We start from the raw sequence: 57,671 nt of genomic DNA, 5'->3' as shown, positions 1-57,671 counted from the left end.
CATTTCCGCCATACCGCCTTCGAGCGGAATATCCCGATGGTCTTGGCGATGATCGGCATCTGGAACACCAATTTTCAAGGCGCGACTTCCGAGGCGATCTTGCCTTACGATCAGTACATGCACCGCTTTGCGGCCTATTTCCAGCAGGGAAATATGGAAAGCAACGGCAAGTATGTGACCCGCTCCGGCGAGTCTGTCAACTACTCGACCGGCCCGATCATCTGGGGCGAACCGGGTACCAATGGGCAGCATGCTTTTTACCAGCTAATCCATCAGGGCACACACCTGATTCCTTGCGACTTTATCGCTCCGGCGATTTCACACAATCCGATCGGCGATCATCATCCGAAATTGCTTTCCAACTTCTTTGCCCAAACAGAGGCTTTGATGAAGGGAAAGTCTTTGGATGAAGTGAGTGCAGAGATGAAGAAAGCTGGGAAGTCAGACGAGGAAATCGCGAAAATCGCCCCGCACCGAGTATTTGAGGGCAATAGACCAACTAATTCGATCTTGGTGAAGGAAATCACTCCCTACACACTGGGTCAGTTGATCGCCATGTACGAGCACAAGATCTTTGTGCAGGGCGTGGTTTGGAACATCTTCAGCTTTGATCAGTGGGGCGTGGAGCTGGGCAAAGTCCTGGCAAACGGCATCCTGCCTGAGCTGGCTGGCGACGAGGAAGTAACTTCACATGATAGCTCCACCAACGGTCTGATCAATACCTACAAGATGATGCGCAAAGGTTAATCTTCGAGTATTCCCTTCAGGTCCAACTCTGACAAACGCTGGGGAATGGTGAGGCCGCTTTGGCTGATCTGTTCCCCAGCTATTTTTACACGCTGGTCTGGGTTCCACACCGGGTTACCAAGCTGTCGCCCCGATGGGTTTTTTCCCCGTCTTGACTCAAGTCTAACGTCTGTCGTATCCTGTCTTGAATTTGCGGGACTGTGGCAAAAACACAGGCTTTTTGGATTTCATACTACGCAACATTTTGCTTCGATTTATGCAGGGCTACAATAGGAAGCCCTGGCGGGTCTCTTCCCTTTCTTGAATCTTGATTCTAGGATCTAATATCTTGCGTCTAATGTCTAACATCTTGATAATTGATACTAGCTACTCTCGTTACAGCCAAAGCAAGCTGCTGTCTCCATAACTCAAGAAGCGATAGTTCTTGGCCATTGCTTCTCCGTAGACTTTTTTCCAATCCTCGCCCAGAATCGTAGCGATCAGCAAAACGAGCGTGGAACCCGGCTGGTGGAAATTGGTAATCAGACCTTCGATCATCTGGAACGTGTAGCCCGGGAAGATGAAAATCTCTGTTTGGCCCAGGATGGTGTCGCGGTTTTCCTTTTCCATAAAATCCAAAATAGCCTGTAGCGCCTCAGTTTTGGAGGGCGTCTCTTTCCGCTTTTCGTAGGCGAAAAGCTTGGATATAAAGAAATCCTCTCCTTTTCCCTCGATGAGTTTGACTCCAAACCAATACGTACTCTCCAGCGTGCGCACGGAGGTAGTGCCTACAGCGACGGTTTTTCCTTCATTTTGTAAAAGCGCCAGGATCGTCTCTCGATTGATCTGGATCTGCTCGCTGTGCATCGGATGCTCGAGGACGTTGTTGACCTTGATCGGTTGGAAGGTCCCCGCGCTGACGTGCAGTGTGACTTGGGCTTCGCGAATTCCTTTTTTGCGAAGCCGATCGAAAACTGCGGCTGTAAAGTGCAATCCGGCAGTTGGCGCGGCTACGGCTCCTTCTTTTTTAGAATAAACCGTCTGATAGCGCTCGCGGTCGGCCGCCTCGGGTTTGCGGTTCAGGTAGGGAGGAAGTGGGATTTCCCCGCTTGCCTCGACCAGATCCACGAAGGCAACTTCCGGATCATTCCAAGCGAACTCGACCTGCCTTAAATCTCGATCCAGAAGCGTTGCGCTTAGGATAATTTCCTTTTCGGCGACGGAGACTTTTCCTTGCAATACTTCACCGGCTTTCCATTTTTTGGCATTGCCGATCATCGTCTCCCAGGTGACCGGATGCTTGGCGAGCATGATCTCCGGGATGACGGTGGTCGGAGCCGTAGGTGCCAACAGGAAGATCTCGATCTTGGCTCCCGTCTCGCGCTGGAAGATCAGGCGAGCGGGGATGACTTTGGTATCGTTGTAAACTAAAAGTGTATCCGCAGGCAATAAATCCGGGATGTCGTAGAAATGAAAATGGCTGATTTCCCCATTCTGATAGTGCAGGACTTGGGAGCTGTCTCGCTTTTCCAGCGGAAACTTCGCAATGCGCTCGTCTGGGAGTGTATATTCGTAGTCGCGTAGGTCGATCTGAGGGATATCCATCGGATGGGCTGATTTGGCTGCAAATATAAGCATCCCTTTTTACCTGAAATCCTCCAAATCCGATGACCGTTTCCACTAAGCTTCAGTTTTCCTTCGTCAAGAGAACACTCGATTTTCGCTTTGAAGCTGGTACTTCTCGGGGTGTGCTTACCACGCGGCAGGTTTTTTGGATCAAAGTGCTTGATCCTAAATGTCCCGAAGTGATCGGTTGGGGAGAGGCAGCGCCGCTGGTGAAGCTGAGTCCGGATCATCGGAAGGACTTTGAGGAGATCCTTCGGAAAACGCTGGACTCTCTGAGCGGAATCTGTTTTGAGTTGAAGGAAAAGTCGATTTTGGAGCAATTGAGAGTTTTGATTCCTTTCGAGCTGCCATCCATCCGATTTGGGCTTGAGACCGCTTTGTTGGATTTGAGTTGGGGAGGAAAGAAGCGGCTTTTTCCAAACCGGTTTTACGACGTTCAAGAAGGCATTTCGATCAATGGACTGATTTGGATGGGAGGCAGAGATTTCATGCTAGAGCAGATTGACCAGAAGCTGAAAGACCGCTTCGACTGCATTAAAATGAAGATCGGAGCGATTGACTTTGAGCAGGAGATTGAGCTGTTGAGCTACATCCGCAGCCGTTTTTCCAAAGATCAAATCACACTTCGGGTCGATGCCAACGGTGCTTTCGCTTTAGAAAATGCGCCAGAAAAACTAGAACGTTTGGCCGATTTGGACATTCATAGCATCGAGCAGCCGATCCGGGCGGGTGACTGGGAGGCCATGAGAAAGCTTTGCCAAGCGACTCCCTTGCCGATTGCCTTGGATGAGGAATTGATCGGAGTTACTGAAAAGGAAACGCTTTTGGATGCCATCCAGCCGCAGCACATCATCCTGAAACCGACCCTGCTAGGCGGGATCCTGGAAACGAAGGAATGGGTGAAATTGGCCGAAGAGCGGAATATCGGCTGGTGGATGACTTCTGCCCTGGAAAGCAACATCGGCCTCAATGCTATTTCCCAGCTTGCCTCCGCGCTGAAAACGACGATTCCCCAAGGTCTGGGGACGGGCAAACTCTACAACAACAACCTTGATTCGCCCTTGGAGATCAAGGCTGGGAAGATTTTTTACAATCCGGAAATGGATTGGGAAGATCCAGTCTAGTAGCATCGATTTTCAGGTTGCACAGACTTGGTGATGAATGGACCCCGTTCACTTCCCTTTGCGCCTCTCCGTCTTTGCGAGAATATATTTTTTCTCGCGGAGTCGCAAAGACGCGGAGTCTTCTACGTCTTAATGCCCATCCCTTTTTCTGCGAACCTCTGCGTTCTCGGCGGTGAGATGAAGGCGAGGCGCTAGTCCGCCAGTCGGTGGAGGTACACAGGCCTATGGACATCGGCCTTCCAGAGCGTTTGGATGAGCTTTCCGGTAAATTCATCCCGCTCAAAGATCACGATGTCGTTGCTGGCCTGATGGGCTGCCAGCAAGTATTTGCCATCTGGGGTCAGATTGAAGTTTCTCGGCATCAGGCCTCCAGAAGGGATTTTTTGCACGTGGACGTAGGTGCCTGAGGCATTTTTTCCAAAAACTGAAATTGTATTGGCATCGCCCCGATTGGAGACATAGACTTGTTTGCCGTCAGGTGAAACCCGAATCTCAGCAGCTCCCACATTTCCGGTAAAGCCCTCATCCAGGAGTGAAAGTCGCTGCTTTGAGGTCAGCGATCCATTTTCATAAGAGAATACTTCCATCACTGCCGTCATCTCCTGCACGACAAAAACCTCTTTGCCATCGGCAGAAAAAGCCAAATGCCGCGGGCCGTCTCCTGGTGTCATTGGAAATTCTCCGGATAAACTCAGTGGCTCAGCTGTGCTGGGATTGAAGTGATAAACATAGATCTTGTCGGTGCCGAGGTCGGCGACCAAGACCCGCTTTCCCTCTGGATCAAAAGTGGTGGAGTGAACGTGCGGCTTTTCTTGGCGATCCGGATTGACGCTTTTTCCGCTGTGTTGGACAAGCTGTGTAAAGTCAAGCTGACCATCTGGCGACACCTTGAATACCGAAAGATTTCCTCCGGAGTAATTGCCCAAGATCACAAAATCTTCCTGAGGTGACAGTGAAATATGGCAAGGGTGATCGCCCATCGAATCGTCCTGATCGATGAGTGTCAAGGAATTGTCCACTGGATTTCTGGTGAAGGTGAGCACCTTTCCGCCTTTTGCTCCGGCTTCCTCCTCCAGCGCATAAACCGTTTTCCCGTCTTTGCTCGCCAGAACAAAGGATGGATTTGCGATTCCCGCAGCTAGGGTTTCAACCGTCATGATATTTTCCGAAGGGGAAAAGGACAGGAAATTGATGCCGTGATGGAGTGAGTCGGTATAGGTACCGACCAGAAATTCGTAGCTGACAGGGATTGGAGGAGTAGCGGACACTTGGGTTTCTTGTTTTGGGGAGGAGCAGGCGGCGAGGGCCAGCGTTGCGCACAGTGTGGAGGTCAATTTCATAGCTTGAAATTAAGACAGTATCCGGAATGGAGGATGAAATGGTTTGGAAAATCTATCTGAGAATTCGAAGATATGAATAGCCTGATCGGTTGGATGCCGGGTATTACCTTGGGACAAAGGTGCAGCCTGATGTCAACGAAAATTCATGTTTTGGCGAGAGAGTATAAATCCTCGATTGCTTGATTTCAAAGGGATGTTGAACGGAGTTTGGGCAGCAGGATGGAGGGAATATGATTCGAAAAGCAATCGTTGGTTAGGCTTTGGTTACCTGTTTTAAGAAAATATTATTTCCTTTAAACTCGAAGACTTTTTTAAAAAAAAAGCAGTAGGTTGGGTTAAAGTTCGGATTATTCGACTTTTATCTTGTGTTTTATTGATAAATTCTTGTGGAAAGTGTCGTTTATTCCAAATTTTCTAGATTGATGATGTTGTTAGATTAGAATCTGGAGGACGGTGATTTTAGCTGATAAAGGTCCCCAGGCAAGAAAAAAAGCGAAGATCTAGAGAGTTTTTAGTTCAAATTTTATAAATCCCTCATGCAAACCCAAAATCCCACATCTCTAAATGAATGCCGTTTGGACGAGGGTGTGCTTTGGAGGCTATTAAAGCAAGGCGAGAAAGAAGGGTTGGAGCAGATTTACCTTCTGTATTCTCAGGAACTATTCAGATATGGCATGGCCATCAAGCCTAATCGGAGTTTTGTCAAGGATTGCATACAGGAGTTGTTTATCGATCTGTGGAAATATCGAGCGGGGCTCAGTCAAACGGACAGTATCAAGAATTACCTGTTTAAGTCACTTTCTAATAAAATAACCAAAGAGATAACCAAAGACAGGAGATTGTTTTTGGATGGCGAAATTTCTGAATTCGACGCGATAGTGCTTGAAGAGTCTGCGGAGGAGAAACTCATCGGGCTTCAGGTCGATGAAATACTTCAAAAGAAACTGGACAGCGCATTGGCTGCATTGCCTATTCGTCAACGGGATGTGATCCAGTTGTTGTTTTTTGAGAAGCGATCCTACGAGTCGATATCGGAGATTTTGGGAATCACCGTGGATTCTAGCTATACCCTGGCCTGGAAGGCAATCAGTAGATTGAAGAAGAGCCTAGTAATCGTGACTTTGATCTGTTGGACCATTTAAGGCATAAGGCCGCTGCAAAGACTTTTTTTTCAGTGAAGCGGGATGCGATTGGGTGATTTTCTAGCTATTTTAGAAATATAGGCTTTGGAGGTTTTATTTGTTTAAAAAATAGTCTCCTAGAATGGCTGTCAATTTGAAAATTAAATTCTGATTTTTTTAAGAATAACGCAACGGGACAGGGTGTTGGTTGGTGATACTGTAAAAGTGAGAAAATACTTGAAAATAGAAGGATAGATATTTCACAATTTCGCCTTAGATCTATAAAGACAATAGTGTGGATATTTCCAGATTTTCAGTAGAAGATTTTGTGTTGAATCGCGAATTTAGAATTTGGGCGCTATCTCCTGAGAAAAGTTCAAATATTCGATGGGAGCGATTGTTTGCTGAAAGTCCCGAACAGCTTGAAAAAGCAAAGGTCGCGCGAGACATTGTTTTGAATCTGAGATACAAGCGTCATACCATGTCAGCCGATGAGGTGTCGGAGCTGTGGGAATTGATAGATCATGGGGTGGAAGACCCGGAGTGCGACCGGACCGAATGTGAGGTGGTTCCCATTGGTCCGGTTTCGGTTTTGAAAAAATACGGATACCCGGAGAAGCGTTTTTTCAGGTATTCGCAGTGGCTCGGCGTTGCGGGAATTTTGGTTTTGGCTTTTGCGAGTAGTGTTGCAGTTAGTCTGGTTTATCCGGAAAATGTACCCCAAGTTCTACCGCTTCTGGTGGTGTATGAGGAGCACTCCACACCTCCGGGGGTAAAGTCAAATCTGACCCTGCAGGATGGCTCCAAAGTGATGCTGAACTCCGGCAGTTCGATACGATACGTGAAGAGTTTTGAATCCGACCGACGGATGCTGTATCTTAAAGGTGAGGCTTATTTTGAAGTGGCAAAGGACACACTCAGACCATTTTCGGTGGTGGCGGATGGGATCAAGACCACGGCCTTAGGTACTGCCTTCAATGTGTCTGCCTATTCAGAGGAAGATGTGAATGTCTCACTGGTGGAAGGCAAGGTGGCAGTTGATGTGAAGCAAGGAGTCTCCGCCGAGATCAACTTAGAGAAAGGGGAAGATCTCAGGTTCAATACAAAAACCGGAGAATATAAGAAAGGCCAGTTTGATTCTCAGCTGGTACTTGCGTGGACGAAGAAGACGATAATTTTTCAGCAGGTGAGAATGATGGAGGCCATCCGGATTTTAGAAAATTGGTACGGGGTGAAGTTTATCCTTAAAAACAAGCCCAGCAAAGAGCTTCTTATCTATGGGAGATACGAGGATGAAATTTTGGAGAATGTACTGGAAGGTCTCAGCTATACGGTGAGATTTGATTATAAAATTGACCAAGATGAAGTGGAAATAATCTTTAAATAACCCATAAAACAATGCTGCCTATGAGGATATGAATCAACTAAAAAGAAGAGCCGAAGGTGCGTCAACACCCCCGGCTCAGGGATTATCGGATACACTAACGTCAATTAGTCGTACCCGAGAGTTTAAGTAAACCATTGCGTAATAGCCAAAATAAACCATGCAAAGATATGAAAAACCGTTTATTGTTATTTGTAGTTAGAATGACGAAGCTTTTTACCTGTGCGTTTTTGATCCAGTGTCTTACGATGACCATGCTGTATTCTCGAGATGGGATGTCGCAGATCAAAACCATTGAAGAGGTAAATGTCAAAATGAACAATCAGGAGGCAAGCTTGCTAAGTATGTTTTCTGAAATTGAAAAAGCAACGAACTTCAAGTTTGTATATACAAACAAAGAAGTAAAGGACTTGGGTAACGTGACCCTGAGCGGACAGGAACAGACCTTATATGATGTATTGGTCTCGATCTCCCAGCAAACTCAGTTGGAGTTTAAGCAGGTCAATGAAAACATCAACGTTAAAAAATCCGACAACGCAAACTCCAATGCCGCAAGAGTGACAGTGTCAGCGGCGGTGGATAAAAGCATTTCAGGAAAAGTACTGGATGAGAACAATCAGCCGCTTCCCGGTGCTACTGTATTGGTAGAAGGAACCACTCTGGGAACCGTCACCGATATTGAGGGTAATTATACCTTGACAGTTCCGGACAATGCCACATTGCTTTTTTCATACATCGGATACACCGCCAAGCGGGTGTTGGTGGGTCAGCAATCTGTCGTCAATGTTTCGCTGGATGTCGACTCCACTTCTTTGGAAGAGATCCTTGTGATCGGATATGGTACCGTCAAGAAGTCTGATTTAACGGGATCTGTGGGACAAGTGGGGGCAGAATCCCTGCAGGAGCGACCTTCTCCATCTCTGAACCAGGCGCTTTCCGGGAGGGTGTCCGGCGTACAGGTGAATACTAACTCAGGCCGTCCAGGAGGAAGAACCACTGTCAGGATCCGGGGATTCAGTTCGATCAACTCCTCCAATAACCCGCTCTATGTAGTAGACGGAATCCAGTTGCCAATGGGCAATCAACAACAGGCAAGTAATGCCATTGACTATATCAACCCCAACGATATCGTTTCTGTGGAAGTGTTGAAGGACGCTTCATCTACAGCGATCTACGGATCAAGAGGGGCGAACGGAGTAATCTTGGTGACTACGAAAAAAGGAAAATCAGGAGAAGGCACTGTGACTTACAATGTTGACGTGAGCGTGCCAGTGATCGGACCCAACAGACCCGAGGTGCTGAATGCTGAGGAATACCTGGCGACAGAAGATCTTGCTTGGGCAAATATGGAAAAGTACGATCCGGTAGGATGGGCAGCAGGCAAATGGGCCTATCTAAACCCTGCCTTGAGAAGAACTGATCCTAGAATCTTTGATGCAAACCAGAACCCGCTCTACGATACCAATTGGCTGGATGAAACCACCCAAAATAAGGTTTCTCAAAATCATCAGTTGGGTTTTCAGGGTGGAAATGAACGTACGACCTACTCCCTGTCTATGGGATACAGAGACGATCAGGGGCTGATCAAAACCTCGTATATGAAGCGCTACTCGGGCCGATTCACGATCGATGACCAAGTGAAAAAGTGGTTGAGAATAGGAGGCACTTTGAGTTACAACAACCAGTCTGAAAACCTTGTAGATACAGGAGATGCGGTTGCCAGACAGATTGTGGAGGATTTCCCATTCCTTCCGGTGAAATATGCAGACGGTACTTTTGCCAACAACAGAGATTATCCATTTGCAGAAGGTACCATGAGTTCCATGCATAGGCTGTATGGCACCAAGTATATCTTGGATACCCAGACTACTCTTGGAAGCTTCTACACCAATATCAAGTTTGCTGAGGGATTGGAAATGAGAACCATCTTGGGAGCGAATGTTATGACTCAGGAACGAAATCAATCGCAAACCAGAACCTTGGCCATTGGTCAGAGTGGTACTGCGTCTAGGGCTATGCAAAAGGAGACTTTTTGGTCTTTGGAAAACTATCTGACCTACAACAAGGTGTTTGCAGAGCGTCATGGCTTGACGGCGATGTTGGGTATTTCGTGGCAAGAAACAAATTTCAATGCCATGAGCGCCAGCGTCCAGAATTTCTCAACCGATTACTTTACGTTCAATAATCTTGGCGCCGGTAGCCAGTTGCCCGCAGTGGGGTCCAATGCTTCAAGTTTTGCGATGAATTCTTATTTCACCCGTATCAACTACATCCTAGATGAAAAGTATCTGTTCACTTTCACGGGAAGAGCGGATGGGTCATCCAAGTTTGGTGAAAACAACAAGTACGCATTTTTCCCATCTGCCGCAGTAGCCTGGAAAATTTCCGAGGAGAATTTTATGAGCTCAAGCTCGTCGGTTTCCAATTTGAAACTGAGATCCAGCTACGGCTTGACAGGTAACTCTGAAATCCCTCCTTATTCTTCGTTGTCCTTGCTTAGCTCTAACTATGCTGCTGTTTACAATGAAACCCGTGTAGGCGGAACCGGTCTGAGTAGACTTTCAAATCCGGATTTGAGATGGGAGAAAACTGCTCAGTTTGACGTGGGAGTTGAATTGGGACTTTTCCAAAATAGAATTGCTTTAGAGTTTGACGTGTATTACAGAAAGACCACTGACATGTTGCTGGATGCTCCTGTACCACGAACAAGCGGCTACTCTGTGATCCGAAGTAATGTGGGTTCAATGGAGAACAAAGGGATTGAATTCAATTTGAATACAGTCAACATCGAGAAGGAACACTTCCTGTGGAATACAACCTTTATGGTGTCAGCAAACAGAAACAAAGTGCTTTCACTGGCGACTCCTGCGGACATCTTTGGTGTGGGTGGACCTAACTTCACCAACCAAACCAACATCATTCGGGTAGGTGAGCCGGTAGGATCATTCTGGGGTCTGGTAAGAGAGGGTACCTGGAGTGAGGCCGAGCGTGCCGAAGCCGCTGAATTTGTGAGCTACAGAAATGGTTTGACCATGCTTCCTGGAGATATCAAATACTTGGACGTGAATGGAGACAACGCGATCAACGATTCCGACCGGATGATCATCGGTAACGGTTCTCCGGATTTCTGGGGTTCTTTTATCAACAACTTCCGGTTTAAAAACTGGGATATGTCCGTTGACCTGGCGTTTTCTGTAGGCAATGACATCCTCGACATGACGCTTCACCCAAGTGAAGACCGTCAGGCCTTGGCAAACAGCTATAAGTCTGTCTTGACTGCATGGACTCCGGAAAATCAAAACTCTCCGATTGCTGAAATTCGGGATACCAGAGCTGGATACGTGACCAACGTGGATTCACATTGGGTGAAAGACGGATCGTTCCTTAGAGGTCGAAATCTGTTGTTGGGCTATACCTTCCCAGCAGCCGTTACGAACAAAATCAAGTTGTCGAGATTAAGAGCCTACACCACCGTTCAGAATTTCTTCCTGGTTGTGGGGGATGATGTTGTTGGAGATCCAGAACAGACACCTATTCGTGGTGGCGATGGAAGCAACGTGTTTTCTCAAGGGATGATCTGGCATGGCTATCCAAAGCCGACGACGTTCCTGTTCGGCCTTCAAGTAACCCTATAATCCTGTTTTACTTAAAGAGACTTAAAAATGAAATATACCAGATTTTATAAAGCATTTAGTCTGCTCTTCGCAGGAGCTTTTATGACCGGAATCTCAGGCTGCTCGGATTTCCTTGAGGAGCAGGATCCTTCTAATCTTACACCTGAAAGCTATTATACGATTCCTGACCATGCGGAGGCAGCGTTGGCCGCAGTGTATGCAGACACCAGATTTATCGGCGGTGACGGAGGGATATTTTCCTCTACGTGGCAGTTGCTGGAAGCACCTACGGGGACTTCTACTACTGAAACGGCACAGAATTCAGATTTGAATAACCTGTACGGGTTGGTGTACGACGGAAGAACCCAACACATCATCAACTACTGGAATGGCTTGTATAAAGTGATTGCCAATGCCAATTTGGTTTTGGACAAAGTCCCAGCAATTACTCCGATGGATGAAGGGCAGAAGAAAAAGGTATTGGGAGAAGCAAGATTTCTCAGAGCCTGGGCCTACTTCTACCTGGTGAGACTATGGGGAGATGTCCCATTGATTGTGTTGCCTCAGACAGCTGCCTCAGAAAATTTCAGGCCATCGCCAGCTCCAAAAGAGTCCGTCTATGAGTTGATTGTTGATGATCTGAAAATAGCCGAAGCAGCGGGATTTCCATGGACTGACATTAGCGGTCGTGCTTCGCTGGCAGCTACTAAATCACTTATGGCGCAGGTGTACCTGACCATGGCAGGGTTCCCGCTTAGCAAAGGAGCGTCTCACTATCAATTGGCTGCGGAGAAGGCTGAGGAGGTCATCAGCTATTCTTTGAGCAACCCACTTTCCATCAACTTGTTTCCCAACTATGTGGTGATGCATGATGAGAAAAATGACAACAGACTGGAACACATTTTTATGTTGCAGTACAATGTCGTGGTGGCGGGCAATCCAATGAATAACATGTACCCGAATTTTAAGCCGGTAACCTTTCAGGGTCCATCTGGAACGGGAAGTACTGTGCCGACGATTGAATTTTATGAGTCTTACGAGGAAGGTGACTTGAGAACTGTGGATCAAAAAGGTTACTTCTATACTTCCTACTACACCAATGGCAGCGGGGCACCCTTTGATCTGGGCGCACCATACATTTTCAAACACTTCAATCAAACTGCAAATGGCACAGCGGGTGTTCCTGGTTCCAGAAACAATAACCTGAATGTGCCTTTGATTCGGTTTGCCGAAGTATTGCTGATCTACGCCGAAGCTCAAAATGAAATCGGAGGCCCGACCGTTTTGGCTTACGAAAGCATGAAAAGGATTCGCGACAGAGCGGGGTTGAATACTCCGGCGATGGGTCAATATACCAAGGACACCTTTCGTGAGGCAGTATGGAGAGAGAGATGGCATGAGCTGTGCTACGAGCAGATCACCTGGTTTGATATGCTTCGTTTAAGAAAGGTCTACAATGAACTTACCAATGGATTCGATGAATTTGTAGGTCATGTGAACCAAAGCTCCAACGAAGCACTTCAGGCTAAGCACCTGTTGATGCCGTATCCGCTTCCTGAAACGCAAAACAATCCAAATCTTCAGCCTCAAAACCCGGGCTATTGATCGGATGAGCTAGTAAGCTGAATCAGTACCTTAAAAAACTCACTTTCCGGTAGGCTCGGCCTTTCGGGGAGTGAGTGTTTTTTAAACCCGGATTGTGCACCAGGACTTGATACCGTATTGGATTTTCTGGTTCCCATTTCGGGTTTCACAGTAAACCCACCTAACCTTTGGAAAATAACTCACACAGTGGTTCCAGAAGGAAGTTTCTGGCGACTACTGCATCTCTCATTGCTTCTCCCTTACTACTGAATCTTCCGGCTTTCGCGGGGAAATCAGCACAGAAACTCAGGCACGTCTGTGTCGGAGTGGGAGGAATGGGCAGTCATGACCTGCAGCGTTTTATTGCTCACCCTGATGTCGAAATCGTAGCGATTTGCGACGTGGATAAAGAACGGCTAAAAAAGGCCGCCGAGCTCGTCCCCAATGCCCGTCAATACACGGATTGGCGAAAATTGTTGAAAGAAGAATCCAAAAATTTCGACTCGATCAATGTCAGTGTTCCTGACCACAATCACTATGCGATTGCAATCTCTGCGATCCGAAAGGGCAAGCATGTCTATTGCCAAAAGCCGATGTGTCACGACGTTGCGGAAATAAGAAAACTGACAGAGGCCGCAGTGAAAGCCGGGATCGTCAGTCAACTCGGAACCCAGCACGCCTCAGGCAAGGGCGACCGGACTGGTGTCCAATGGATCAAAGAAGGGCATATCGGGAAAATCAAAAAAGTTTACCTCTGCTCCAACAGACCAGGAGCCACAGAAGCATATCGGTTTCCGGGGCCTCGCCCAGCCGGAGGAGAAGCGCCGCCAGAATTCTTGGACTGGGATCTTTGGACAGGCACGGCACCGATGCGACCTTATCATCCGGCGATCTATCACCCCGCCAAATGGAGGGCTTGGCAGGACTTCGGTACAGGTTGGTCAGGCGATATTGGCTGTCATATTTTTGACGCAGTCTGGAAGGGAATGGGACTGACTGCACCACGCTCAGTGCATGCCAGGGTGCAGGAATCGTGGGAGAATTCTCCCCAAAGGCGCGCCGATACCTGGCCGCAGAGCAATCACATTACTTGGGTTTTTCCCGGAAATGAAATGACAGAGGCCGAGGAATTCACGGTCGAATGGTTTGATGGTGAGTTTTACCCACCGGAGGAAGTCAGATCGTTATTTTCCCTGGATGATTACCCCGCCGAGTCGGCGATGCTGGTCGGGACTGAAGGTGCCTTGCTGATCCCCCACACCAAAATGCCCGTCTTGCTTCCTGCAGAAAAATTTGGGCAGATAAGCCCTCCGGAGCTGGAGGATCGGGATCACTACCATCACTTTGTGGATGCCTGTTTGGGCAAAACTAAGACCGAAAGCCATTTTGCACAGACAGGACCGATGACCGAGGCTATCATTTTGGGGACGGTCGCGATCCGGGAGCCAAAAAAGACTTTGGTGTGGAATACGAAAAAGATGAAGATCTCCAATCATCCCGATGCCGAAAAGTATCTGAGCAGGGAATACAGGGCTGGTTGGGAAGTGTAACTAGCCTGTTTCCGCCATTTGAAAGTATTCCTTTGGGATTACCCCGAGGAATTATTAAAACCACTTAACAATAACCAAACATGAGTTTTCAGATAAAACCCAGCAAGGATTCCTATGATGTGATCATCGTCGGTTCCGGTGCAGGCGGGGGCATGGCCACCAAGATCCTCGCGGAGGCAGGGCTGTCCGTAGCGGTAGTTGAAGCCGGCGGAGATTGGGATCCTGCCAAGGAAGAAGATAGAACCCAGCTGAGATTTCCCTGGGAATCCCCACGCAGGGGAGCAAGTACGCAACTCCGTCCATTTGGTGATTTTGATGCGGCCATCGGCGGCTGGGAAATGCCAGATGAACCCTACACCCGAAAGAGCGGAACCGAGTTTGACTGGTTTCGATCCAGAATGGTTGGAGGAAGAACCAATCACTGGGGGAGAATTTCGCTGCGCTTTGGCCCGGATGATTTCAAGCGAAAAAGCATAGATGGTTTGGGTGATAACTGGCCCATCGGCTACGATGACGTCAAGCCCTATTACGATAAAGTAGATAAGCTCATCGGAGTTTTCGGTTCCAAAGAAGGCATGAGAAATGAGCCGGATGGACTTTTTCTGCCGCCTCCCAAACCCAGATTGCATGAGATGTTTATGATGAGGGGAGGCAAAAAACTCAATATTCCGGTTATCCCTGCTCGATTATCGATCTTGACAAAGCCAATCAACAAAGACCGAGGCGTTTGTTTCTTTTGCAGACAGTGTAACAGAGGCTGTCAAGCTTACGCTGACTTCTCGGCAAGTACAGTATTGGTGAAGCCGGCGATGAAATCAGGCCAGGTGGATCTCTTCACACACTGCATGGTGCGAAAGGTGACCTCCGACGACACTGGAAAGGCCACCGGAGTTTCCTACGTGGACAAGCGGGATATGAAGGAGTACAAACTGAAAGCCAGAGTTGTAGTCTTGGGTGCCTCCGCCTGCGAGTCTGCCCGAATCATGCTCAACTCCAAATCCAAGATCCACCCTGATGGCATTGGCAACTCCAGCGGAATGCTCGGCCGATACCTTCATGATTCGACCGGTGCTGGTAGATCGGGAATCATTCCAGCTATGATGGATCGCAAGCGATACAACGAAGACGGGGTAGGGAGCAACCACATTTACTCGCCTTGGTGGCTGGACAACAAAAAACTTGATTTTGCCCGTGGCTATCACATCGAATATGGTGGTGGACTAGGCATGCCATCCTATGGTTTTGGATCCAATATGGACGTGATCAGAAAACATGTGGAAGATGAGTTTGGCAAACCTAGCCCAAATGGAGGCTATGGTGAAGGCTTGAAAAAAGACATCAGAACAATGTATGGAAGTACCGTGGGATTGGCCGGGCGGGGAGAAAGCGTGCCTCAGTACGACAACTATTGCGAGATTGACCCAACAGTCGTGGATAAATTCGGAATCCCGGTATTGAGATTTCACTACAAGTGGACAGATAACGAAGTCAAGCAGGCGAAGCACATGCAGGATACCTTTGAGGATATGCTGCTGAGTGCTGGAGCTACCCTGCTCGGAACCAAACCTGGACCCGAAACCCAATACGGGCTTCTGGCTCCCGGGAGAATCATCCACGAAGTGGGGACTACCCGGATGGGAGACGATAAATCCACCTCGGTGCTGAACTCCAATAGTCAGGCACATGACTGTAAAAACCTGTTTGTGGTGGATGCAGGGTCATTTGTGTCTCAGGCGGACAAGAACCCAACCTGGACCATCTTGGCACTTTCCTGGAGAACGTCGGATTTTATCATCAACGAAATGAAAAGCAAAAACCTCTAAGCAAACAATCATGAACAGAAGAGAAAATCTAAAACTTTTATTCGCGGGTTCGCTAGGCACTGGCTTGATTTTGACGGCTTGTAGTCCCGAGGAAAAACTGGCTGATCTGTCACCTAAAATCTTGGGTACTCCTGGAGGAAGGACTCCTGAGGAGATCGAACGTGACAATGCCCTGATTTCAGATCAGTTTTTGACTGAGCAGGAAATGGCCTTGGTGACTATATTGGTGGACATCGTTATTCCGAAGGATGCTGTTTCGGGTAGTGCTTCCGAAGCGAAAGTGCCGGACTACATCGAATTTATGCTGAAGGATCAGCCGGAAAATCAGACTGCTTTCAGGGGTGGTTTGATGTGGCTCAACCTGCATTCGGCTGAGCGTTTTTCGAAGACCTTTACCGAACTCTCAGGTACCCAGCAGTTGGAAATCATCGATGAAATTGCCTGGCCCGATACCGCCGCTCCGGAAGTGTTGACCGGAGTGAAGTTTTTCAACTTGCTGAGAAACATGACAGTCTCCGGATTCTACACCACCGAAATTGGCTTCAAGGACATCGGCTATGTCGGAAATACACCCAACGTCTGGGATGGCCCTTCTCAAGAGGTCATGGATGAGTATGGTCTGGCCTTGGAGGAAAAATACCTGAAAGTCTATCTGACACCAGAAGGCCGAGGAAGCATGGCGACCTGGGACGATCAAGGGAATCTGATTTCCTAGCGTCAGAATGAAGGGGGTTATTCATGCTGAATTATCAATCGGAGGCTTTGTTGGATTTATTTTCAGCAAAGCCTTTTTGTTTTGCCTATTTGTAAAAAACACCCAGTCTCGAAACCTGTAGATAATTTTTCAAAATACCGGAACTATTTCATTTAGATTCAGGTATCTATATCTTGAATTTGATTTCATTTTGTCGGCTTAGTTTTATGAATGACGCCCCGTTTTCCGCCCACTTGGATTTCCAGCTTCTTTTTGACCAATGGGAGAAAAGGTCTGATGTATCCAAAGCAGACACCTGTCTCTACAGAGATCTCATCAACAGGATTAAGCAATTTCCGGATCTAATTCAAAGTCCGGTAGATCCGGAAGCACTTGACAAACCCGAAAACTTTCTTGGTTTCGGATTAATTCTGAGCTCACTTTTTCCCATGTCAGGTCAGCAGGAAAAGCGAATTATTGCGCTTACTGCCCCTTTTGATCTGAAACCGATTTACTCCACGCCGGCCTTTAGCGAGCTTTTTCTTAATGAGGACGGTACGATCAGAATCCCTAAAGACATGGATATTGATCGTATTAACTTCAGCAAGATGCTGAATATGTACAGCAGGATAGTGGATCAGGTCTATGGAATCAAGATGAACCAAGGACATCCTTTGGTATTCAAATACCGCGGACCGAATGGAATTAATCGGCATTTTCAGATTCGAATGAACTTTCAGTTTGTGCAGGTGTCAGCCAAAGGGCCGCTGCCGAACATCCACGATAAATCTGAAATATGCTCGAGTGCGAGCCCCGATCATTATGATCTGGAAAACTGGCTCAAAGTTTTGCCGTTGAGTTTGTTTAATTTCAGCGGATTTCTGCTCCTCGAAGCTGACGATATCACCGTGTCCCAAAGTGTAGCCACCCTAAATGAAGCGGTCCTCAAACAGGAGGAGATTTCCAATGGGGAATTTTTGGAAGTGGTGGAGGACTCGGTTAAATCTCTGATCGGTATTTCCGAATTGAAAGTCGGAATGGCCTCCCTGCAGCAGATTAACGGAAAACTTGTTTTTTCAAAGAGCCGCCTCGCCAACAGCTACATCCTCAAGATGCTCTGCGAGACAGACAGCGAACTTCCCTATCAGGGCATTCTCAATTTCCTCTCGGCTATTGAGAAGCCAGTACTGTTAAACGAGCTTTCTGCGGAGTTTCCAGAACGCAGTTTTATGTCCAAAGTGATTGAACTGGGTGTGAAAGAAGTGATTCTCTATCCGCTGAAGCACAAGGGGAATCTGGTGGGCCTTTTGGAGGTCTGTTCTCTCCGTCACGATGCGTTTGAGCCGATCATGCTCCATCACCTGGATATGCTGGCTCCCTCGCTTTCCATTGCGTTCAACAAGCAGGCTGAGCAGCTGGACTCGAAGATCAAATCGATCATCCGTAAGAAGTTTACGGCAATTCATCCGGTGGTGGAATGGAAGTTTGACGAGATCGCACTGGATTATGCGCTAGAAGAGGAGCAGGGAAAAGTTCCTGAGATTGCTCCGATCAATTTTCGGGACGTATTTCCCTTATATGCGGCTGTCGATGTGAAAAACTCTTCGCAGGAGCGAAATGGTGCCATTCAGCGAGACTTGTTAATTCAGCTCGGACTAGCCAAAACTGTTCTTGAAAAAGCCCGTTCTCTCCACTATCTACCTCTTTTGGATAGGATGGTGGAGAAAATCGAGGAATTTGAAAGTCGAATCCAACTGATACTGGATGCTGAAGAAGAAGTAAGGATCACCGAGTTTTTCCTGCTGGAATTTGAGCCAACCTTCAAACATCTCAGCGCGACTTTCTCTGATTTGGTGCCTTCGGTGAAGGAGTATTTTCAGGCTGTTGATCCCCAGATGGGGGTGGTGTACATCCACCGAAAAGCCTTTGAGCAAAGTCTAAAAGAGATCAATCTCCTGGTCGGTCAATACCTGGACCGGGAGGAGACTAAAATCCAGCAGATGTTCCCGCACTACTTTGAGAAGTTCAAGACGGACGGGATCGAATACAACATCTATATCGGACAGTCTTTGGTCAAGGATCGAACGTTTGATCCGATCTATCTGAAAAATCTTAGACTTTGGCAGCTTCAGACGCTGATAGATATTGTAAATCTAGTCAGGGAAAAGTCTCCGTCCCTGGATGTTCGTCTGGACACCACGCAACTGATCTTGGCGCATAGTGCACCGTTGACGATTAGCTTCCGACTCGATGAGCGGAAGTTTGACGTGGAAGGAGCCTACAATATCCGCTATGAGATCATAAAAAAGCGGATTGACAAAGCACTCATCAAGGGAACCAACGAGCGCTTGGTTCAGCCGGGTAAGATCGCCGTGGTCTATTCCCAACCAAAGGATTCCAAAGAATACCTCGACTTCATCCACTTTTTCCAAAACCGGCAGTTGTTGGAAGAAAACATTGAACATCTCGAATTGGAGGACATGCAGGGAGTGCACGGGATGAAAGCGATCCGGGTTACAGTGGTTCCAAAGACGCTGCTAAGTCAGTCCGGTAAATCAGAACTGGTATCCGAAACTGAAAAAAGGTAAAGTTTCTTCTTTCGTGAATCCAACCGAAAAAGTTGCTACAAACTGGCTGACCGGGGCAATCCAAAGTCCGCCTCCAAGTGAATTGTGCCAAGTGCCTGAATCCTCCCCCTTCAGCCATACTCTGCCGACGTCGTAAAATCCTATCATCCCGACGGTAGCCGGTAGAATAGGCGTCTGAAGGTTGAGAAGCTGTAGACGAAACTCCAGATTGTTGTAAAATACAGCATCTCCATTGTAGCGATACCGTCTGAATCCGCGAAGGTTGTTCATCCCGCCAAGAATCTGACCCTGGAAATACTCGTAGCTTCCGAAGTTTTTGCCACCGCCTACACGGTTGGCCCAGACCATCTTTGAAGGGTATTTAAATGCCCAATACAGCCGTAGTTCGGTATTGGCGGCGCTATAGTTTTTCGCAAATTGATTAATTCCCTGAAAGTGCTGGATCTCCTGTCGGAAATAATATCCCCGAGTGGGCATCCGCACATTGTCACGCTTGTCAAATTCCAGTAAGGCGGTCACTCCTGCATAATACTTGGTCTGATCCAGCTCCGCTTGGTCGACATCACTGTCCGGGGAGGTGATGAATTTGTCTAGATTGTCTTCAGGATCAAACCGATAGACCTGGTAGCTTGGTCCGACGGCAAATCTGCCCACATCTCCCAGTTGGGTTTGTAGTCCTGTGCTAAGTTCGTACCAGCTAAACCGGGAGCGATAGTAATTGATGCTAAACTCCTCCCGGTTGAAATTGCTTTCATTTCCGGCGCCGAAATAGTTGAAGACATAATCCGGCGCCTTGACATCAGCCAACCACACCAAATCCCAGCTTCTTACGACATCCACCGCCCGTCCTTTGTATTCCATATTGAAGGCTCCTGTTTTCACGGCATAATTTCCCGTCACAGTATGCATTGCCGAATAGGGTTTCTTTTTGAACCCATGTTTTTCCCAAAGGATGCCTGCGCCAAGAAAAACACCATCGTCCTGATTGTATTCTATGGAAGCTAGAGGCATGATCCTATCATATTTGAAAGCCATCCGGTCATAGCTCAGGTAATCCGGATTTGGTGCCTCCTTGATTTTTAGGTTTGGGCCGGAGTAGGTAGCCTTCTTTTTTTTCGGAACATAGACGAGATGTTTTTTTCCATTTAGTTCGGCTAAATCAAGCAGTTCTTTGTCACCCTCTCCCGGGATCACTCGGATCAGAATTTCGCTATTTCCTTCCCCTTCCCAGATGAAGCGGTCATCTCCTTTCAGGCCATAGAGTCGGATTTCACGTGTTTCCTCTGGGGAAAAAGTCCGGTTGTAGGTTCGCTGTTCGAGTTTGCCGTCTTTATTTATTTTTCGGACTTCCACATCCACTTTACCATCGGGCAAATGCCTGATTTCAAACTCCTCATCCTTGTTTGAGCCGACCACATCCACGTCATCTGCCAGAAAATCATAGTATTCCAATGCCTTCTCCTTTAGCCAGGTTTTTCTTGCGAGGAGCTTTGCTTGGATCACTGGCGCATCTTGGTCTCGGACTTCTTTGGGCCAATCCTGAAATGCGCTGTATATCGCCTCTTCGCTCAGTTTGGGCAGAAGCTCGTCGATCTCCTCTTCCCAGTCTTCCCGATCCAGGTCAGTCATAAAACTGCGGTCAAAATAACGGCCGTTAAACATGAAACCGTTGACGTTTTTCAGCTCATAGCCAAAGCCCTGAAACTTAGGGTTGGCCCATTTTCGGCTTGCTATTTTTGGAAAAAATCCTTCATTAAGAAAGAAGGCCTGATCTCGGTCTCTGGGCATGGGGCTGAATTCTAGCCCATTTTTTCCTTTTTCGGCTACCCACCGCCACTGGTCATCATGCCGATCCCAATCCGCGATCCACAGATCGAAGAGCCGGGCTTTCAAGACTTCTTTTTGCCTTACCTCGTGGTCATTGTCATGGTGCAGTTCCTTCAACATCTTGTCGGTGCTGTAGAATTTGACTTTGTCTGAAGCATCCGGCGATGCGATTTCTCTTTCTTCGAAAAGATAAAGTGCATTGCCAAAATCCTCCCTAAAAACTCCCAACAGCGGATCATCCGGCAGATAGACAATCTTTGGATTGGTGTGGATGATTTTTGCACTCTCCGCCAAGCGAGCAACTGCGACAGATGCATAGGGGTGGGAAGCGGAGATCTGATCTTGGACGACGTCTTTGGCGATGGTCTGCCTAAGTGGGGGCGGAATCGCATTTTCCGGATATTTGTTGATCGAACGAAGCACAAATTCCCTGTCGTTTGGGTTCTTTGCCCGCAGAGATTTGGTCTGCATCCCGCCTCCCCGTTGTTCGATGGTAAGGCCGCCCTTTTCTTTCGTCAGATCCAGCGTAGGGAAAGTGACCGGAATGGCCCAAGTATCTCGGTAATTGGTTCCCAGAAAAGCACGGTGTAGTTTTCCTTTTTGATATTGCAGAGAGATAGGTTGCGTGACGCTGGGAGGATTTTTGCGCTCAAAGAGCCTCAACTCTTCCGGAACCAATGCAAACGGTTGAATGAGGTCGGATTGGTAAAGTGGTGAGTCTATGGATGGGTCGAGAAAGGTCAAACTCACCCGGTGATTTTCGTAGAAATCGAGATAGGCATAGCCCTGATTTCCATAGGTGAACGCTGCAGCGTTATTTTTTTTGATGAAGGTGTTTTTGGCTCCGGCGCCGGACACGATGTAGTGATTGCTCCCTTCTCTTGTGTAGAATAGCCCGTGCTCGTGGCCTGCGACTTGAATGACGTGAGGGTGACGTGCAAAAACTCGCTCCAGAGTTCCGATCATCGCCTGGTATTTTGGATGTGGGATATCCTGAACGTCCCCAAACCAAGTGCGATAGAGTGGGTAGATAGAGCCGAGGACCGGGAGCGGAATGTAAAGATTTTCTTTTGCTGCAGTGAGGGGAAAGAGGTGATCCTTCCAGCTGTATGCGCCATTGTGCGGACCATAGGCTCTCATCGGGTGATGCATCGCAAAGAGGACGATTTTGTCCTGGTTTTCCTCCAGCAGATAGGAGATCGCCGCAATGATTTCCTCCTCTGTCTTGTAATCGCAATCCGAGTCCGTCCCCGGCTTGTCATTGGAATGCAGCCACCATTGACTGTCCATGGTGATCAGGAGTGTGTTATTGTCCAGCGGAATCGCCTTTGGACCGGGACAGGCACTTTCGGGAACCCAATGTACTTTGTCTGTGGGGAAGTTTTCTGACACAAATTCCTCGGCTCTGAGGATTGCATTCCAACCGTCTGATTTGCCCTTTTCCCAGTCATGATTGCCTGGAACCATCCAGATTTGACCGGGAAGATCTGCAAAGAGATTCAGTTGGGTACGAAGAATCGTTTCCGCTTCGGGTCTGTTTTTGGCTTCCTTTGGGGGTAGGCCGAAAGGATAAATATTGTCGCCGAGATAGATCAGATGTGTGGGAACTCCTGGGTTTTCTCCGATTCTGGATTTTAGATTTTCGATGACAGGATGATGCCCGTCTTCCATTTCCCCGGCATCACCAATGAGATAGATCCGCATTTTCAATAGAGAGTTTTGCGCAGTTGCTGGAAAAAATGCCAGAAAGTACAGGATCAGGAAAAAAACAGGTTTCATGGCCTATAGCTAAAAATCAAAATATTTGCTCTGCCATCTGCGGCTTCATTGGAGATGTAGAGCGTTCCATCCGGTGCAAATGTCATCCCCTCAGGCTGCTTGAATAGAGAGGGGTTAAGCTGGTGAATAGAAGTTGGCTGCATAGCTTTGTTGAGGGTCATTAGCCACTTTCCCGTGGAGGAAAGCAGATAGTATTCTTTCGTCAGCGGATGAACCGCCGCTGCCGATGGCTGGATCTTCAGCTTTTCCAGTGCTTTGGCAGGCAGCAAACCGACCAGTTGACTCTTTTCAATTTTGCCTGCAGATGTAGAGTCAAATTTCATAGTTCCCAAATCGAATCTATAAAAGGAAGCTCTGTCGGGATCTTCATCCCACTCACAGACTTTACAAAAAACCAAAATAAAAGGTTCGTCGATAGCAACAACAATCGCCTCCAAATCACGGCTATCCCGGCTTGGAAATCCGAAAATCACGGTTTGACTGTCTTTTTCTCTGAAATCTACAATTCGATACAGGTTGCCGTTGCTGCGCAACACCCAAGCAGTGTCGTTCTGTACTAAGAGATCTTCGATGTCTCTATTTTTCTCAAATTTCGTTTTCTTTAGGATTTTGCCGGTCTCCGGATTGATACGATAAATAATAGACGATTCATCTTCAATAGCGAGCAACTCATTTTTTTGCCATGCGATACCAGAGATTTCTTCCAGATCGTCAGGTAATATGACGCGCGTCATTTGGTCCGTTGTATATCCGGGAGGAAGTGAATAGTGAGGGGAGGATTTCTCAGACTGTTGAGCGCAGGACTCAAAAAACATCAACAGAAAAATCAGAAGAGAGTATCGTATCATTATTAGGTCAGAACCAATTATCTTCCTACTTGCAAGTAAAAGTAAACTTAATCAAAGTGAATATCCAATCAGAAAAATTTGAGGTATGGATTCGGGAAATGTTTGCCCGACGACAAAAAAAGGAAGTCTGCTATCATACGATAGACCATACCACACTGATGGTAGAGAAAGTTCGAGAGATGGGAGAGTTTTACCAGTTCTCCGAGGAGGATCAGGAGGATTTGTTTTATACCGCATGGCTTCACGATGTGGGTTATTGGGATGGCAGTGCGGCGGGACACGAAGCTCGGGGGGCGGAAGTTGCCCAGACTAGCTTGGAGAAATTTGGACTTCCTCAATCTCGGATAGACCGGATAAAAAAAGCAATTCTGGCTACCCAAATGCCGCAGTCACCCGCGGATCTATTTGAATCCATTGTCTGCGATGCGGATCTGTACCACCTGGGAACTGAGGCTTTTTACCAGCAGACGCTGCTGCTCAAATGCGAAAACGAGAAAGCAGCTGGTAAACCGACTAGCCTAAAGGAATGGCTGGTTGAATCCAGAGCGTTTACCCTTAAGCATCGGTATCACACCAGTTTTGCTCAGCAGTTCCTAGAGCCTGTTAAAAAAGTCAACCTGAAATACCTGGATTTGAAGATTGAACAGCTCGAATCCGAAAACCGAGGAAAAACTAAGAAGAAAAACAATAAAGGGAAAAAGGACAAGTCCAAACCTGATCGCGGCGTTGAGACTTTGTTTCGGGTCACTTCGACCAATCACATGGAGCTTTCGGCCATGGCAGATACCAAGGCCAACATCATGATCTCGGTGAATTCGATCATTATCTCGATCGTGGTGACGATTCTAATACGCAAGTTGGAGGAATTTCCCAATTACACGATTCCAGCGATCTTGCTTATCAGTACCTGTCTTATAGCCATGGTTTTTGCGATCTTGGCTACCCGGCCCAAGGTGACCAAGGGCGTGGTAACCAAGGAGGATATTGCAAATAGGAAGGGCAACTTGCTTTATTTTGGCAATTTCTACCAGATGACTCTCGAAGACTACACGGATGGAATGAAAGAAATGCTCAAAGATGCGGACTATCTGTATGGTTCGATGACCCGCGATATCTATTATCTGGGCAAGGTACTCAGCAAGAAATATCTGATGCTGCGCAAAAGCTACAACGTGTTCATGTTCGGATTTATCATATCCGTCCTTGCCTTTTTGGTAGCCAGTTTATTTTTTGAACCGCACCAGTATTAATGATAGGATTGTCCGAAAGGAGCCATTTATAATCCCTATGGATAGTTGAAATAAATAATTTTTGTACTCGTGTAGCGAATACCGGAGAATTCTTCGTCTAGAGGAAAAAACCATCCATGTCCTCCGCTTTTCGGTTTCTTCTTTTACTATTCCTCTGCAGTTGCTCGGTCAGCGATTCGGACGCACCGTACGGCTTGGACAATTCCTACCAGGTGTCGGGTGTAGGCTATCGTTTTACCGTCAATCAGGCCAAATACCAACAGCTCGATTTCAACAGGAAAGGTCTGGAGCTTTGTCAGGTGAATTTTGAAATCAAAGGGATAAAGCGAGAGGGAAGTGAACTAACGCTACAAATAGAACGTCCTAAGGGATGCGCGGGAATTTATGAGCTGGTTTGGGATGGGATCTGGCAGGAATCATCGCCTCGTAGGATGCAGCTCTACCTGACAGGCATGTTTACCGGCTGTGTGGGAGGGACTGGAACCGAGTTGGACACGGTACAGATCGACTTGGCAAAGGCAGTGCTCAGTGCGCCCAAAGACCTGTTTACGATTTACATCAGGGAGCATTGCAGTTTCCGGGATTTCAATTGTGAGGGCAACTGTGAAGTGAGCATTTAAACGAGTACAAAAAATAGACAATATAGCGGAAAGTTGATTTGAGCTGGTCGGACCAAGAGTTGATTGACGGTTGCAAACGTCGGTCAATAAAACATGAGGAATTTTTTTTCAAAAAGTACTATGGCTATGTCATGGGGATCAGTCTGTCTTATTCCAAAAGCAGGGATTTGGCACTCGAGATCACCAATGACTCTTTTATGAAATGCTTCGATTCGTTCAACAAAATGGAAGAGGCACCTTCCCTCAAACCTTGGCTTCGACGGATTACAGTCAACACCGCAATAGACTATTACCGGAAGGACAAACGCTTTCAAAATCACCTGGAAGCCGATGGAGAAACCCCGGTATTCGATGAAGTATACGCCCCGGATCAATTGGCATTCGAAGATATCATCAAACTTCTCAAGCAATTGCCCGAGGATCAACAACTGGTATTCAACCTCTATGAGGTCGAAGGCTATAGTCACAGAGAGGTTGCCGAGCGAATGGATATCACCGAAAGCTCCTCTCGGGTTTACCTGACGCGGGCAAAAACTAAGCTGCGTCAGCTGATACAACAACACATGAAAGAATATGCAGGAAGATAAAGCATCAAAATGGTTGGCCTCCGAGCTGCGAAAGCATCAGGAAGAAAACCGGCTTCCTTACGAATTGGGGGCATGGGAGGCCTTTCAAGCGAAACGCGCCGCGACCGTGAGAAAAAAATCGCCCTATTGGATATCAGGAATTGCTGCCACGGTAATCTTGGTGTTAGTGGCCGGTGGACTCTGGCTTGCCCAGGAAACTGAATCGGGAGATCATCAACTTTCTCAGCAGATTGCTTTGGAAGAGAAATCTACGTCTAGTCCTGTCCAAGAGCCTGCTCCGACAAATGCGGAGAAAGAGATTTCTGAATCGAAGGAGTCAAATGAAGTGAATTCAAAAGACCGGGAGGCAGAGCATAGCATTTCAGTTTTGGATTCAAAGCTATCTGATCAATCTGAATCTGATGATCAAGCAGCAACTCCGATTGGCGACCAATCTGAACCAAACGCTTTTGAGCTATTGAAGCCAAAGCCAGTCCACGCATCCCCATTGAAATCGGAGGGGAGTATTCCTGAGCGAAAGAAAAGTGAGAATCTCCCTGAAATAGAGAGTGCACTCCAAAAGGAAAATACGCTGAAGACTACGACCGAGCAGACTTTAGTCGCTACCAATGAAAAAGCTGAAGTGGAAAATGCAACGCTGCCGGTAGCACAAAACGCTGTTATCGCCCAGGCGGAATTGCCGAAGGATCCACAATTAAGCGATGAAGAAATCAAGGAGATCTTGGAAACCAAGTCATTTGCCAGTCTTGCGATGGGCGTGTCGCCGGGATTTGGCGCATCATCTAATTCTGAGCAGGCAACGAGTGGTTCCAGCCTTGGACTTGGCGTGATGGTCGATATGGCCATCAGCCGTAAGCTGGTCATGGGTTCAGGTCTTGCAGTCAACTACCTCAATCAGGCCAGTGAAAGCCAGAGTTACAACGGTTCGGGCATCAATGCCGCTGGTTTTTCTGTAACCGAAACCAACGAAATCAACCAAGTGCAATTGGACATACCGCTATACTTCAAATATCCGATTACTAGAAATGACAAAATTTCTGTACAGGCAGGATTTTCGAATCTGATCACCTTCAATCAAGGTGCTGAGCAAGAAGCTTCCTATACCAGACAGGTGGCGGTATATGATGCACTAGCCGCAAATTCTTTCCGACTCCAATCTGAATCCGTTAGTCAAACGCAAGACCTGAATGTGTCCGATCAGCAATTTTACCCCTTTGCCACCGCCAATTTCGGGTTGAATATCCGGCTGTTTGAATCCAAAAAAACAAGCTACGAAGTGATGCCCTTCTACAACTACCCGCTCCAGGAGTTTTCCGGATATGGGGAAAAGCTCGGCATGTTCGGAGCGTCGTTCAAGGTGAACTTTGGAGCAGTTCAGAAGAAATAGTTGCGAGTATCAAGTAGCTAGACGCTAGTATCAAGACCGCAGACATTAGAAGCAAGAGTCGAGAGCCAAGAGAACCTCTTGAATTCGGAATGTTCTGATGGAGCTCACTCCCAGTAAAAAGAGGATAGGGGAGATTCGAGACCAAAATCATCTTGGAAAAAAATCTTTACAGCTCCAAGATCGAGCGAAAATAGAAAGGAAATTACACTGAAATACCAAACCAACTAGTCGCCACCCGGGAGAGATCTCGGGTGGTTTTTTTTTTTGGGACCTGTTAGGTACTGGATTCTCACATGAAATATGTAGAAGCTGTGATTTCCATTGGAAACCAACAGGTTGAAGCAATTTGACGACCCTGCTCTATCTTCTACGAATCCTTGGTGGTCACTGAATTTAATCTGTTGTGTTCTTTAAAAAAAATCAGAGGCCAAAGGGGAACAACATCAAACAACGATTGAGGCTAAAAAATTGGTTTATTAGTTGTTGCCTTTGTAATATTGGTGGCTGTGATCGCCCAACCAGCCGAAGAAGAGGGTCTAGGCTTTTAAGGTTTTTCGAATAAGTCGAAGCGCCGGGAATAGCTCCTCGCAAGGGTGGACTCTTCATTATGGTTTCAATTTTAAACCGGGTAAATCATAGATATTCCCAAAGGTGGTTGTTCTTCCCGAGATTAAACATTGTAGCGAGATAGAACAGGTAGTCGACAAATATTGACTAAGACAAAATATAATCGGATGAAGAAAATCGCAGGATTGTTTTTTTTATTGATTGCAGGCATGAGTGCCTGCAATCAGAAGGTGAAGGTATATCCGGCACCGGAAGGTATTGAATTGTCCAAGGCCTTCCAGGTAGAAGTTGAAGGACAGAAAGTACCTGTTTATAAAACAAAAGTTCCGTCGGCTACGCCAGTTCCCCGACTGAAACCGACCGGAGAGTTTGGATTTGCCTCAGTAGCATCCTTCGATATGAATGGTGAAGTATCCGTTTCAGTCACCTATCCTGAACAGGTGGAAGCGGTTAAAATTTTACCTTCTTCCTATGGTATTAAGGCGGTGATTGAGGGGGACAAAATTACTTTCCAAGTCAACCAACCCGGTCATTTGACAGTGGAGGTAAATGGAGATTGGCATGAAGCATTGCATATTTCAGCCAATCCATTTGAAGAAAATATTCCTGACCCTGAAGACCCTAACCTGATATATTTCGGACCTGGCGTGCATGACGTGACCAATGTGACTATAAAAGACGGTCAAACAATCTATATCGCGGGTGGCGCTTATATACGCTGCGGTGTGGCCGAAAACGAGGAAGAGATAGAAATACGGGGTGCCCTTCGCAAGAAACCAACCTTTATACTCCAGGGGAAAAATGTTAGCATCCGCGGGCGGGGAATCATAGATCAGGCCACTGTTCCAAAAAAGGAGCGACGGTACACCATTCTAGCTCAGCGCTCTGAAAATGTCACGATTGAAGGCATTACTATCTTTGATCCTAGCCATTGGACCATTCCGATTCAAAGTAGTGATAAGGTAAAGGTTGATAACATTAAAATTATAGGTTGGAGGGGAAATGCCGACGGGGTGGATATTACCAGCAGCAGGGATGTTTTGGTTGAAAATTGTTTTATGAGAACTTTTGACGATGCTGTGGTGATAAAATCTTTCGAGGGATATGGAGAAGTGAAGAATATCCACACCCGTAAGTGTGTGGTTTGGAATGAGCTGGCACATGCGCTAAGCATAGGAGCGGAGGTCCATGAGAATATCAGCAATGTGTTATTCGAGGATTGTGATGTAATACACGATGTAGGCAGAGAAACCGCATTGAGGGTTTATCATTGCGACGACGCTGTTATCAGCGATGTGACCTTTGATAACATAAGGATTGAAGAAGCGCGCAGGTTAATTTCTTGCTGGATTGGAAAAACAAGGTGGACGGAAACTGAAGAAAGGGGCAATATTAGAAACGTAACCTTTCGAAATATAGTCGCAACTTCTGCACCGATTGATACCACCCTTACTGGGTTTCAGGATGGTACAGACTGGAAGCCATACATTATACGAGATCATGCCAGCGTTGAATTAATAGGATTTGATGAAGGGCATTTAATAGACGGGGTGGTGTTTGATAACGTTCTGCTTGACGGTAAACAGCTTGACGCAAACAATATTACCTCAAACAGCTTTGTGAAAGATATTCGGTTTAAGTAGCGTTTAATTCCGCTATTCATCTTCAAGGTTTGTTAGAAGCTCTTGCGGCAAATATGGAGATAGATTATTGGGGACATTCATAATTAGTATTAACTACTGAATGGTGTTTTCGGAGTTGTGATTTCCCTTGAAACTATCATTTTGAAAGCACTTCACAACCCGGCAAGGATTTTCATACCCCTCAGGATTTCGTTCCAATTCAGGGATTTCTTGACTGCGAATTCGGCGCTAACCGCTTTAATTTTGAAACATCTGCCAGACTTATCCATTTCTTTTTTTTTGGATTAACTTCATGCCAAATAAGATTAGAGCTATGATGAGAATTTTATCGATAGGGTTGATTTGGTTGGCTTTTTTGGCCTTTGACAGCGAAGCTCGTGCCGTCACTTTCCATCAGGAGACGTCTGCTTCCCCTAGCGATGAACAGAAAGTTGAGATTGCTGAGCGCAGGGGATTTCCAGTTTTAGGGTCTAGTGGTGATACCCTGTTTCTGGTGTATTCCAGATTTGGTTCGATGACACCGGACGATCGCGCAAAACGGATCACGCAGCGCGTTAACAATCTTGCTGAAAACGACAGGTATTCCTCTGATTCACTTAAAATTGAGGAAGTCGAGGGCAGTTTTGACCTCACCTATAACGAGCAGATCATCATCACGATAACCGCTTCTGATGCTAAATACTATGATGCCGAGCCCTTAGAGCTGGCTCAAAGATCCCGCGAGATCATAGATTCCTACGTGTTGACCTATCAGAAGGAAAATACCCTGCAAGCTTGGGCGATTAGACTAGGATTGACCATTGCAGCTTTGCTGACAGCTATCGCTATCTTCTTTTTAGTGCAGAAAGGAGCCAGTAAGATGATTGACTGGGTTACCAACCGCCGAAATGTCCTATTCAAAAATCTAGCCTACCGAAGCTATACCTATCTGACTGAGGAACAGGAGCTCAACTTGGTATTGCAGTTGATCCGGATTTTCAAATGGTTTGTTATTCTAGTTATTTTATACCTACTGCTACCTGTACTTTTCAGTATTTTTCCGATGTCCAGAGATTGGTCTGAAGCCATTCTGGAGCTGGTATTACGGCCGATCCGCAACGTGCTGCATTCTACCTGGGTGTATTTGCCCAATTTGTTTAGCATCCTGGTGATTATCATTTTCATGCGGTATCTGATAAGATTTACAAAATTTGTTTTCAAAGAGATTGAGGCTGAAAAACTTGAAATCAACGGGTTTCACTCGGACTGGGCAATGCCTACTTATAACATCGTCCGATTCCTGCTTTTTGCTTTTACCTTAATTTTGGTTTTCCCCTACCTGCCAGGCTCAGATTCTGAGATATTCAAAGGTGTCACAGTGTTTGTCGGCATTCTTTTCTCCCTGGGATCTTCCACAGCAGTTACCAACATGATTGCGGGATTGGTCATTACCTACATGCGTCCCTTCAAGCCCGGAGATCGAATCAAAATAGCGGACGTCTCCGGTGATGTCATCGAAAAAACCCTGCTGGTCACGCGGATCAAAACCATCAAAAATGAAATCATTACGATTCCCAATGCCTCTGTCCTCAACGGAAACACGGTGAACTATTCGCAGCAGGCCGAGCACCAGGGACTCATCCTGCATACCACGATCACATTGGGCTATGATCTTTCTTGGCGAAAAGTTCACCTGACACTGATTAATGCGGCGTTGGCGACGGAGTTCGTTGAGCAGGAGCCAAAACCCTATGTGTTGCAGACGAGTCTGGATGATTTCTATGTATCCTATCAGCTCAATGCCTACACCCGTCAAGCCAGCAAGCAGGCGTTAGTGTATTCCGAACTGCACAAAAATATCCAGGATTTTTGCAGAGACGCCGACATCGAAATTATGTCGCCTCACTACCGTGCCAACCGGGACGGTTCGGATATTACGATTCCCGCCAAGGATTTGAACATCGGCGAGGGGAGTTAACCTTCCTTCGTGGCATTTTTCTTCTTTTCCACCAACATCTCGATGAATACGGGAGACTTTGTTTGAAGGTAAAACCCAGAAAGCAAAGCGATGTTATCTTCCTCCGTAAGACTTTTCTATGCGTTATTCTTTTCGTCCACGGCGGCTCTGCGGTGAAAAAAATAAAAAAATCCCGAAACGCTTGAAGCATTCCGGGATTCGAGTTAAAAAAATGAGGCCTCTTTAATAATTCACAAAATTGGTCACCAGTTGAATATCCAGCTTCTTGTCACCTGTGGTTTCGGCTTGCATTCCTCTAAGAACCAGCGTATATACCCGGTTTCCTTTCAGCTCCAAGGTCCCGGATTGGATGAGCGTCTCGCCGGTTGAGGTTGATTTGACCGCCAATTTGACGTTACCTGGCTCCACTTCCATGAATCCGGATACAGACTTGAAGGCAACACCTTCGGCTACCGAAACATCGCTGTCGGCAACTTCCAAATTGACATTTGCAGCATCGGAGGATAGGTGTACGAATCGCAATTGGGCTTTTTCAGCCGTAGGCTCTTCCCATACATCTTTGGTCAGGATAGCATCTATTCCCTCCGCTTCATTGGCTACGAAGATCGAATAGACAGAATCTGCCGCCAATACCAAGTCTTTTTCAAGCAAAGAAGTTGCGGAATTGAACGCCGAGAATCGGAAATCCCGAGTGCCCGGATAAAATGCGCTATATGGCAAAATCTGAGCGTATTCGAGCGGGTTTTGATTTACCCGGTTTTGGTTGGCATAGATGTCCATTGCTGGCGCATCGGTGGCACCCTGGAAGATGGAGACATAGGCCGCTGGCGGCAAATCCGGAGACTCGATGTCGTCCATGCAGCTTGTCAGGGTGAGTGAACCCGCGAAGATGGCGGCGGCTAGCATAAATGCTCTTTGGGTGCTTGTTTTACTTTTTGTAAGAAAGCTCATACGTATTGGTTTATATTTTCAAATTCTACCCCAAGACGGTTCAAGCGCAGTTTTCGCTTCAAAGAGAGTCAAAATAAATTCGAGTGCTCGGAGTGTTTGGCGCTAAATGCTTTGGGTTCAAAGCGATAGCTTAGTGACTTTTTTTTTGGAAATCGGTGTTAAAAAGAAGCGTTCAGATACCCGCAAAGACCGCTGGAAATTAGAAATTGCAGGAAATCCCCACTTGATCATGTCCGATTCCATCGCCCAAATTCAGACTCAATTGACGGCGCTTCAAGATACTATGTCTGCCCTTGAGGTGGATTTTCCACTACTGTTGGATCGAATTCATCCGCAAAATCGAAAGTCAGCTATCAACTTTTTGAAGTATTTGATCCTTCGGAAAAAGGACATTCGGAGTCTTCAGGATAAGCTGCATGCCAATGGGCTGTCTTCGCTGGCGAGCGGAGAAAGTCATATTCATCGGCAGATTCAGGTGACGCTCCAACATTTGGGAGCTCGATTTGACAAGCTCGATTCCTGCACTTCGGAGTTTGGAGCTCGGAAAATCACCAAGGGTAGCCTTTCGCTCTTTGGTGCGCTGCACGCCGAGTGGCCCTCATCGGTGATGGTTACCTTCGACACTTCTTTTTTGGAAGAGAAAAAGCTCGTGTCTGATCTCCTACGAAATGGAATGGGGATCGCCCGGATCAATTGCGCGCATGACGATGAGGTGATTTGGCTTAAGATGATCGAAAAAATCCAGAAGGCGAGTAAGGAAACGGGGATTCCCTGCAAGATCCATTTGGACCTGGCGGGCCCGAAGATCAGGACGGTGCTATTGGGAAAAGGAAAAAAGAAGGGCAAGGTAAAAATTGCGACCGATTCCTTGATTTGGTTATGCGACTCTGCAAAAGGATTTCGAGACGGAGACATTGTCATCAGTCCCAATGAGCCCGGAGTGATAGCCAGTCTCAAGCTTGGAGATAGGGTATTTATTGACGACGGCCTGATTTTTGGAAAAGTGGAAAAACTCGATTCGGGAAGGGCTTTGGTGAAAATCGAGCGGATATCTTCCAAGAAGCCTGTCATCAAAGCGGAAAAAGGTTTGAACTTTCCTGATTCGATATTGGAGGTTCCCTCGCTGACCGATTTTGATCGCAGCTGCCTCCCTTTCGTCTGCGCCTATGCCGACACAATCGGGTTTTCATTTGTGAGAAAAGCACAGGATATCATTGACCTTAGAGCTGCACTGCGGGAGCTTAAGGATGAAATTCCGTCCCTGATTCTCAAAATCGAAACTCACGAAGCGGTGGTCAATTTTCCTGAACTCGTCTTAGAAGGAATGGCCGAGCCGGTTTTTGGTGTGATGATTGCGAGAGGAGATTTGGCAGTGGAGATCGGATTTGAGCGCTTGGTGGAGATTCAGGAGGAAATCTCGTGGCTTTGCGAAGCGGCTCATGTGCCGGTGATCTGGGCAACTCAGGTTCTGGAAAACCTGCATAAATCCGGTTTGGCTTCCCGTGCCGAGATTACCGATGCCGGTCGGGCAGCCGCGGCAGAATGCATAATGATCAACAAAGGCCCCCATACCTTGGAGCTGCTGCGGACACTGCAGGATATCTCCAAGCGGATAGCCGGCTTCCGCACCAAAAACCGTCTTTCTCTCCGCCCTCTTAAGATCGCCGCCGACTTTCTTGAAAAGCGCTAAGCTGGTACTATTAAGCTACGTGTTAAGGAGTTGAGTTTTTCATTTGAATAAATTCCCGGCAGGTAGACCATTTTCCGCATAAAAAGTCACAGGTCAGTAGGCCAACTTTGACATTGTTGCGTTTGTAGTAGAGATTAGACTGATTTCAGGAGAGTGGCAGTATCGCTCGGCAAGGCGCTGTTTTCAAGTAACCTTTGACTAGTTTGGCAAATCCAAAAAAAAGCTAAAAAACCAGTTTATGCCCGTAATATCTTCTCCAGTTGGTAATATCCGAATCACTGCCAGAGACGGCTGCCTTTCCGAGCTGCGCTTTACCGATGAAAAAACGGACGAAGTAGTCTTGGATCAGGTGCTGATGAGTACGATCCAACAGTTGGAGGAATACTTTGAGGGTAGTCGCAAAGTCTTTGACATGCCGATCGGACTGGGAGGGACGGACTTTCAGCATCGGGTTTGGCTGGAGATCGCAAATATTCCTTTTGGTCAGACGACTACTTACATGAAAATCGCCCAGAAAATTGGTAATCCCGCAGCGATTCGTGCAGTGGGAGCGGCCATCGGAGCCAATCCAATTTTAGTGGTGTTGCCCTGTCATCGGGTACTGGGAAGCGACGGTGCCCTGACTGGGTACGCAGGAGGCCTCAACAAGAAAAAAGCGCTTTTAGAAATGGAAGGGCACCCTTCTCAGGGCACTCTCTTTTTATAGGGGACCATCTTCTTCGCGGCTTTTTTCCTCAGATAGCTGACCAACTCCGTGTAGGATTCGTGTTCATGGTTGGAAACTGAGATTGAATTTTTGTCAGAAAAAGCAATCGTCACCTGTCGAAACTCTTTCTTGTTTGCCAGGACAGTTTCCTCTTCCCAAGCCAAAATCTCAGTAACGGGATAAACTTTGGTCATACCGCGAAGCGGTAGTCGAACGGTAATTTGGTCTTTGCCGACGGAGATAAACCGCCAACCCGCCATCATCTTCACCAGCAGCATCAGGATCACCAGCGTGATCAGCGAACACGCGATGAGGTAGAACCAAAGCCCGAAGGAGCCCTTGTAGGAAAAATCCCGAAGTAGCAATATCAGTCCAGACATCAAAACCAAAAGAACGAGACTTAAGGAAATGTAGGTGGAGACTTTCGGCTTAATAATGACCATGGATTTGCTGGAGTTCAAGGAGTTTTTGGCGGGTAAAAGTCTCTAATTCCTGGAAGAATGCGAAGAAAATCACTTCAAATTCCGCTTCTTTTTCAAGTAAGACTTCCGGTGCCTCGTCCATCTTGGAGTCAAAAGTTGTACGTCTGCTGAGTCCGCTGAGGGATTTTCGCATCCCGTCGATTGTCCGATAGTGATACAGCCAGTTTTGGCTTTTCATCCAGTAGAACATCTCACCGAATCTTGTTGGAAGCTGATCCAAGTGGCGATCCAGGATTTCATAGGTGTGAGCTACAAAGCTTTCGAGCGGAATTGTAGAGTAGCGTCCCCAGTTTTTTCCCAAAAAATAATCAAAGAAAATATCCGTGATCACGGTGGAATAATGCCGAAAACGAGGTCTAAGGTAGCTCTGTCCGGCTCTGACCAATGGATGCGAATCGGTAAATGAATCGATCTCCCTGTGCAGCAAAATCCCAATTTTGACAGCTCCGTGATAGCGCTGCATCTCTTTTCCTTTGACAAAATCGGCAGCCATATTTCCCACCAGGATTTCCTCCTGACCAAAAGAGAGATACGCGTGGGCGAGAAAGTTCATGTGATTTTTTCCAGTTCAAAGCCTAAGACTTTTGCTTAGTTTGTACCCTAAAGTAAGGATTGATGCCGAATATAATCGAGGAACTCAAGCAAGGTCTCAAACTTCTCAAGTTGGAGTGGTCGGAAGATTTGACCCAATACAAACAGAAATTTCTCAATGCTTCCCTGGCAGAAAAGAAAAAGTCCGGCATAACCTGGCATCCCATTCAGCTGAAGAAAACGAAAATCGGAATGGATGAGCGGTTGATCGTGGATGTGGAGCGCGTGGATGCAGGCCATCCTTCTGCTTTTTCCTCTGGAAAATCAGTGACGTTCTTTTCTACCCATGAAGGCTATCAAGGTTCTGAAAATCGCGTCAATGGCGTGGTCAATCAGGTTTTTCGGAATTCGATGGTCGTCACGCTGCAGGTAGATGAAATCCCCGATTGGATGCAGGACGGCAGGCTGGGTGTGGATTTGCTCTTTGACGAGGCCAGCTATCGGGAGATGGAGTTTGCGCTGAAAAAGGTCATCGCAGGCGAAAGCCCGAGAATCGCCGAACTTCGAGACATTGCCTTGGGTGCTAAAAGCCCGGGCTTCAAAGATCAATATCCGGTTGAACTTCCGAGCCTTAACTTTTCTCAAAATCAAGCCTGTCAGAAGATCGCCGCTGCGCAGGACTTTGCGGTGGTTCACGGTCCTCCTGGAACCGGTAAGACCACCACGCTGATCGCGGCCATCCGGCAGGCGGTGGAGAAAGGCCTGAGCATTTTGGTCGCAGCGCCAAGCAACGCCGCAGTGGATCTGTTGGTGGAGAAGCTGGTCGACGTCGATATTACCACACTTCGTCTTGGACATCCCGCCCGGGTGGAAGAGAAGATCCTCAGTCAGACCTTGGACGCAAAGATCGCCAATCACGACAGCTATCGGGATCTGAAAAAGCTACGCAAAGAAACCGAGGAATACCTGAAGCTTGCCAAACAATACAAGCGAAATTTTGGACACGAAGAGCGCATGCAGCGCAAACTGATGTATCAGGAGGTTTCCCGAATCCGGGACACGGCCAGCCATTTGGAGGATTACATTCGTGCCGATATCTTTCAGAAAACCCAGGTCTTTGCCAGTACGCTTGTTGGTGCGTCCAACTTCAACCTGAAGGGAATGGTATTCGATGTAGTGTTCATCGATGAGGCGGCTCAGGGTTTGGAAGCGGCGACCTGGATTCCGATCTTGAAAGCAAAAAAGGTCGTCTTTGCCGGAGATCACTGTCAGCTGCCGCCGACGATCAAGTCTTACGATGCTGCCAAAGCCGGGCTTTCGGTTACACTTTTTGAAAAAATCATCCAACGCCAGCAGCAAACTGCCCAGATGCTCCAAGTCCAATACCGAATGCCCGCCGACATCATGGGCTTCTCAAACGACTGGTTTTACGAAGGGAAATTGCAGGCCGCCGAGAATACCAAAGAGCATGCCTTTTCGCCGGAAGAGCCGGTACTGGAATGGATAGACACCGCTGGCTCGGGCTACACCGATCAGCAGGAGGCCGAGAGCCTCAGTACCTTTAATCCCGAAGAAGCCAGATTTGCCTGCACGTATTTGAACGACACGATCAAAAGGATTGGAATTGCTCGCTTCAAGCAGGAAAACTGGACGATCGGATTGATTGCGCCGTATGGAGCGCAGGTTCGGCTGTTGCGAAATCTGATCTTTGAGACCTTCGAGTATCCGAACTTGAAGGCCTTTTCGGACTTGATCACCATCGATACCGTTGATGGATTTCAGGGGCAGGAGCGGGATCTGATGCTGATCTCTTTGACCAGATCCAACGAAAAAGGTGAGATCGGATTTCTCTCGGATACCCGTCGAATGAACGTGGCGCTGACCCGCGCCAAGCGAAAATTGATTCTGATCGGAGATAGTGGAACCTTGGCACAGAATCCATTCTTCGACGCGCTGCTACGGTATTTTGAAGAGAAAGGGGGGTACAGTAGCGTGTATGAATTTCTTTAGCGGGAAGACGAAAGGAGCTGTCAAGAGTCTGGTTCTCCAATTTGAGTAAGTAGTGAGTAGTAACTTATAAGTGGTAAAAGTGCTGTTGGACGCGACTCTCCCTCTATTCCTAAATTCAGTTTGGAATGCTGCACTCTATCAAAAGGGGGTAGGGGGATTTGAAACGAATTTGCTGGAAGTGCTCGCAACACTCAACTAAGAAGCGGAAACCTAAGTTGACGCGATCTACTCTGTCTCACCCTCGTGCCTCGCTATCGGGATTCGTTCTTTTTTATCAAGAAAAAAGGCCAAAGAAAAAAAGCAAAGCCTAAGCTGATCTTGTAGCTGCGAGTAGTAGGTTAAGTGCAAGAAATACCTTCAGTAGTCGTAGTCCTCGACTCCGCCCGGACCGACATATCTAAGGCTTGGCTTTTTTTAAGCGATTGATTCGTCAGAAGACTCAGATGGGTTTTCCTCCTCTGCCTTTCCAAAATCCTCTGCATGCTGCAACGTCACCCATTTCCCCATCTTCTTTTGGATCACTTTGAAGTGGTGCATTTCCTCAGGCGTGATCAGTGAAATGGCTTCCCCTTCAGCGCCTGCCCGACCGGTGCGGCCGATGCGATGGATGTAGTCTTTTGGTGATCTCGGCAACTCGTAATTGATCACCAAGGGTAAAAATTGGATATCAATTCCCCTCGCAGCCAGATCCGTCGCGACCAAAACCCGGGTCTTTCCGGATTTGAATCGAGCAAGCGCTTCTGTTCTCGCTCCTTGGCTTTTATCTCCGTGAAAGGCAATTGCTTCAATACCGTTTTTGACCAGCTTGCCCACAACATTGTCAGCCGTACGGATCGATGAGGTGAAAACCAAGATTTGTTTCCAATCCCCGGAATTGATTAGAGTTCGCAGAAAAGGGCCTTTTTCCTCTGGCTCTACTCGATAGGCCTTTTGAGCAATTTCCTCTGGTGTGAAGTTGGCAGCTTCTACCTGTACTTTGACTGGATCTTTGAGGAGCTTTTTGGTCAACACTTCCACTTCCTCATCCATCGTTGCGGAAAAGAGGATGTTCTGCCTTTTGGCAGGCAACATCTCCAAGATATGCTCGACTTCCTCGCGGAAGCCCATATTCAGGACTTTGTCTGCCTCGTCCAAAACCAGCGTATGAATCCTGGAAATGCCCACGGCTTTTCTGCCAATCAGATCAATCAAGCGGCCTGGAGTAGCGATCAGGATCTCGACTCCATGTAGTTTCATCATCTGTGGATTGATGGATACACCGCCGAAGACCGCCATCGATTTGATCGTTCGGGGTAAAAATCGGCTGAAATTTTCCGTTACCTCTGCCACCTGCACGGCAAGTTCTCGGGTTGGTACGATTACTAAAACGGGGACAAATCGCTCGGTTGGTGCATTCTTAGACAACAAACGCTGAAGGATCGGCAGGACGTAGGCGGCGGTTTTTCCGGAGCCCGTCGGTGCGAGGCCTAGCAGGTCTTTTTGTTGGAGAATAGCCGAAATGGCCGCGACTTGGATCGGGTAGGGGCTTTCGTATTTTGCTCGCTCGGTGGCGGTAATCAGTTCTTTGGAAAGGCCTAGCTCGGAAAAATTCATAGTCGCGATTTTTGACAAAGTTAGCAGCTTTCCCCGAAAGCCGCTTTTTTTAAGCTGCTCCTCCCTATCGCGCGTCACCTACCATAGGCCAAACGCCAAGTGCTGGAATTCACCTTGTAAATGAGGAATTTTCAGGCCATCTTAGGCGCCCTTTGGAAGGTAAATGCACCGATTTCCCTTTCGCAAAATTCAAAACTCCCGAGTAACTATGTTTCGAAGTATTTGGCTGAGCTATGCCATTTTGATATCGATTTCTTTCGCATGCCAATCGCCTGGTCCCACGCCAGAAACCCCCGATAGCCCCGCCCGAACTCCGGCCGAGGAAGTTAAAACTTTTCAACTGGAGTCTGGATTTGAAATTCAGCTGGTCGCTGCTGAGCCGATGATTGAATCACCTGTAATCATACAGTTTGACGAAGATGGCCGTCTTTGGGTGGTCGAGATGCTGAATTATATGATTGACATCGAAGGCTCCGGCGAGAGTATGCCGACGGGTCGAGTCACCATCCTGGAGGATACGGACGCCGACGGAGAGATGGACAAACGAACAGTTTACCTAGATTCTCTCGTGATGCCGAGGGCCTTAGGCTTTTTCGAAAACGGTGCCCTCATTGCTGAAAACAATTCGCTTTGGGTCACGCGGGATTTGGACGGTGACGGCCGGGCTGACTCAAAGGTTTTACTCGACTCTACCTATGCAGCCAATGGAAGCCCAGAGCATTCCGACAACGGATTTGCCAGAAACGTGGACAACTGGTACTATAGCGCCAAGTCCCGCCTACGGTATCGGCTGCAAGATGGCGACTGGATCCGGGATTCTACAGAGTTTCGCGGACAGTGGGGCATCGTACAGGATGATCATGGCCGCTTGCTTTACAACTACAACTGGTCTCAGCTGCACGGAGACTTGGTGCCGCCCAATTATCTTTCTCGAAATAAAAACCACACTCCATCCACCGGAATCGATCATGGTTTGACGATCGATCGTCGGGTGTTTCCCATCCGAAGCACCCCGGCGGTGAATCGGGGCTACGTGCCGGGAACGTTGGATTCTGCGGGTCGGCTGCAGGAGTTTACCTCTGCCGGTGCGCCGACAGTCTATCGAAGTCATCTTTTTCCAAGGGAATATCTGGGAAATGTCTTTGTGATGGAGAGTGCCGGTAACCTGGTCAAGCGAAATGTGCTACAGGACAAGGGCGTGCTTGTGGAGGCTCATGACCCCAATCCGGGCAAGGAGTTTTTGGCGTCCACAGACGAGCGATTTCGACCGGTTTATGCGACAGTCGGCCCCGACGGAGCCATGTATCTGGTCGATATGTATCATGGGATGATCCAGCACGAATCGTACATGACCCCCTATCTGAAGGAGCAGACGATGAAGAGAGGATTGGACATGCCTGTGCAGATGGGCAGGATTTGGAGGATTGTGCCAAAGGGTTTTAAGCCCTCCAAGCAAGCCAGGCTTTCGGATGCGACGAGTGCTGAGTTGATCAGCTATCTATCGCACGAAGACGGTTGGTATCGAGACATGGCCCAACGGCTTTTGGTAGAAAAAAACGATCCTACTACGATAGCGGGATTGGTAGAAGTGGTGAAAAACGGAAAATCAGAGCTGGGTAGTTTTCATGCACTTTGGACTTTGGAAGGGCTGCGCAAAGTCGATCCGGCGCTTTTGCTGGAGGTCCTGCAAGGGGACTCGGATTTGTTGAAAACCACAGCTTTGAGACAAATTGAAAAATCTGCTACTGAAAATCCTGAAGTTTTGGCGCAATTGAAAACCGTCATTTCCACTTGGCCCGACCAAGTTTCAGAAGTGCTTGCACTTCAGTTGGCGCTGAGTTCAGAGATTTTTCCGATTGAATCCAAGACCGCAATACTTGCCAATATCTTTGACCATCACGGGGAACTTGCGCTGATGCGTGATGCGATCATGAGCAGCTTGGAATCGGATGAATTTCTGTTTTTGCAAAAGTTGATCGCATCTGAGTCATGGCAAACCGGCACCATCGACCGGGAGATTTTTCTGGAAATGCTGACAAACGCGATCATCACCAACGGAAAACCGGAAGAGATTTCAGGCTTGCTCGCAGTAGCGGATGCAAATGAATTTGGCTGGAAGGAAAACGTCATTCTAAACGGGATGGCGATAATTGCCGCTAACACCGAAAAGCCGGGACAGGTTACTTTGAAGAATAGTCCTGCCATTTTTGCGCGAGCTGATTTTCCATTGGATCAAAACCGCGCCGGAATGCTCAAGCGCCTTTTCTCTTGGCCGGGATACAACCCTGCCGTAAAACAGGAGACGGCTGGATACCTTGACGAGCAATCCATGAAGCAATTTGCCGCAGGTCGGACAAAATTTTTAACCTCCTGTGCCGGGTGTCACGGCAGTAATGGGAAAGGTGCATTGCGGATGGGGCCTCCGTTGGCTGGGTCCGAATGGGTGACCGGAGACGAAGTACAGTTGAGCTTGATCCTTTTACACGGTCTGGAGGGGCCGATCGAAGTGGCTGGCAAAACCTATGACAGTCCCGAGATTCTCCCTGTAATGCCCGCGCACTCGACGATGGGAGATGGGGATATTGCGGCCATACTCACGTATATTCGAAATGAGTGGGGAAACCACGCCGCGCCGATAACCGGACGAACTGTGAGCGCGACCCGTCTTCTCAATCAGGGTAGAGTGTATCCTTGGACTGAGGCGGAGTTGAAAGCACACGTAGAGAAACTGGCGGCTGCACCCAAACCATGACCTAAACCCAAGGAAGCCATGAGCTTACAATTGCATCTTGAATCCAGGAGAGCGTTTTTCAAAAAGACCAGTCTCGCCGCTGCGGCGCTGACTTTTCCTTTTTCGGCTTTGCCGGAAAGTTTAAAAGGCATTCCGATGGGTGTGGTGGTGCATTCCTACAGCCGATACGGTTCCAAGGTCGAAAGCCAAACCTATCCAGGGTTTAAAGATGCCATTGACCTGATGCGCCATTGTCATTCCATCGGTGCGGGCGGGATTCAGACGACCGTGAATGGTTGGGCGGATGATTTTGGGAAAAAAGTCCGGGACGAGCGCGAAAAGCTCGGAATGTATCTGGAAGGAAGTATTGGCCTGCCGAAAAACCCCGAAGACGTAGTCCGATTTGAAACCGAACTTTTGGCAGCCAAGGAAGCTGGTGCAATGATACTGCGAACGGCCTGCCTGAGTGGTCGTCGCTACGAGACCTTCAAGACCGAAGCTGACTGGTTGACTTTCAAGGAAAACTCCCTGAAATCGATCCGCTTGGCCGAACCGATTGTTCGCAAGCATCAGATGAAGTTGGCGGTGGAGAATCACAAGGATTGGAAGGCTGCCGAGCTCAAGCAGATTATCGAAGACCTTAGTAGTGAATGGGTGGGAGTGACACTCGACTTCGGAAATAATGTCTCTTTGTTGGAAGATCCGATGGAGGTGATCCGGACTTTGGCACCCTTAGCTTTTTCCACCCATGTGAAGGATATGGGTGTGAAAGCTTTCGATAAGGGATTTCTGCTTTCAGAGGTGCCTTTGGGAACCGGGATTGTCGATCTGAAAGAGGCCGTGAGTTTGTGCCAAAAGTTCAATCCTGCAGTAACTTTCAGTCTGGAAATGATCACCCGCGATCCGCTTGAAATCCCCTGCCTGGAGGAAAGCTATTGGGCAACCTTTGAGCAACCTGCCGCTCAGGATCTGGCCAAAGCACTGCGATTGGTTCGGGATCATACCTATCCCAATTCCCTTCCTGAGGTGAAAAATCTAAACGCAGAGCAACGGCTCGCCTACGAAGAGGAAAATGTGCTGAAGTGCCTTGAATACTCGAAAAAGGAACTGCTGACTTAACTTGTCTTTCAAAGACGCTAGTATCAAGACTTGAGTATCAAGACCTCGGTAATAGATTTTAGAGGTTATTACTAACAATTAGAGAGATTTGGGGCAAGTTTAATTAAGTCTTGAAAGTTTAGAAATAAGTAAAATAGACAACAAGACTTGGCGTATTTTAAGCCATTATACTGTGGTTCAACACTTAAATTTCGTCCTGCTAGCACAAACCACAATCGGATAGGCGCGGTGGGAAGATTTGCCAGCGAGCCGGCGTCTGGCCTTGTGCGGCTGGAGCTTTGGCAAATCTTGATCTTTTGGTTCTTTTGGATCAAGCCAAAAGAACAGAGAAAAAGAATAGCGTAAAATAATTTAGAGTGCTGTCCATCGATGCATTGACAAGAAACTATGTAGCGTCAATATTACTTGGTTTATCTGCAGAAGCGGAGTCATAGTATCAGTCACGCTGCGAATCGACAGGCAACTCTTTTAAATAATTGGAAACTCTTAAAAAAATAACTCTCCCATGTCTACCCTCGACTTCTCCCAACTACCCGGAATCTCACTTTTTTCGCTCAAAGGCAAAACCGCCATCATCACCGGCGGCACCAAAGGCCTCGGCCTGGCCATGGCTGCGGGACTGGCCTCTGCCGGAGCAAATGTGCTGTTGGTTAGTCGAAAAGCCTCCGACGGAGATGAAGCAGCTACAGAAATCGCAGCGCAATACGGTGTCAAGGCCATGACCTTTGCCGCAGATGTCGTGGACAAAGCCGCGATGGAGGCCATGGCAAAATTCGCGATGGACTCCTTTGGAAGCATCGACATCCTGATCAATTCAGCGGGAATAAACATCCGAGGCGCGATCGACGAACTGAGTTACGAGGATTTTACCAAGGTGATGGATGTGAACGTGACCGGAACTTGGCTAGCAAGTAGGGCAGTCACTCCATTTATGAAGGAGCAAAAGAGCGGTGCCATCATCAATCTTGCGAGCACGCTAGGCGTGGTAGGTCTGTCAAACAGGACTCCTTATGCCTCCAGCAAAGGAGCTGTGGTGCAGATGACCCGAGCCTTGGCCTTGGAGCTTGCACCATGGAACGTCACCGTGAATGCGATCTGTCCGGGACCTTTTTTGACTGAGATGAATCTACCCATTGCGGATACTGAGGAGGGGAAAAAGTTTGTTGTGGGTGCTACTGCATTGGGCCGCTGGGGTGAATTGAAAGAGATCCAGGGAGCCGCAATTTTTTTGGCTTCAGCTGCCGGAACCTATATGGTCGGCTCCATGTTGACGGTCGACGGCGGGTGGACGGCGAGGTAAAGCTTGAAAGGAAAGTTATTTTGAGCCTGCATTTCCTAGTCTAATTTATTAGCCTAATAAGGAAGCGACGACAATGTTTGCCAGTTGATGACATTGGCTGCGCTCCTTTTCTGGTTTTCATCACCTCCGTAGATCAAAAAAGAATCCTCTGGAGGTGTGCCAGAAACAGTTTGGAAATAGGTAAGGCTGTCGAAGAAATGCGAATTGAGAGTCCTGCTTGATTTGATTTCCGCTGCAATCAATTTTCCTCCTACGTCCATAATAAGGTCTATTTCTCTAGAACCAGCAGCGTTCCAAAAAAAATTTTTTGGAGATAGCTCGCGATTCAATTGGTTTTTCAGCACCTCATTGATGATGAAGTTTTCAAACAATGCACCTTTGGCGAAATGACGGTTTAGATCTTGCACAGACCTAAGGTTAAGTAAAGCGCATGCCAGCCCAGTGTCATAGAAATACAGTTTCGGGCTTTTGACTATCCGTTTATTGAAGTTTTTGTGATAGGGTCGTAGCGTATAGCAAACAAAGCTAGTTTCCAAGATGCTGATCCAATTGTTTACTGTTTGGTAGGATACTCCGATCTGGTTACCGATTTCGGTGAAGTTGACCAACTGCCCAATTCTACCTGCACAGATTTCCAAAAATTGCCGAAAAGTATGGAGGTTTCCAATGTTCAAAAGTTGCCTGACATCTCTTTCGACATAGGTTTTGAGATAGTCTTGCAGCCACTTAGTTGGATCAAGGTCCATGTCATATATGCGTGGATAGAATCCTTTTAGAATATATTCTTCAAAAGAAGCCAGGCGATACGGTGTATCATGGATCTCCTCTAACGAAAAAGGTAGCAAATTGAACAAAGTGATCCTCCCGGCAAGACTTTGTGAAACGCCCTCCATCAACAGGAGATTTTGGGAACCAGAAAGGATAAATTGTCCAGGGATTTTTGCTTGGTCAGTGATTACTTGGATGTAAGAAAGCAATTGTGGTACGTTTTGTACTTCATCCAAAATCATTTTTGAATCGTTGCTCCCCAGAAAGCCCTTTGGGTCAGAATTGGCGAATTGCCTCAATTCAGGATCTTCTAGGTTTTGATAAATATGGTCCGGGAAAAGTGCCCGGATTAACGTGGACTTGCCACTTTGTCGCGGGCCGGTGACTACGATAATCGGCAGTTTTTCTGCCGATTCCCTAATTTTGGATCCTAATTTCCTGTCAAGCATAGACTTGCAAATTAGAAGTTCAACTTCTAATTTGCAAGTCTAACTTTTTAATTCAAGACTATCCCACCAACAAAGTCAGGACATAGATCGACAGGATTGCGGTGATGCTGGCTATCACCGTCCCGAGACTATGGGACATATTTCCCTGCTTGATCGACATGCCGGAGAGTTGGGTGACCACCCAGAACCCGCTGTCATTCGCATGGGAGACGGCCAATGAACCAGCACCGATGGCCAGACAGGTGAACACCTTCATGGTCTCGGAGTCCAGTCCGAGCGGCCCGAGTATGGGAGCGATGATGGACGCGGTCGTGATCATGGCGACGGTCGTGGAGCCTTGGGCGGTCTTGAGCGCAAAGGCGATCAGGAAGGGCAAAAATATTCCCCAGTTTGCATCGCTCATGCTGGAAGTGACCAGGTCGCCTACGCCGGAGTTTTGGAGCATCTTGCCAAAGACAGCCCCGGCTCCGGTGATGAAGATCACCGGAGCGGCCAGCAGGATCGATTCGCCGATCCAGCCAGAGGCAGAGAGGAGTTTTACTTCAAACTTTTTGGGTAGGGCAAAAGATAGGAATGCACCAATAAGCAAGGCGATCACCGGTGTTCCGAGGAACTGGATGATCTTGAAAAATTGACCCTCGCCCAGAGGTCTGGTGGGATAGTTTGCGATCGACGCCAAGATGATTAAAAACAAAGGTACAAGTACCGGAGTGAGTGCTGAGAAGAAGGATGGAAGTTGTTTCTTTTCCAGCTTGTTTTCATCGATCCCCATCTTGGCTTCCAGCGGGATTCTGGTCACGAACTTGTTGACGAAAATGTAGAGTGGAATCAATGCGATCAGAGACACGATCACCCCCCAAAGGATCACCTGACCGAGGTCGGCTCCCAAAATCCCGGCAGTCGCGATCGGACCGGGAGTAGGAGGAACCAACGCATGACTGGCCATGGCACCGAGTGAAAGCGCCACGATGGTTGCGGCGTAGGAGATGTTACTTTTTTTAGACAGTGACTTGGCAATCGGGTTCATCATGATGATCGTGCTGTCGCCAAAGACCGGAATAGAGAGCACCCAACCGCTAAGCATCATAGATAGATTGACGGATTTTTCGCCGATCCACTTCAAAATCCGGTCGGCAATCACGATCGCTCCACCTGTTTTTTCCAGAAAAGTTCCCATGATCACTCCCAAGAGAATCAGCAATCCCACACTGCCAATCACTCCGCCAAATCCATCTGAGATGGATTTGATGATGATCTCAGTCGGCATTCCCATCATTAGGCCGTAGAGGATGGCTCCGACAAAAAGTGCTAAAAAGGGGTGGATATCAAACTTGACAATGGCAATCAGGATCATGGCCAAGGCGACCAAGATTATTAGAAGAGTCAGCATTTTGGGTTTGTTGGGTTTAAAGAGTTTTGATCAGAAAAATTTTCAAGACCACAGAATCTAAAAATTAGGTAAAAAAGGGAAATATCAAAGCCCGCTCTTCGGAATTTGCAATTCAGTAGACATATAGAAGGATTTTTAATCCAGCGGATCAGACAGGGAGATGGGATTCAGCATTGCTCCTGATCAAACTAGTGGATACTAACGTGCAAAATGCCTCTCCTTATTGCCTTTCTATATACATGACCGCAGAATCTTCGATGTATTTGGCGGGATTGTAGGAGGCGTAAAACTTGTTTTTCAGCGTCTTCAAGGAATTGTTCAAACCGTTGATTTGTGTGGTAAATTCCGCAGGGAACCGTGTACTGTCCGAATAGACTGTGATCAAGCTCTCGTATTGATCCATGTTGACCAGCATTCTGGCGGTGAGTTGGCCAAATCGAAGGCGGAGAGACTGGACTTTATACATGTACGTCTCTACCTGACCCAGCCATTTTCCTTTGGTGTTTTGGGAGCTTTCTTGCAGCGTTATTTTTTCCGAAATGGCTTTCCGACAGTCATTCTTGAACGTTTCTCGGTCAATATCCAGCGTGGCGTTGAGATACTTTTTTCGGTAGTCCGTCATGCTGATTCCGTAGTAGTTCATCTGATCTTCCAGCAGCGTGGCATTTTCTTTTTGAAGTTGTTCAAGCTCCTTGTTGATCTGAGCCCACTCATTGTCGATGATTGCTTTTTGATTTTCAAACTGACTTGTGACGTTCAGCAGTTTGAGCATGCCGGGAGTTTTTTCGCTCAGTTCCTTTTCCCTTTTACCGATGGCTGTGACCAAGGCGGTAATTCCAGAGGATGCCGTGGCCACCATCGTGCCATAGAGGGGCACGCCGCTACCTACGGCACTGATCAGATTCAGGGAACTGTTGATTACTTCCATCATCTGGTCGTCTTTTCCCTGCTTGTTGTACCAGGCATCGTAATCCTTTTTCCACGAAGTAAAGGTGTTGTAGTTTTGGATTTTACCGATGTTTCCGAGTTGGGTGTAGAAAGTCTGCGAAGAAACGAACAGATCCAGCGGTTGAATGTCCCGCTGTATGCTGAGTAATTCAGTCAGTGCCAACTGTCCGTTGAGATTGATTTTTGTTTTTGGACCTTCTTCCAGAAACTTAAGTCGGCTGTCCAGGGCTATTTGGAGCTTTTCCAGGTCATTGATTTTCTCTTTGTCCGTAGAATTCCTGTTGTCGGCATCAGCTAGTTTCTCTGTAAGTCGATTGACCTCTTCCTCATTTTTTTTCAGCTTCTCATTGAGGTCTTTCAATTGATTGTCCCGCTCGGTTTTTATTTGTTCGGAGATGGAGGTCGTGTCTGACACCTGACCGAATGCGGTGAGTGAAAAGGTCAGACCTGCGATCAGGAGAAAGGGAGACGCCGTGAATTTCATAGCTGAAGATGAGAAAGAGAGTCGGGGTATTTGGGTGGATTGGTAATGCGTCTCCTTTACGCAATTTTCGTGCGAAATTTTATCCTTTGATAAAAGTCGGATTTTCCACTGATTTCAGCCGTTTACCGGCGACTCGACCCAATCCTTTCTGCCCCTCGAAATTTGCAATTCGAAGGACATATCATAGGATTTTGAAACCGTAGATAGGGGTTTAGGATTGTGCCCGAAAAATATCTTGGATACTGAAGAGCAAAATTTCTCAATCGCGATTCACTGGATTTGCCTATTTTTTGGAAACGATAAATCCGACCCATGCGCTTCTTTCAACTTTCCGCTGTTTTAGCTCTATTAATCACGCTTTGGTCTTGCGAAACCAAGCCGACCTCTGATGCTGAGTTTCTGGTTTTGCCCAGTCCAACTACTTTCGAGATCAAAGGCGAATCTGACTTGGATATTTCCGAGGTCAAAAACTCATTTACTCAAGCCAAAGACCTTTTTACTTCCGGCAAAGATCCGATGGAATTGGGAAAGGACAACTTCACTTTGATCCTTGACCCGGCGTTTTCACTTGCGGACGAGGGCTATGAGTTGGAGATTTTCTCCGAAAAACTCGAAATCAAAGCCAGTACAAGAGCGGGCCTCTGGTATGGGGTGATGACTTTGGGACAACTCTTGGAGGATGCAAAAGATCAAAACGCACCGCTTCCGATCTGTAAAATCACGGACGCTCCGGCCTTGGCTTACCGAGCGGTTCACTTGGACGTAAAGCACCACTTGGAGACGAAGGAGTACTACTACGAGCTGATGGATCGCTTTGCTGCGCAAAAGATCAACGCAGTAATCGTCGAGATCGAGGATAAACTTGGCTACGAACTTCAGCCGAAAGTCGCTTCTTCGGATGCGTTTTCGATTGCGGATTGGAAAGCCATCAGCGACTATGCCATGGCGCGGAATATCCGCATCAGCCCGCTGGTGCAGGGCTTGGGCCATGCGTCTTTTATCCTGAAGCATGACGAATACAAGCCGCTTCGAGACGATCCGGAGAGCGATTGGGCGTTCAATCCACTCAATGAGGAAACCTACAAAGTCCAGTTTGACCTGTACGAGGATGCGCTGAAAGCCTTTCCGTATGCCAACTACCTCCATGTGGGTGGGGACGAGGTTCATACAACAGGACGCGGCAGTGCCAAGTCTCCTCTGGAATTGCAGCTGACGTGGCTCAATCGGGTGAGTGATTACGCTGCTCAAAAAGGCCTGACGCCGATCTTTTGGGACGATATGCCCCTGCAAAATGCCGGCGTCTATGGGTCGATGTATAATAGAAAGTTGACCGAAGTCCAAGTGGACAGCATCTGGACAGCCAATGAGTCTAAGCTGAATGAATACGTGGGGATGTTTCCGAAAAACTGCGTGTACATGCGCTGGAACTACAATATGCCAGAGTCCCCTGGCAACATTCGCGCGATGAAGTGGTTTTCCGACAATGGGCTGAAAGTGATGGGAGCGACTGCCGGGCAAACCCGCTGGAATCTCTTACCACAGGATCAGAGCAACACCAACAACATTCGTGATTTTGCCTTGATCTCGATCCGAAACAAGGCAGATGGCCTGCTCTTGACGCTTTGGGATGATGACTCGCCCCATTTTGAGTTGTATGGCAGAGGCATTGCGATCTTTGCAGAATTTACCTGGGCCGGGGAAAAGCGGAACACCGAGGAACTGCATGCAGCTTATCGACAGCGGGCGTTCGGCTCTGCCTTGGCGGGTGCTGAAATGGAATTCATCAATGACCTGGAGGCCCCAGTTGCTTTTTGGAAAAATTCGCTTTTGGACAAAAAGAGAGACAGAAACCGCTTGAGAAACCTTGAAGACCCGATTGATCAAGCAGTGATTCCCTTTCCGAATGCTGATTCGGCGGGTGCTTGGACTCAAAAATATCAAGATAAGATCGCTGCCGCTGAAGCCAATTTGGCCAGGGTCGATTCGGTCTTGGCACTCATTCAGAAATCCAAAAAGCTAGCTGTGCGCAACACCTATGCGCTGGAAGTATACGAGCAGGTCGCTCAGGCAGCACAATTTTCCAATCGGGCGATCATCACATTGGCCGAACTCGACGAACCCAGCGGTGAGAAGAGAAGTCAAGCCGAGGCAAAACTGGCTGGGATGAAAGAAGAGTGGAGCGCCATCCAAGGTCAGTTGGAAGAAGTCTATGGCCAAACCCGTCAGCTTAACAAACCTGCGGACTATATCCTGGATCAGGATCACCACGTTCATTTGGCCAATCAGGCTCTAAACTTCTCCGATTGGCAATTTTATGTGGAGGGCTTATTTTTGGAGAAGGTGGATCAGGAGCTGAAAAAGTAGGTGCTAATAAATTCAACCCTCCAAGGGTTTGAAACCCTTGGAGGGTTAGGGGGTTGGTTTTTCACTCGTTAAAAAACGGTCGCATTTCCTCGTGGATTTCGCCGCGAAGTCTTTTGAGTTTTTCGGCATATTCCTCCAGCTTCTTTTCCTGCTCGGTTTTGGCAACCCAAGGCTTTACTTTTTTCGGGTCGCCATTTTCGTCAACGGCAACGAAGATGATGATGCAGTGTGTCTTTTTCTCGAATTTTTTCTGCGAAAAAGCCCTTGAATAGACCTCGACCATAATATGGATGCTGGAACTGCCGGTAAGGATCACCTGACAATCGATCTTGATCAAATCTCCGATGGCGATGGGCTTGTAGAATCGGATGCCGCCCACGTACACTGTCACACAATAGGTCTCTGCCCAGGTGCGGGCGCAGGTGTAGGCAGCTTGATCGATCCATTTCATCACGGATCCTCCATGGACTTTGCCACCGAAGTTAACGTCGGAAGGTTCGCTGATAAATTGAAAGGTGGTTTTATTTGAAGCCATGGCTTTTAGGTTTAGTGGATTGGTCGAAAATAAGAGTTTTTATTCTATGAATCCGCCTGCTCTTGTTTTCTGAATTAGTTCGATTACAATGCCACTGCTCCCTGTTGTGAAAATCCGTATCCAAAATGGAATCCGGAAATAGAGGGGGTTCGTCCCGGCGACCACTTACAACTTACACACCCAACTATTCATATTCTAAATCGGCTCTTTAACGACAATTTCCATCCCCTCAGCACCTGCATAAAAAACCAAAATTTCGGCAGGTTCGTCTCCGTTGTTCACGCCATAGTGGATCGTGTTGACCACTTCGATGATCGGATCGCCAGCCTTCATTTCCAGGACATTTCCGTGGATGTCAACGACGGTCAGCGCGCCTTTGAGTAGGACTCCGGCATTGATCACCGGGTGGTGATGTTTGGATAGTTCGGAGTGGGGTGGGATGGTCACTTTGACGATGGAGATTTTGGGTTTTCCGTCGGGGTAGGTTGGCAGTGAATCTCCGTTCCAGGAGAGATAGGACTCGGCGATGAGCTCAGATGAGGGGTTTCCGGAAGTCGGCTTCTCTTTTCCGCAGGAGAAAAGCAAAAATATAGAACTCAAAAGGGCGGGCAGGAAGCGAAGAGTCATCGATTTGTAGGAGAGTTAGATGAGGAAGATAAGGGTGGCCAAGGCCACGAAAAACATGGTGCCATAGCCAATGAGGAGATTTCTTCGTAATGCCGAACTTCCTGCGTAGATCCCGATTCCCATCTTCACCAGCGTATTGGAGATGGAGGCGACCAACACAGCAATGGCCGCAATCCCAAGATCCAAGGTGCCTCCGGCAAGCTTAGACATGGAGATAGTAATCGCATCGATGTCGGAAAAACCGGCAACCGCGCTCGAAACAATCGTACCGCTGCTTCCCAGGTTTTCATTGGCGTAGCTTACCAAAAGCAAGATTAAACTGTAAATCACTCCGAAAATCATAGCGCCTTTAAGATCCAGTGGCTTTTTGAGCGGCATTTCCGTCTCTCCGCTTTTCTTATTTTGTCTTTTGAAAAAGATAAAAAGCGTGATGCCAATTGCACTTGCGAAGACTAGGGCGATGGCAGGCAGCAGTTTTTTAAAGAGATCTTGACTAAAGATAGAAGTCCAAATCAGTACCCGTACAAACATGATGGAAGATGCGGCGAGGATGGCCGTGGCGCAGCTTGCGGAGAGTGCTTCATTTTCTTTGCTCTTTTTGGCATAGATCCAAGTCACCGCGGTGCTTGACACTAGTCCACCGACGATCCCGCCAAGCAGAATTCCTTTTTTTGGCCCAAGAAATTTGGTAAGAATGTATCCTACCAGCCCAAGGCCAGAGGTCAGGATAATGACCCAGCCGATTTCTTTGGGATTAAGGACGTCGTAAGGGCCAAAAGTTTCGTCGGGAAGGAAGGGAAAGATCAATAGCGCGATGACAACGAAGCGGATGAAATCGTACATCTCTTCGGCGGTAATCTTTCCCACGATAGTCTTGATCCGGAATTTGGAAGAGAGAACCAAGAGCATCAGCACCGTGATCATCAGGCTGATTTCGATCATTCCGATAAAGGTCATGGAGCCCAAAACAAAAGCTAGAAGAGAGCTGAATTCTGTAGTGGCGCCGTGGTCTCCACGGGCGGCGGTAAACCAATAAGAAACTGCGATCAAAAACGATACGCCGAGAAAAAAAGCAAAGTAAACCCAAGGGGAAAAGAGGAAATTGAATAAAGCGGCGATAAAACCCAGAAGGACCAAAAAGACAAAAGTGCGGATCCCGGCATAGCTTTTTGAGTCCTCGTTCATTGCACTGTATTGGCGCTCAAGACCGATCACACCGCCGATGCCGATCGCGACCAGCAATCGGATGATAAAATCACCCTGCGTTAGCGATAATGACTCTTGATCGATTAGTAGTGTTTCCAATTTTTTGAAATGAAAAGGGACTGGGAACTTCGCTATTCTTCCTCTAGGTAGTATTGAACTTCGAGAAACAAGTCGTTAGGCTGTTCAATTCCGGTTGATTGACTCAGTGAAGTTAGCATTCCACCGATCCGAAGCTTTTTCTCAGGAAGCGGGGATTTTTCCTTGTGATGCGCGATAATAACTATCTTGTCCGTTTCTTTTGAACTCAGTTCATATACATCGTAGGAGGTCACGATCGGTACCATGGTGAAACTTGTCACCGTATCTACGATCACCGGAACCATGATAGATCCTACAAATTCGCTTGTAGAACTGATTTTTTTCGGCGTGCCGACTATCATGGTGCTTATCCCAGCTTTGCCCTGCAGAGCACACTGGTCCAGGCTCATGTGTACTGGCTGGTATTTTTCATACAATACAAATAAATCGGTGTCCAGATGGACAAGAATTCGTTCTTTGTCCCGATTGCTCAAATGTGAAATCGAGAGAACAAAATAGAGAATCATCGCCTGAGGATCGTGAGTCACTCCCGCTACTTTTCCCATCTCGGCAGGTGACACAATGCCGTCTTTGGCGTGGCTCAACAAGTTGTAAACTCTACCTCCATTATCAAATGAATCAATAGCTTCTTGAAAAGTGAGGAAAGGGATAATCTGTTTCATTTTAATGTCGGATTAAAAAAAGCATCATTTATTCGGAATAAAGAGACTGGAAGAAAAGGGAGAGTTTGTGTGTGATAAGTGGTCTGGGCCGTTGTTGGCAAAGGGGTTGTCTGTGGCTGAGATAAACAAAAAAAGAGGCCGGAGCCCCCTTTTTTTCAGGTAAGATTGGCTTTGAAAAAAGCGATTGTCTTGTCCCAGGCTTTGGTGGCGGCGGCTTCGTCATACCTAGGAGTGGTATTGTTGTGAAAGCCGTGATTTACTCCCGGATAGTTGATCATCTCGTATTTTTTGTTGTTGGCTTTGAGCGCTTCTTCGTACGCTGGCCAGCCTGCGTTTACTCGCTCGTCGAGTTCTCCATAGATGACTAAAAGTGGTGCGTTGATCTTTGGCACATCCTCGACCGGAGGCTGCCCGCCGTAATACGGAACCGCCGCTCCTAAGTCAGGAATTCTCACGGCCATCATGTTGGATATCCAGCCGCCAAAGCAAAAACCAACCACGCCGACATTGCCATCACAGTCTGGATGTTTTTTAAGAAATTCGTAGGCGGCTATGAAGTCCTCCAACATGTCGTTGCGGTCGAGTTTCGCTTGCATCGTTCGGCCTTCGTCGTCATTGCCGGGATAGCCTCCGAGTGGAGTCAGTGCATCCGGTGCGATGGAGATAAAACCCGCTGCGGCACATCTTCTTCCGACGTCCTCGATGTAGGGATTCAACCCTCGGTTTTCATGCACTACGACGATGCCCGGGGATTTTCCGCCTCCAGCAGGCTTGGAAAGCAAGCCCTTGATCTCTCCGCCGCCCTTGGGAGAGTCATACATGACATAGTCAGAGCTTTGCAGCCGTGCATCCGTTGGCTCGATGGTGCGTGTGTTGACGTAGTCCGGCATCATGGAGCTCATGAGCGCAGTCACGGTGATGCCACCGACGGCATACACGGACAGTTTTTCCACAAAAGTCCTGCGGTCGAGCTTGTTGTGGCAATAGTAATCATAGAGGTCAAAAGCTTCCTGGGGGATGTCTTCTTTTCGGAGTTTTTCCATGGGTTTATGGTTTGGTTAGTTCCGATAAGTTATCCAAAAGTTTTGGAAGATTTGAAAAATTGGGTGGAGCGGCTGGAATGATCGAGAAATTCACGGAGTAAATTGAAATCAGATTTCCGAAAAAAAAATTGAAGTGCTGGAATCGGAAATTCCGGAGACATTGGGACGGATTGCATTTCGATAGTTATCGAAATCTGTCCAGCGAACTCGCCAAGCATCCAAAATCCGCCGAAGGGAGCAGATTTATTCAGCCGCAGGCCTCAACTTCATCTGCAAACCCTGGAGGAAATTTCGTAAAATCTGATCCTTGCATTGTCGGTATTGGGATTGGGTGGGCTTGCGGAAGAAAGCACTGAGTTCGTGTTTGCTCAATCTAAAACCTCTAAGGCCAAATACTTCCAACATGTCGTCGTCCTTCATATTGAGGGCAATTTTCAGTTTTCTCAGGATCGCATTATTGTCCAATGATTTTTCGGCGGCCGGAGTGCCTTCCTCTTTTGGACCCCGCTTCAAGATGATCAGGCCATTCAGAAACGCTGCCAAATCCTTGTCGTAGATTGCTTTAAACCCCTCGTCTTCATCTCGCTTGAGCCAGTTGCTGACTTCTTCTCTGCTGACTTTGAGGCCGCCTTTGCTGAAAATATCCATCATGACGAAGTCATTGAAATCAAAAGAATAGCGCAGGGTGCGAAGGGTGTCGTTGTTGCTCATAAGTACAAATATGTTTTAATTTCATGGCAGAGGCGCAAAAAACGGGGAGAATTATTCATCGAGGAGTCTAAGACTGGGCAGAGTCAGTTCCCAGCAAACGAGCCATTTGATGCCACATCTTTTTTAGTCAATAGGTATATTAGCTTTCATATAAGTAATTGGCAGACACGCTTGAATAGCGCGCTTATCAACTAAGGTCTTCCGTCAAACCTATGGTAGGGATCGGGAAGACTTCCAATCCAGTTGCAAAAGTCTTTGTTTAAATTATCTCTGATGTCACTGCGTCTCCGCAGTGAATAAATACGAACTTTGCCCAGTCCAAATCCCGATCCCTTGTCAACAAAAGTACTTTTCATCACCCCGCCGTTTACGCAACTCAACACGCCTTATCCGGCAACGGCGTATCTGAAAGGTTTCCTGAATACCCTGAGCGTGAAATCCAATCAGGCGGATTTGGGAATCGAGGTGATTTTAGCTCTTTTCTCCAAGAAAGGGCTGACGAAGGTTTTTGAAATCGCCGCGCAAAAAACGGATGAACTTTCGGATAATTCCGCTCGGATTCTGCGGATGAAAGCCGCTTACCTGCAGACGATCGGCACGGTGATTGACTTCCTTCAGGACAAAAACCCAACTCTCGCTTACCATATTTCCGAAGGGGATTTTCTCCCCGAGGCCGGACGATTTGAGCAGTTGGATGACATGGAATGGGCTTTTGGATCACTTGGAGTACGGGACAAAGCCCGGTATTTGGCGACCCTTTACCTGGAGGATATCGGCGATTTGATCACCGAGGCGGTCGATCCGCATTTTGGATTTAGCCGCTACGCGGAAAGATTGGGCATGTCGGCTTTGACTTTTGACGAGATGAATGAAGCGCTGAATCAGCCGCTGAGTTTGATCGACTCGATCCTGCTGGAGCTCTTGGACGAAAAAGTCCAGACCTACCAACCAGAGTCTGTGGCCTTTTCGGTTCCCTTTCCAGGCAACCTCTACGGAGCGCTCAAGTGCGGGCAATATTTGAAAGAAAAACATCCCCATATCAAAGTCTGGATGGGTGGTGGCTACCCCAATACGGAGCTCCGTTCACTTAAAGATTCGCGGGTTTTTGACTATGTGGACTTCATTACGCTGGACGATGGGGAAGCTCCGGTTCAGCTGCTGTTGGAGTATTTGGATGGGAAAATCCCCGTATCCGAGTTGAAAAGAACCTTTGTGCGGATCAACGGGCAGGTGGAATTTTTCAACAATACTGCGGTGAAAGACTTCCCACAGCGGGAAGTGGGGACACCTGACTACAGCGATCTCAAGCTGCGGGATTACCTCTCTGTCATCGAAGTGGCCAATCCTATGCATCGACTTTGGAGCGATGGGCGCTGGAACAAGCTGACCTTGGCCCATGGATGCTACTGGGGCAAATGCACGTTTTGCGACATTTCACTCGACTACATCGGGCGATACGAACCGATCCAAGCGGCGATGCTTTGTGACCGGATTGAGGAGATTATGACGCAGACGGGCACGAATGGATTTCACTTTGTAGATGAAGCTGCGCCGCCAGCCTTGATGCGCGATCTTGCCATCGAGATTATCAGACGCGGTTTGGTTGTCGTTTGGTGGACGAACATCCGTTTCG

Annotated in this window: 41 protein-coding genes (2 of these 41 running past the window's edge); 24 read left to right on the top strand and 17 right to left on the bottom strand. The window is 47.6% G+C overall.

Annotated elements, in window-relative coordinates:
• Nucleotides 1-747: the final stretch of a glucose-6-phosphate isomerase gene (gene pgi / locus ABD031_RS08830; protein ID WP_343850456.1), read on the top strand. Its footprint begins 903 nt before the window's first position; the window shows 747 of its 1,650 coding nt (coding positions 904-1,650); the start codon falls outside the window, past its left edge; the stop codon is at nucleotides 745-747.
• Between the two features lie 375 nt (nucleotides 748-1,122).
• Here pgi and ABD031_RS08825 read toward each other — a convergent pair whose 3' ends face one another.
• The gene (locus ABD031_RS08825) at nucleotides 1,123-2,364 is read right to left on the bottom strand and encodes an S-adenosylmethionine:tRNA ribosyltransferase-isomerase (RefSeq protein ID WP_343850454.1); all 1,242 of its coding nucleotides are present in this window, start codon (nucleotides 2,362-2,364) and stop codon (nucleotides 1,123-1,125) included.
• A gap of 29 nt (nucleotides 2,365-2,393) precedes the next feature.
• On the opposite strand from ABD031_RS08825, the gene ABD031_RS08820 reads away from it, so the two are divergent.
• Nucleotides 2,394-3,476: an o-succinylbenzoate synthase gene (locus ABD031_RS08820; RefSeq protein WP_343850452.1), complete on the top strand. Its 1,083-nt coding sequence runs from the start codon at nucleotides 2,394-2,396 to the stop codon at nucleotides 3,474-3,476.
• A 191-nt stretch (nucleotides 3,477-3,667) separates the two neighbouring features.
• On the opposite strand, the gene ABD031_RS08815 is transcribed toward ABD031_RS08820, so the two are convergent.
• The gene (locus ABD031_RS08815) at nucleotides 3,668-4,816 is read right to left on the bottom strand and encodes a lactonase family protein (RefSeq protein WP_343850450.1); all 1,149 of its coding nucleotides are present in this window, start codon (nucleotides 4,814-4,816) and stop codon (nucleotides 3,668-3,670) included.
• A gap of 536 nt (nucleotides 4,817-5,352) precedes the next feature.
• On the opposite strand from ABD031_RS08815, the gene ABD031_RS08810 reads away from it, so the two are divergent.
• From ABD031_RS08810 to ABD031_RS08775, 8 genes are all read left to right on the top strand, one after another.
• On the top strand, nucleotides 5,353-5,958 hold the full coding sequence (locus ABD031_RS08810; RefSeq protein ID WP_343850448.1) for an RNA polymerase sigma factor: 606 nt from the start codon (nucleotides 5,353-5,355) through the stop codon (nucleotides 5,956-5,958).
• A 376-nt stretch (nucleotides 5,959-6,334) separates the two neighbouring features.
• The gene (locus ABD031_RS08805; RefSeq protein WP_343850446.1) at nucleotides 6,335-7,324 is read left to right on the top strand and encodes a FecR family protein; all 990 of its coding nucleotides are present in this window, start codon (nucleotides 6,335-6,337) and stop codon (nucleotides 7,322-7,324) included.
• A 167-nt stretch (nucleotides 7,325-7,491) separates the two neighbouring features.
• The gene (locus tag ABD031_RS08800) at nucleotides 7,492-10,956 is read left to right on the top strand and encodes a SusC/RagA family TonB-linked outer membrane protein (protein ID WP_343850444.1); all 3,465 of its coding nucleotides are present in this window, start codon (nucleotides 7,492-7,494) and stop codon (nucleotides 10,954-10,956) included.
• Between the two features lie 81 nt (nucleotides 10,957-11,037).
• Complete coding sequence (locus ABD031_RS08795) at nucleotides 11,038-12,540, top strand: RagB/SusD family nutrient uptake outer membrane protein (RefSeq protein ID WP_343850732.1); 1,503 nt, start codon at nucleotides 11,038-11,040, stop codon at nucleotides 12,538-12,540.
• Between the two features lie 167 nt (nucleotides 12,541-12,707).
• Nucleotides 12,708-14,069 carry a Gfo/Idh/MocA family protein gene (locus ABD031_RS08790; RefSeq protein ID WP_343850442.1) on the top strand — a complete coding sequence of 454 codons (1,362 nt, stop codon included), beginning with the start codon at nucleotides 12,708-12,710 and terminating at the stop codon, nucleotides 14,067-14,069.
• An 80-nt stretch (nucleotides 14,070-14,149) separates the two neighbouring features.
• Nucleotides 14,150-15,892: a GMC family oxidoreductase gene (locus ABD031_RS08785; protein WP_343850440.1), complete on the top strand. Its 1,743-nt coding sequence runs from the start codon at nucleotides 14,150-14,152 to the stop codon at nucleotides 15,890-15,892.
• A 10-nt stretch (nucleotides 15,893-15,902) separates the two neighbouring features.
• On the top strand, nucleotides 15,903-16,607 hold the full coding sequence (locus ABD031_RS08780) for a gluconate 2-dehydrogenase subunit 3 family protein (RefSeq protein ID WP_343850438.1): 705 nt from the start codon (nucleotides 15,903-15,905) through the stop codon (nucleotides 16,605-16,607).
• A gap of 206 nt (nucleotides 16,608-16,813) precedes the next feature.
• Nucleotides 16,814-19,174, top strand: coding sequence for a GAF domain-containing protein (locus ABD031_RS08775; protein WP_343850436.1), 2,361 nt, complete (start codon nucleotides 16,814-16,816; stop codon nucleotides 19,172-19,174).
• On the opposite strand, the gene ABD031_RS08770 is transcribed toward ABD031_RS08775, so the two are convergent.
• Both ABD031_RS08770 and ABD031_RS08765 read right to left on the bottom strand, forming a co-directional pair.
• Nucleotides 19,142-22,780 (bottom strand): BamA/TamA family outer membrane protein, encoded by a 3,639-nt coding sequence (locus ABD031_RS08770; protein ID WP_343850434.1) that lies wholly within the window; start codon nucleotides 22,778-22,780, stop codon nucleotides 19,142-19,144. The genes ABD031_RS08775 and ABD031_RS08770 overlap by 33 nt on opposite strands.
• A complete protein-coding gene (locus tag ABD031_RS08765; protein WP_343850432.1) occupies nucleotides 22,777-23,514 on the bottom strand; it encodes a hypothetical protein in 738 nt (245 codons plus the stop codon). The genes ABD031_RS08770 and ABD031_RS08765 overlap by 4 nt, the downstream gene beginning before the upstream one ends.
• Nucleotides 23,515-23,684: 170 nt before the next feature.
• Between ABD031_RS08765 and ABD031_RS08760 the strand changes: the two genes are divergently transcribed.
• From ABD031_RS08760 to ABD031_RS08735, 6 genes are all read left to right on the top strand, one after another.
• Nucleotides 23,685-24,878: a Pycsar system effector family protein gene (locus ABD031_RS08760; RefSeq protein WP_343850430.1), complete on the top strand. Its 1,194-nt coding sequence runs from the start codon at nucleotides 23,685-23,687 to the stop codon at nucleotides 24,876-24,878.
• 116 nt (nucleotides 24,879-24,994) lie between these two features.
• Complete coding sequence (locus ABD031_RS08755; protein WP_343850427.1) at nucleotides 24,995-25,498, top strand: hypothetical protein; 504 nt, start codon at nucleotides 24,995-24,997, stop codon at nucleotides 25,496-25,498.
• A gap of 38 nt (nucleotides 25,499-25,536) precedes the next feature.
• Nucleotides 25,537-26,085 carry an RNA polymerase sigma factor gene (locus ABD031_RS08750; protein ID WP_343850425.1) on the top strand — a complete coding sequence of 183 codons (549 nt, stop codon included), beginning with the start codon at nucleotides 25,537-25,539 and terminating at the stop codon, nucleotides 26,083-26,085.
• Entirely contained in the window at nucleotides 26,072-27,472 is a 1,401-nt protein-coding gene (locus tag ABD031_RS08745) for a hypothetical protein (RefSeq protein WP_343850423.1), read from the top strand. The genes ABD031_RS08750 and ABD031_RS08745 overlap by 14 nt, the downstream gene beginning before the upstream one ends.
• Before the next feature lie 734 nt (nucleotides 27,473-28,206).
• The gene (locus tag ABD031_RS08740; protein ID WP_343850421.1) at nucleotides 28,207-29,682 is read left to right on the top strand and encodes a glycosyl hydrolase family 28 protein; all 1,476 of its coding nucleotides are present in this window, start codon (nucleotides 28,207-28,209) and stop codon (nucleotides 29,680-29,682) included.
• A gap of 313 nt (nucleotides 29,683-29,995) precedes the next feature.
• Complete coding sequence (locus ABD031_RS08735) at nucleotides 29,996-31,639, top strand: mechanosensitive ion channel family protein (protein ID WP_343850419.1); 1,644 nt, start codon at nucleotides 29,996-29,998, stop codon at nucleotides 31,637-31,639.
• Nucleotides 31,640-31,861: 222 nt separating this feature from the next.
• On the opposite strand, the gene ABD031_RS08730 is transcribed toward ABD031_RS08735, so the two are convergent.
• Complete coding sequence (locus tag ABD031_RS08730) at nucleotides 31,862-32,590, bottom strand: DUF4397 domain-containing protein (RefSeq protein ID WP_343850418.1); 729 nt, start codon at nucleotides 32,588-32,590, stop codon at nucleotides 31,862-31,864.
• 133 nt (nucleotides 32,591-32,723) lie between these two features.
• Between ABD031_RS08730 and ABD031_RS08725 the strand changes: the two genes are divergently transcribed.
• Nucleotides 32,724-34,280, top strand: a complete 1,557-nt coding sequence (locus ABD031_RS08725) for a pyruvate kinase (protein WP_343850416.1) — start codon at nucleotides 32,724-32,726, stop codon at nucleotides 34,278-34,280.
• Between the two features lie 238 nt (nucleotides 34,281-34,518).
• Nucleotides 34,519-34,986, top strand: a complete 468-nt coding sequence (locus tag ABD031_RS08720) for a methylated-DNA--[protein]-cysteine S-methyltransferase (protein ID WP_343850414.1) — start codon at nucleotides 34,519-34,521, stop codon at nucleotides 34,984-34,986.
• On the opposite strand, the gene ABD031_RS08715 is transcribed toward ABD031_RS08720, so the two are convergent.
• Nucleotides 34,965-35,429: a hypothetical protein gene (locus tag ABD031_RS08715; RefSeq protein WP_343850411.1), complete on the bottom strand. Its 465-nt coding sequence runs from the start codon at nucleotides 35,427-35,429 to the stop codon at nucleotides 34,965-34,967. The two genes, ABD031_RS08720 and ABD031_RS08715, sit on opposite strands and share 22 nt — an antisense overlap.
• The gene (locus ABD031_RS08710; RefSeq protein WP_343850408.1) at nucleotides 35,416-36,021 is read right to left on the bottom strand and encodes an acyl carrier protein phosphodiesterase; all 606 of its coding nucleotides are present in this window, start codon (nucleotides 36,019-36,021) and stop codon (nucleotides 35,416-35,418) included. Before ABD031_RS08710 ends, ABD031_RS08715 begins: the two co-directional genes overlap by 14 nt.
• A gap of 62 nt (nucleotides 36,022-36,083) precedes the next feature.
• On the opposite strand from ABD031_RS08710, the gene ABD031_RS08705 reads away from it, so the two are divergent.
• Nucleotides 36,084-38,009: an AAA domain-containing protein gene (locus ABD031_RS08705; RefSeq protein ID WP_343850406.1), complete on the top strand. Its 1,926-nt coding sequence runs from the start codon at nucleotides 36,084-36,086 to the stop codon at nucleotides 38,007-38,009.
• Between the two features lie 414 nt (nucleotides 38,010-38,423).
• On the opposite strand, the gene ABD031_RS08700 is transcribed toward ABD031_RS08705, so the two are convergent.
• A complete protein-coding gene (locus tag ABD031_RS08700; RefSeq protein WP_343850404.1) occupies nucleotides 38,424-39,602 on the bottom strand; it encodes a DEAD/DEAH box helicase in 1,179 nt (392 codons plus the stop codon).
• Between the two features lie 208 nt (nucleotides 39,603-39,810).
• On the opposite strand from ABD031_RS08700, the gene ABD031_RS08695 reads away from it, so the two are divergent.
• From ABD031_RS08695 to ABD031_RS08685, 3 genes are all read left to right on the top strand, one after another.
• Complete coding sequence (locus tag ABD031_RS08695; RefSeq protein ID WP_343850402.1) at nucleotides 39,811-42,354, top strand: DUF7133 domain-containing protein; 2,544 nt, start codon at nucleotides 39,811-39,813, stop codon at nucleotides 42,352-42,354.
• Nucleotides 42,355-42,372: 18 nt separating this feature from the next.
• The gene (locus tag ABD031_RS08690; protein ID WP_343850400.1) at nucleotides 42,373-43,452 is read left to right on the top strand and encodes a sugar phosphate isomerase/epimerase family protein; all 1,080 of its coding nucleotides are present in this window, start codon (nucleotides 42,373-42,375) and stop codon (nucleotides 43,450-43,452) included.
• Between the two features lie 505 nt (nucleotides 43,453-43,957).
• Nucleotides 43,958-44,752: an SDR family NAD(P)-dependent oxidoreductase gene (locus ABD031_RS08685; protein WP_343850398.1), complete on the top strand. Its 795-nt coding sequence runs from the start codon at nucleotides 43,958-43,960 to the stop codon at nucleotides 44,750-44,752.
• A 53-nt stretch (nucleotides 44,753-44,805) separates the two neighbouring features.
• Here the strand turns inward: ABD031_RS08685 and ABD031_RS08680 are convergent, their stop codons facing one another.
• The 3 genes from ABD031_RS08680 to ABD031_RS08670 form a co-directional block, all read right to left on the bottom strand.
• Nucleotides 44,806-45,969 carry an ATP-binding protein gene (locus ABD031_RS08680; protein ID WP_343850396.1) on the bottom strand — a complete coding sequence of 388 codons (1,164 nt, stop codon included), beginning with the start codon at nucleotides 45,967-45,969 and terminating at the stop codon, nucleotides 44,806-44,808.
• A gap of 58 nt (nucleotides 45,970-46,027) precedes the next feature.
• Nucleotides 46,028-47,359, bottom strand: a complete 1,332-nt coding sequence (locus ABD031_RS08675) for a GntP family permease (protein WP_343850394.1) — start codon at nucleotides 47,357-47,359, stop codon at nucleotides 46,028-46,030.
• Nucleotides 47,360-47,579: 220 nt separating this feature from the next.
• Nucleotides 47,580-48,791, bottom strand: coding sequence for a hypothetical protein (locus ABD031_RS08670; protein ID WP_343850392.1), 1,212 nt, complete (start codon nucleotides 48,789-48,791; stop codon nucleotides 47,580-47,582).
• Nucleotides 48,792-49,103: 312 nt separating this feature from the next.
• Between ABD031_RS08670 and ABD031_RS08665 the strand changes: the two genes are divergently transcribed.
• The gene (locus tag ABD031_RS08665; protein ID WP_343850390.1) at nucleotides 49,104-51,155 is read left to right on the top strand and encodes a family 20 glycosylhydrolase; all 2,052 of its coding nucleotides are present in this window, start codon (nucleotides 49,104-49,106) and stop codon (nucleotides 51,153-51,155) included.
• 61 nt (nucleotides 51,156-51,216) lie between these two features.
• On the opposite strand, the gene ABD031_RS08660 is transcribed toward ABD031_RS08665, so the two are convergent.
• The 6 genes from ABD031_RS08660 to ABD031_RS08635 form a co-directional block, all read right to left on the bottom strand.
• On the bottom strand, nucleotides 51,217-51,690 hold the full coding sequence (locus ABD031_RS08660) for an acyl-CoA thioesterase (RefSeq protein ID WP_343850387.1): 474 nt from the start codon (nucleotides 51,688-51,690) through the stop codon (nucleotides 51,217-51,219).
• Between the two features lie 195 nt (nucleotides 51,691-51,885).
• A complete protein-coding gene (locus tag ABD031_RS08655; protein WP_343850385.1) occupies nucleotides 51,886-52,317 on the bottom strand; it encodes a cupin domain-containing protein in 432 nt (143 codons plus the stop codon).
• 15 nt (nucleotides 52,318-52,332) lie between these two features.
• Entirely contained in the window at nucleotides 52,333-53,622 is a 1,290-nt protein-coding gene (locus tag ABD031_RS08650) for an MgtC/SapB family protein (protein ID WP_343850383.1), read from the bottom strand.
• A gap of 32 nt (nucleotides 53,623-53,654) precedes the next feature.
• Nucleotides 53,655-54,284, bottom strand: a complete 630-nt coding sequence (locus ABD031_RS08645) for a hypothetical protein (RefSeq protein WP_343850381.1) — start codon at nucleotides 54,282-54,284, stop codon at nucleotides 53,655-53,657.
• A gap of 155 nt (nucleotides 54,285-54,439) precedes the next feature.
• Nucleotides 54,440-55,327 carry a dienelactone hydrolase family protein gene (locus tag ABD031_RS08640; RefSeq protein WP_343850379.1) on the bottom strand — a complete coding sequence of 296 codons (888 nt, stop codon included), beginning with the start codon at nucleotides 55,325-55,327 and terminating at the stop codon, nucleotides 54,440-54,442.
• A 243-nt stretch (nucleotides 55,328-55,570) separates the two neighbouring features.
• Nucleotides 55,571-56,038, bottom strand: coding sequence for a YehS family protein (locus tag ABD031_RS08635; protein WP_343850377.1), 468 nt, complete (start codon nucleotides 56,036-56,038; stop codon nucleotides 55,571-55,573).
• 333 nt (nucleotides 56,039-56,371) lie between these two features.
• Here ABD031_RS08635 and ABD031_RS08630 point away from each other — a divergent pair, with 333 nt between their 5' ends.
• A protein-coding gene (locus ABD031_RS08630; RefSeq protein ID WP_343850375.1) for a B12-binding domain-containing radical SAM protein crosses the window boundary here: on the top strand, nucleotides 56,372-57,671 show its 5' portion. The gene runs 872 nt beyond the window's last position; the window shows 1,300 of its 2,172 coding nt (coding positions 1-1,300); the start codon lies at nucleotides 56,372-56,374; its stop codon lies beyond the right edge, outside the window.

The organism is Algoriphagus jejuensis, assembly GCF_039523455.1.
In the GTDB taxonomy this organism is placed as follows: Bacteria; Bacteroidota; Bacteroidia; order Cytophagales; family Cyclobacteriaceae; genus Algoriphagus; species Algoriphagus jejuensis.
The sequence above is the reverse complement of the archived record's forward strand: the minus strand, read 5'-3'. Positions and strand labels throughout refer to the sequence as shown.

Coding starts and splice junctions, on each gene's coding strand:
- ABD031_RS08825 (WP_343850454.1), bottom strand. CDS start 2,364: ATGCTTATATTTGCAGCCAAATCAGCCCATCCGATGGATATCCCTCAG.
- ABD031_RS08820 (WP_343850452.1), top strand. CDS start 2,394: ATGACCGTTTCCACTAAGCTTCAGTTTTCCTTCGTCAAGAGAACACTC.
- ABD031_RS08815 (WP_343850450.1), bottom strand. CDS start 4,816: ATGAAATTGACCTCCACACTGTGCGCAACGCTGGCCCTCGCCGCCTGC.
- ABD031_RS08810 (WP_343850448.1), top strand. CDS start 5,353: ATGCAAACCCAAAATCCCACATCTCTAAATGAATGCCGTTTGGACGAG.
- ABD031_RS08800 (WP_343850444.1), top strand. CDS start 7,492: ATGAAAAACCGTTTATTGTTATTTGTAGTTAGAATGACGAAGCTTTTT.
- ABD031_RS08795 (WP_343850732.1), top strand. CDS start 11,038: ATGACCGGAATCTCAGGCTGCTCGGATTTCCTTGAGGAGCAGGATCCT.
- ABD031_RS08785 (WP_343850440.1), top strand. CDS start 14,150: ATGAGTTTTCAGATAAAACCCAGCAAGGATTCCTATGATGTGATCATC.
- ABD031_RS08780 (WP_343850438.1), top strand. CDS start 15,903: ATGAACAGAAGAGAAAATCTAAAACTTTTATTCGCGGGTTCGCTAGGC.
- ABD031_RS08775 (WP_343850436.1), top strand. CDS start 16,814: ATGAATGACGCCCCGTTTTCCGCCCACTTGGATTTCCAGCTTCTTTTT.
- ABD031_RS08770 (WP_343850434.1), bottom strand. CDS start 22,780: ATGAAACCTGTTTTTTTCCTGATCCTGTACTTTCTGGCATTTTTTCCA.
- ABD031_RS08765 (WP_343850432.1), bottom strand. CDS start 23,514: ATGACGCGCGTCATATTACCTGACGATCTGGAAGAAATCTCTGGTATC.
- ABD031_RS08755 (WP_343850427.1), top strand. CDS start 24,995: ATGTCCTCCGCTTTTCGGTTTCTTCTTTTACTATTCCTCTGCAGTTGC.
- ABD031_RS08745 (WP_343850423.1), top strand. CDS start 26,072: ATGCAGGAAGATAAAGCATCAAAATGGTTGGCCTCCGAGCTGCGAAAG.
- ABD031_RS08740 (WP_343850421.1), top strand. CDS start 28,207: ATGAAGAAAATCGCAGGATTGTTTTTTTTATTGATTGCAGGCATGAGT.
- ABD031_RS08735 (WP_343850419.1), top strand. CDS start 29,996: ATGATGAGAATTTTATCGATAGGGTTGATTTGGTTGGCTTTTTTGGCC.
- ABD031_RS08730 (WP_343850418.1), bottom strand. CDS start 32,590: ATGAGCTTTCTTACAAAAAGTAAAACAAGCACCCAAAGAGCATTTATG.
- ABD031_RS08720 (WP_343850414.1), top strand. CDS start 34,519: ATGCCCGTAATATCTTCTCCAGTTGGTAATATCCGAATCACTGCCAGA.
- ABD031_RS08715 (WP_343850411.1), bottom strand. CDS start 35,429: ATGGTCATTATTAAGCCGAAAGTCTCCACCTACATTTCCTTAAGTCTC.
- ABD031_RS08710 (WP_343850408.1), bottom strand. CDS start 36,021: ATGAACTTTCTCGCCCACGCGTATCTCTCTTTTGGTCAGGAGGAAATC.
- ABD031_RS08705 (WP_343850406.1), top strand. CDS start 36,084: ATGCCGAATATAATCGAGGAACTCAAGCAAGGTCTCAAACTTCTCAAG.
- ABD031_RS08700 (WP_343850404.1), bottom strand. CDS start 39,602: ATGAATTTTTCCGAGCTAGGCCTTTCCAAAGAACTGATTACCGCCACC.
- ABD031_RS08695 (WP_343850402.1), top strand. CDS start 39,811: ATGTTTCGAAGTATTTGGCTGAGCTATGCCATTTTGATATCGATTTCT.
- ABD031_RS08690 (WP_343850400.1), top strand. CDS start 42,373: ATGAGCTTACAATTGCATCTTGAATCCAGGAGAGCGTTTTTCAAAAAG.
- ABD031_RS08685 (WP_343850398.1), top strand. CDS start 43,958: ATGTCTACCCTCGACTTCTCCCAACTACCCGGAATCTCACTTTTTTCG.
- ABD031_RS08680 (WP_343850396.1), bottom strand. CDS start 45,969: ATGCTTGACAGGAAATTAGGATCCAAAATTAGGGAATCGGCAGAAAAA.
- ABD031_RS08675 (WP_343850394.1), bottom strand. CDS start 47,359: ATGCTGACTCTTCTAATAATCTTGGTCGCCTTGGCCATGATCCTGATT.
- ABD031_RS08670 (WP_343850392.1), bottom strand. CDS start 48,791: ATGAAATTCACGGCGTCTCCCTTTCTCCTGATCGCAGGTCTGACCTTT.
- ABD031_RS08665 (WP_343850390.1), top strand. CDS start 49,104: ATGCGCTTCTTTCAACTTTCCGCTGTTTTAGCTCTATTAATCACGCTT.
- ABD031_RS08660 (WP_343850387.1), bottom strand. CDS start 51,690: ATGGCTTCAAATAAAACCACCTTTCAATTTATCAGCGAACCTTCCGAC.
- ABD031_RS08655 (WP_343850385.1), bottom strand. CDS start 52,317: ATGACTCTTCGCTTCCTGCCCGCCCTTTTGAGTTCTATATTTTTGCTT.
- ABD031_RS08645 (WP_343850381.1), bottom strand. CDS start 54,284: ATGAAACAGATTATCCCTTTCCTCACTTTTCAAGAAGCTATTGATTCA.
- ABD031_RS08640 (WP_343850379.1), bottom strand. CDS start 55,327: ATGGAAAAACTCCGAAAAGAAGACATCCCCCAGGAAGCTTTTGACCTC.
- ABD031_RS08635 (WP_343850377.1), bottom strand. CDS start 56,038: ATGAGCAACAACGACACCCTTCGCACCCTGCGCTATTCTTTTGATTTC.